Consider the following 56,653-nt stretch of genomic DNA (forward strand, 5'->3'; position numbering starts at 1 on the left):
TCATGGATGATCTGTTGCGGGAGTTTCTGACGGAGACCAGCGAGAGCCTGGACACCGTCGACAATCAGCTGGTGAAGTTCGAGCAGGAGCCGAACAACGCCAAGATCCTGGATAACATCTTCCGCCTGGTCCACACCATCAAGGGTACGTGCGGCTTCCTCGGACTGCCGCGGCTCGAAGCGCTGGCGCATGCCGGCGAGACGCTGATGAGCAAATTCCGCGACGGCATGCCGGTGACCGGCCAGGCCGTGACGCTGATCCTGTCCTCGATCGACCGCATCAAGGAGATCCTCGCAGGCCTCGAGACGACCGAAGCCGAGCCGGAAGGCAACGACCGCGATCTCATCGACAAGCTGGAAGCGATGGTCGAGCAGGGCATGGCGGCCATGTCAGCGTCGGCGCAGCCGATGCCGGCCGCCGCCCCCGTTGCCGAAGCCCCGCCGCTGGTGCCGGAAGCCCCTGTGGCCGCTGCGCCCGCGCTTGCCAAGGAGATGTCCACGGGCACGCTGATCGACCAGACGCTGGAGCGCCCCTTGCGTCCCGGCGAAGTCTCGCTGGACGATCTCGAGCGCGCCTTCCGCGAGACCGCGATCGAAGCGCCGGCCCCGGCGCCCGTTGCGCAGGCCGCGCCCGCGCCGGTTGCTGAAGCGCCCGCGCCCGCCGCCAAGGAGAAGGCGCCCAAGGAGAAGGCCGCGCCGAAGAAGTCGGCGGCAGAAGAGACCGGCGGTGATGGCGACCGCGTCGCCAACCAGTCGATCCGCGTCAACGTGGATACGCTCGAGCATCTGATGACCATGGTCTCCGAGCTGGTGCTGACCCGCAACCAGCTGCTGGAGATCTCCCGCCGCAACGAGGACACCGAGTTCAAGGTGCCGTTGCAGCGTCTCTCCAACGTCACCGCCGAGCTGCAGGAAGGCGTCATGAAGACGCGCATGCAGCCGATCGGCAATGCCTGGCAGAAGCTGCCCCGCATCGTCCGCGATCTGTCGAGCGAACTCGGCAAGCAGATCGATCTGGAGATGCACGGCGCCGACACCGAGCTCGACCGCCAGGTGCTCGATCTGATCAAGGACCCGCTCACCCACATGGTGCGCAACTCCGCCGACCATGGCCTGGAGACCCCCGCCGAGCGCCTCGCCTCCGGCAAGGGCGAGCAGGGCACCATCCGGCTCTCCGCCTATCATGAAGGCGGTCACATCATCATCTGCATCGCCGACAACGGCCGCGGTCTCAACACCGAGAGGATCAAGGCCAAGGCGATCTCCTCAGGTCTCGTCACCGAGGCCGAGCTCGAGAAGATGTCGGAAGCCCAGATCCACAAGTTCATCTTCGCGCCGGGCTTCTCCACCGCGGCCGCCATCACCTCGGTCTCCGGCCGTGGCGTCGGCATGGACGTGGTCCGCACCAATATCGACCAGATCGGTGGCACCATCGACATCAAGTCGGTGGCCGGTGAGGGCTCCTCCGTCACCATCAAGATCCCGCTGACGCTCGCCATCGTCTCCGCGCTGATCGTCGAAGCCGCCGGTGACCGCTTTGCCATCCCGCAGCTCTCGGTGGTCGAGCTGGTCCGTGCCCGGGCCAACAGCGAGCACCGCATCGAGCGCATCAAGGACACCGCGGTCCTCCGCCTGCGCAACAAGCTGCTGCCGCTGATCCATCTGAAGAAGCTGCTCAAGATCGACGACGGCGCGGCCTCCGATCCCGAGAACGGCTTCATCGTGGTGACGCAGGTCGGCAGCCAGACCTTCGGCATCGTCGTCGACGGCGTGTTCCACACCGAAGAAATCGTGGTCAAGCCGATGTCGACGAAGCTTCGTCACATCGACATGTTCTCGGGCAACACGATCCTGGGCGATGGCGCGGTCATCATGATTATCGACCCCAACGGCATTGCCAAGGCGCTCGGTGCCGCCGGCTCCTCGGCCCATGACATGGCCGACGACAATGGCGCGCTCCACATCGGAAGCGGCGAGCAGACCACGTCGCTGCTGGTGTTCCGCGCCGGCTCGTCCCAGCCCAAGGCGGTCCCGCTCGGGCTCGTCACCCGCCTCGAAGAGCTCCCGGCCGACAAGATCGAGTTCTCCAACGGCCGCTACATGGTGCAGTACCGCGAGCAGCTGATGCCGCTGGTGGCCATGGACGGCGTCACCATCGCCAGCCAGGGCGCGCAACCGATCCTGGTGTTCGCCGATGACGGCCGCTCCATGGGCCTCGTCGTCGACGAGATCATCGACATCGTCGAGGAACGGCTCAACATCGAGGTCGGCGGCTCCGCCTCCGGCATCCTGGGCTCGGCCGTGATCAAGGGCCAGGCCACCGAGGTGATCGACGTCGGCCACTTCCTGCCGATGGCGTTCGCCGACTGGTTCACCCGCAAGGAGATGAAGCCGTCGATGCACTCGCAGGCGGTGCTGCTGGTCGACGACAGCGCGTTCTTCCGCAACATGCTGGCGCCCGTGCTCAAGGCCGCCGGCTACCGCGTCCGCACCGCGCCGACGGCGCAGGAGGGCCTGGCGGCGCTGCGTGCACAGAGCTTCGACGTGGTCCTGACCGACATCGAGATGCCCGACATGAACGGGTTCGAGTTCGCGGAAGTTATCCGCTCCGACAGCAATCTCGGCGCGATGCCGATCATCGGCCTCTCCGCGCTGGTGTCGCCGGCCGCGATCGAGCGCGGCCGTCAGGCCGGCTTCCACGACTATGTCGCCAAGTTCGACCGTCCCGGTCTGATCGCGGCGCTGAAGGAACAGACCGCGGCTGCCGCCGGCGCCTCCGATCTGAGCCGGGCAGCGGCGTAAGAGCATGATCCGGAAAAGTGTGAAGCGGTTTTCCGGAGAGATCATGCTCAAACACAACAGCGTTCGGGATCAGGAGACACATCAATGACCAAGAAGACCCAGACCGGCGAAGGCGCCATGATCGAGTACGTCACCGCGATGATCGGCGGCCAGCTGTTCGGCCTGCCGATCTCCCGCGTCCAGGACGTGTTCATGCCCGAGCGCGTCACCCGCGTTCCCTTGTCCTCGCGCGAGATCGCGGGCGTGCTGAACCTGCGCGGCCGCATCGTCACCGTGGTCGACATGCGCGCCCGCCTCGGCCTGCCCAAGCCCGAGGACGGCAAGACCCCGATGGCGGTCGGCGTCGACATGCGCGGTGAATCCTATGGCCTGCTGATCGACCAGATCGGCGAAGTGCTGCGCCTGTCCGAGGANCGGCAAGGAAGAAAACCCCGTCAACCTCGACCCCCGCATGGCCAAGCTCGCCGGCGGTGTCCACCGTCTCGACGGCCAGCTCATGGTCGTCCTCGACGTCGATCGCGTCCTCGAGCTCGCGCCCGAGATGATGGCGGCCTGATACGGCGGCATTCTGCCGACGTACCTGCAATTGGAAGTGTCCCCATACAGGGGATCAGAAGCAGAGGTTCACATGCGAACGTGTCTCGTTGTTGATGATTCCAGCGTCATCCGCAAGGTTGCGCGCCGGATCCTGGAAGGCCTCGATTTCCAGATTCTCGAAGCCGAGGACGGTGAGAAGGCGCTCGAGGCCTGCAAGCGCGGGTTGCCCGACGCCGTGCTGCTCGACTGGAACATGCCGGTGATGGATGGCTACGAGTTCCTCGGCCATCTGCGCCGCATGCCCGGCGGCGACCAGCCCAAGGTGGTGTTCTGCACCACCGAGAACGACGTGGCGCACATCGCGCGCGCGCTGCACGCCGGCGCCAACGAGTACATCATGAAGCCCTTCGACAAGGACATCGTGACGGCGAAGTTCCAGGAAGTCGGCTTGATCTAGGCGAACATCGGAGGCTGAACGGCTTCTTCGGCGTTTGTTTTCAACTAAACCGTTTCAGTCTGAGTTGGTGAGTAATGAGTGTTGCGTTCGCAGGTAATTCGACCACGGGCTTGTCGCGTGAAGCCGGGCCGCTGCGGGTGATGGTCGTCGACGACTCCGTCGTCATCCGCGGTCTGATCTCGCGCTGGATCGGAGCCGAGCACGACATGGAGGTCGCAGCCTCGCTGCGCACCGGGCTCGAGGCGGTCAACCAGATCGAACGCATCAATCCCGATGTCGCCGTGCTCGACATCGAAATGCCCGAGCTCGACGGCATCTCGGCGTTGCCGCAACTGCTCGCGAAGAAGCGCGATCTCGTCATCATCATGGCCTCCACGCTGACCCGTCGCAACGCGGAGATCAGCTTCAAGGCGCTGTCGCTCGGCGCCGCCGATTACATTCCGAAGCCGGAATCGACGCGTGAGATATCCGCCGCGGACATCTTCCATCACGACCTGATCCAGAAGATCCGTCATCTCGGTGCACGGCTGCGCCGGAAGCCCGCCGTTGCGAGCCCGCCGCTTGCGCCCGCGAGCCCCGCCGCCCTGGCTGCACGCGCGCCGGTTGTCGCGCGGCCCGCCGCGCCCGCGCCGGCCTTGCATGCGCTGTCGTCAGGCGCGCTCACCACGCGTCCGTTCTCGACCCAGGCGCCGAAGGTGCTGCTGATCGGCTCATCGACCGGCGGTCCGCAGGCGCTGATGGCGCTCGTCACCGAGCTCGGCCCGGTGATCGACCGCGTCCCGGTGCTGATCACGCAGCACATGCCGCCGACCTTCACCACCATTCTCGCCGAGCATCTGGCGCGTTCGAGCCGCAAGCCGGCTGCCGAGGCGATCGATGGCGAGCCGGTGAAGGCTGGGCGCATCTACCTCGCGCCCGGTGCCAAGCACATGCGCGTCGCGCGCAGCGGCGCGGACGTCGTGATCGCGCTCGACGATGGCCCCGCCGTCAATTTCTGCAAGCCGGCTGTCGATCCGCTCTTCACCTCCGCCATCGATATCTGGCACGGCCACATCCTCTCCGTGATCCTGACGGGCATGGGCTCGGACGGCATGCGCGGCGGCAAGGACATCGCCGCTGCCGGCGGCAGCGTGATCGCGCAGGACGAAGCTTCCAGCGTGGTATGGGGCATGCCCGGTGCGGCTGCCCATGCCGGCATCTGCGCGGCGATCCTGCCGCTCAACCAGATCGGCGCGAAGGTCAACCGTCTGTTCGCGGGAGACCGCTCGTGACGCCGACGGACTATGAGTATCTGCGCAAGTTCCTGAAAGAGCGCTCCGGTCTCGATCTCTCGCCCGACAAGCAGTATCTGGTCGAGAGCCGGCTGCTGCCGCTGGCCCGCAGGGCGAGCCTGCCCGGCATTCCCGATCTCGTGCTCAAGATCAGGAACGGCGATGGCCGGCTTGCGACCGACGTGGTCGAAGCCATGACCACGAACGAGACCTTCTTCTTTCGCGACAAGATTCCATTCGATCATCTGCGCGACAGTATCATGCCAGGCTTGATCCAGGCGCGTGCCGCGCGCAAATCGCTGCGCATCTGGTCGGCGGCTTCGTCGACGGGGCAGGAGCCCTATTCGATCGCGATGTGCTTGAAGGAGATGGGCGCCGCGCTCGCGGGCTGGCGCATCGAGATCGTCGCCACCGATCTGTCGCAGGAGGTGCTGGAGAAATCCAAGGCCGGCGTCTACAGCCAGTTCGAGGTGCAGCGCGGTCTGCCGATCCAGTTCCTGATGAAATACTTCACCCAGTCCAATGAAGTCTGGCAGCTCAATGCCGACGTTCGCGCGATGGTGCAGTTCCGCCAGCTCAATCTGTTGCAGGACTTCTCGCATCTCGGCACGTTCGACGTGATCTTCTGCCGCAACGTGCTGATCTATTTCGACCAGGACACCAAGGCGGTGATCTTCGAGCGCATGGCGAAGGGCCTGGAAGCGGATGGCACGTTGTTGCTCGGCGCTGCTGAATCCGTCGTCGGCATCACCGATGCCTTCCGCCCGATCTCCGACCGGCGCGGTCTCTACCAGCTCAATCCGGCCCGCTCCGGCCGCCCGATGGGGGGATTGATGCCGCAGCCACTGAAGGTCGCCGCGGCGAGGTGAGATGCTGCTTCACCCTCTCCCACAAGGGGAGAAGGAAGAAAGCAACCCCTCACAAAATCGCGTGCGGCAGAAACCGCGAGCTGTTGCCCGTGATCGGGCTCTCGTCCTCGCGGATCGAAAGCCCGCAGGGCTCGTGGTTCACCAGCCAGCTTCCCACCACCGGAAAGACACCGGAAAAGTTCGGCAGCGGTGACAGCGCCTGGCGTACGAAGCCTTCGGCCCCGTAGGGGCCGGCGTGCTCATCGAGCGACATTCCACCCGAGACCAGCGTGACATTGGCGCCTTCGCGCGACAACAGCGGCTTGCGGACGTAGGAGCCGCCGAGCTCGGCTGCGCGCGGATCGTCCTCGAAGAAGGCGGGCAGCAGGTTGGGATGGTTCGGAAACATCTCCCAGAGCAGCGGCAGGATGCCCTTGTTGGAGAGTACCGCCTTCCATGGCGGCTCGATCCAGCGCGTCGGAGCGCCGGCGAGCTTGGCACCGAAGGCGTCGTGGAACATCCATTCCCAGGGGTAGAGCTTGAAGGCAAGCTCCATGTCGCGGTCGTCGAGATCGACGAAGCCGCCGGCCTCGTCGCGCCAGCCGATCTCCTCGATGTCGAGCATCGTGGTTGCAAGGCCCGCCTGGCGCGCGGTGTCTTCGAGATAAGCGAGCGTGCCCGCGTCCTCTTCGCTGCCAGTGGTGCCTGTGAGATGCAGATGGCCGCCCGCGCCGATCGCTTTCCACGCCTCGATCAGCCGCTCGTGAATGGAGTTGAACTGGTCGGCGCGCGCAGGGATGATGCGCCGCTCGATCGCCTGCTCGAGCCAGGTCCATTGAAACACCGCAGCCTCGAAGATCGAGGTCGGCGTGTCCGCATTGTATTCGAGCAGTTTCGCCGGACCGTCGCCGTCGAACTTCAGGTCGAGCCGGCCGTAGAGGCTGCTGTCGTCGCGCTGCCAGCTGTCCGCAATCAGATCCCAAAACGCTTCCGGAATCTTGAGCCGCCGCAAATGGCGTTCGTCGCCGATCACGCGACCGGCCAGTTCCAGGCACATCGCATCGATCTCGCCGGTCGGCGTTTCGATCGAGCGCTCGATCTCGTCGAGCGAGAACGCATAATAGGCGCGCTCGTCCCAATAACGCTCACCCTCGATGGTGTGGAAGGCAAAGCCGCATTGCTCAGCGGTCTGTTGCCAGTCGTCGCGCTCGGGACAAATGATGCGTTGCATGTGTCAGCCGCCGCCGTGACCGGCATGACCATGACCGGCATGACCTTGACCCGGATGGCCACCGTGCATGTGATGCAGCGTGCGGCCCAAGCCGCCATAGCTTGGCCGGCAATACGGCTTGCCGTCGATGCCGGGCACGGCTTCGAGGCCGGACCCGCAAGGGCGCTCGCGCTTCACAAATCCCATCGAGACCGCGCTGCCAGCGGCAGTCCCCATCAAGGAGAGCACGACTCTTCGCGAACGCTTCATATCGCTTCCTCCCGCCACGTCACCTAAGCAGACCGGTGCGCGGCGTTGAATTCACAAATCCGCGCCTCAGCTGCCGCCCGAGAAGCCATGCGCAAACGAGCCGAAGCCACCGCGCGTGACGCCACCGGAGCCGGAATCGGACGACGTCCCTGACGAGGAATGGCTTGAGGAGTCGCTGCTGTAGAAACCCGAACGCGAGGACCAGTGCGAGGTGCCGCCTGACGAGCTGCTGCTGCAGTTTGTCGTCTGCGTCGGCGCCGTCGCGCCGGGGACTGACGATCCGGGAGGAGAGAGGTCGCAGTTCCGCCGCGGCATCAGCATGAAGGCCGTGGTGCCGACCGCGATCGTGCCCATCACCAATAGCGCGACATGGCCCGAGCGTTTCACCGGCTCGCGCGGGGCCGGCGCTGCGGGTGCGGGCCTGCGCTTGCCGAAATCCTTAGGTGGAGGCTTCGCTGCCATGTCAGTAGATCATGCAGGCGGCGTTCAGGAGGCCGGCGGCGAGCGAGGACAGACCGAGCCAGATCGCGGGCGCCAGCTCGCCGGCGGCGATCCGCCCCGACAGGTTCGGCACCGGGATTTTCACGATGTAGAACACTGCGACTTGCACGATCAGCGCGATTGCAGCCCAGATCAGGCAGTCCAGCACGTTGGCCGCATGCGCGATCGCGCTGAAGAGCGGCGCCACGAAGCCGAGCAGGCTGAGGCCGAGCGCAATCGCCGCCGCCGGATCATTGTCGCGGATCAGCTGGAATTCGTTGTGCGGCGTGATCCGCGTGTAAGCGAAGAGATATGCCACTATCGCGATCAGCCCGGTGCAGAAGTAAACCAGGAAGGCGGGCAGACCGGCGAGCGATTGCAGGATCATGGGGAGGTCCAACGTTGGCGCCGGGAATTCTGGCACGATCGCTTAGTCGCTGCACCCGGCGGACAGGTTCGATCCCCAGAAACGAGCCTGCTCCGCGGTATGCCCCGGCACTGCACAAAATATCGTTCCACATGAGACATGCTTCACAAATGCGTCTCGAGGTTGCGTGTGATAGTCTGGCGCATTGTATTCACGGTCGTCCTGGTTGCGATCGACCACGCACATTCGAGGGCTTCTTCGTTCAGATCAAAATCTTGTTGAGTGAGGCTCAAAATGCCTGTTGCCGAATACGAAGATTTCGAGCTCGAGATCGGCTCCGATCTGCCCGTGGGTGGCGGCCCTCAGCAATATTACGGTCGCGTCGTCAGGTCGCCGGCGGGCGAAGCGCCGAAGAGCCAGGTGAAGTTCTGGTTCTCCGCGCCTGGTGAACTGGCCAAGCTGCGCGGCGAGCTGGAGAACGCCGTCCTCGAGATCGACGAGAAGAATCGCCAGGGACCAACCACGCGCGGCGAGCAGGTGCTGCGCGATTTCGGCCGCGGGGTGTTCCGCAGTGTCTTCACCGACGTACCGTCGATCCAGCGCATCTATGAGCGCAGCAAGGGCGCGGCGCAGGATCTGAGGATCAAGCTGCGCATCGAGGCGGCCGACCTTGCCGGGCTGCCCTGGGAGTATCTTTACGACGAAGACGACATGCCCGGCTTCGTCAGCCTGACGCGCCCCATCGTGCGCTATCTCGAGACGGCGGGCGGCGTCGGCCGGATGGGCGTCAAAGGACCCTTGCGCATCCTCGGCATGATCGCCGATCCCTCGACCAGCGAATGGCCGAAGCTCAACGTCGTCAAGGAGCGCGACCGCATCAACAAGGGCATCGATGCGCTCCAGCACGAGGGCAAGGTCGATTTTCAGTGGGTCCCCGGAGGGACCGGCAAAGACCTGATGAAGAAGCTGCTGGAAGGCGAGTGGCACATCTTCCACTTCATCGGGCATGGCGGCGTCGAGGAAGCCTTGCCCGGCGCCGGCGCTTCAGGCTACGTCATCATGGTCGACGAGGACGGCAAGCCGGTGAAGAAATTCGCCTCCGATCTCGCGATGATGCTGACGGGTGCACGGCGCAGCATGCGCCTGATCGTGCTCAATTGCTGCGAGAGCGCCAGGATCAATGTCGGCGACCGCTTCGGCAATCCTGCGATCGGGTTGATGAAGACGGGGTGGCTGCCCGCGGTGGTGGCGATGCAGTTTCCGATCACCGACAGCGCCGCGATCTCGATGTCGGAGGGATTTTACGCAGCCCTCGCCGGCAACCGTCCGATCGACGATGCCGTGACGCTCGCGCGCAAATTCATCCAGGAGAAGTCCCGGGTCGAGTGGGGAATTCCGGTCCTCTACATGCGCTCGCAGGACGGCCGAATCTTTGATGTCGAAGCGTCGCAGCCGCCCGTGCCTCCGCCCGAGGCGGCGCGCCCCTCGAAGGAACTGCTGCTGCAGCGGCGCGACGAATTTATGGAGGCGCTGCTTATTGCGCCGACCACGATCGAGGCGCTGGAGGATCTCACCAGGCGCGGACAGGAACTGCATGGGCTCCTGGCCAACGACGCCGAACTCTCGGTCCGGCTCGCAAAAGTCTATTTCGATCTCGGCACGCTTCAGCACAAGCAGAAGCAGATCCCGAAGGCCGCCGCGAGCTTCGCCTACATGCTGAAGCTCGATCCGGCCAAGCCCGAATATTTCGTGCGCCGCGCCAATTTCAACGTGACGGTCGGTCTTTACGAGAATGCGCTCAGCGACATCACCGAGGCGATCAAGCTCAAGCCGAAGAACCCTGAGTTCTACTGGATCAAGGGCATCGTCAGCATGACGGCCGCCGGCACCGACGACAAGCGCGGCTATGTCGAGGAGGCGATCAAGGCCTTCGGCACGGCAATCGCGACCAACGAGAACGAGCCGAAATATCTGGTCTCCCGGGCCAATGCCTACGCCCAGATCAAGGACGTGGCGAAGGCCCAGAACGATATGGACAGCGCGATCGCGCTGGCCCCTGACAATATCGATCTCCTGGTCCAGAAGGCCAAGATGATCGCCGAGGCTGCGTGACTCCCACGCGACCGCCGGATGCCGCGGTGTCCGGCGCGCCTTTCAACAGCGAACCCTAGCAATAGGAGTTCATCGTGCCGATTGCTCATGTCGTAGACTCCTTGAATTCGATCTTCGAGTCCTTCGGCGGACCGCTTCTGGTCGTGCTGTTCTACTGGTTCAGGTTTCATACGCTGAAGGGGACCCGCTCGTTCACGACGCGGCCGCTGTTCTTGTTCGGCCTCGCCGTCTTCATCACGCCGTTTCTGGTGATCTACGCCGTTCTTCCCGACAAGCTGTCGCCGCTTGCCACGGTCTGGCTCCTGATGTTCGCCTGGCTCATTCCCATCGCGCCGAAGGCGTGGCGGAAATTCTGCCAGGAGCTGGCCGGCATTCCCGTCAGCGCGTTCGCGCTGCGCGACGCGTTGGCCGCAGCACCGTTCCAGGTCGGTCCGGACGACATGCCGAGCCTTCAGCGCAAGCTCTCCAGGGTCGGCTATCAGGTCGACGATTTCCGCGCCACGCAATCGACCGCGATCCAGTCGCGCCTCCTCAAGATCTCGGCGGTCATGCTCCATTTCGAGCGCTGGGCCGCGGACCACGATGCCTTCATCGAACGCAATTCCGATCTCTATGCGGAGCTGCTCGCGGTCTATGACTCTCTGTGTTTCCGCACGGTCCGCGTGCTCAAGAGCAGCGCCGAGATCTACGGCGCGATCATGGAGGACAGCCTGGTCGAGCCGAACGACTGGCAGGCGCTCGACCAGCTCTCGACCCGTCACAGCGCGGTCAGCCAGCTTCAGCTGGCCGCCCAGACCGCGGCGGGATGCATGCTGGAAGATTTGCGCAAGGACATGGATTCCCTGCTCAACAATCTCCTGCTGTTCGCAGCGCGCGCCGCGCTCGCCGGCGAATGGACGCTTGGCCGCAGCAGGAAAAAGTTAGGGGCGATCGGCTTCACGCTCGAGCCGTCCCCGCCCGGCATCGTGAAGTTCGTGGTGGTCGTGGCGGGCTTCGCCTTCGTCTGGTGCCTGGCGTGGCTGATCGGGTCCGGCAAGGTCGTCCACACGCCTGGCGACCAATATGTCGGCATGATGCGAACGCTGCTGATGACGCCGCTATACCTGATCGTGAACTTTGGGCTGGTCTATTACTTCAAGCGACAATACGCGTTCGCGAACGAGACCATCTTCGGTCGGTTGCCGGTTCAATTCATCCTGACGATCGGTCTCTGGAGTGCGCTGTTCGTCTTCCTGCCGCTTCAGGCGCTGTTCGACTTCTACCAGTTTCCGCAAAGGTCCTATCTCGGCGTGGTCCTGCACGAGCTGCCGATTCTGATCTTCCCTTGGGGGATCGCGGCGATGGCCGCGCTGCTGGTGCAGGATTCGACGTGGAGCAGGCGGTCGCGGATCACCCGGCGGATGCGCGATGGCCTCGTCTTCGGCGGCGGCATGACCACAATGCTGTGGGTGCTCACGGCAATCCACCTGATCAGCCCCATGCCGGTGATGGAAGTCGTCGACAACGTTCCCGGCTGGGCGTTCTTGTGGTCCTTCGTGGTCCCGACGTTCGCGTTCGGCTTCATCATCGGCTACGCGTTGATAGCCTGGCTGCGCGAGGCGGCCGCACGCGTCCCGGTCAGGAGCCCGGTTACGGCAGGTCCGATGCTCGCGAGCGCCTGACGAGGCCCCCAAAAAACAAAACCCCGCCATTTGCGGCGGGGTCCAGGCTGGGAGGAGCGGGCCCGAGGGGGGCTCGCGACGTAAACCGATCAGGCGGGGATGCGCTCTTCCTGCTCATGCGGCTCGCGCAGCACGTAGCCGCGGCCCCACACGGTCTCAATGAAGTTGCGTCCCTCGGAAGCGTTGGCCAGCTTCTTGCGGAGCTTGCAGATGAAGACGTCGATGATCTTCAGCTCGGGCTCGTCCATGCCGCCATAGAGGTGGTTGAGGAACATTTCCTTGGTGAGGGTCGTACCCTTGCGGAGCGAGAGCAGCTCCAGCATCTGGTATTCCTTGCCGGTGAGGTGCACGCGCTGGCCACCGACCTCGACCGTCTTGGTGTCGAGGTTGACGACGAGGTCGCCGGTCTGGATGACCGACTGGGCGTGACCCTTGGAGCGGCGCACGATCGCGTGGATGCGGGCAACCAGCTCGTCCTTATGGAAGGGTTTGGTCATGTAGTCGTCGGCGCCGACGCCGAGACCCTTGACCTTGTCCTCGATGCCGGCGAGGCCGGAGAGGATCAGGATCGGTGTCTTGATCTTGGAGACTCGAAGCTGCTTGAGCACGTCGTAGCCGGACATGTCGGGCAGGTTGAGGTCGAGAAGGATAATGTCGTAATCGTATAATTTACCGAGATCGACGCCTTCTTCCCCCAAATCGGTCGTGTAGACGTTGAAGCTCTCAGACTTCAGCATCAGCTCGATCGACTGCGCGACGGCGCTGTCATCTTCAATCAGCAAAACGCGCATGCCAGTTCCCCATAGTCGCCGCTCCCGGGCGTCAGGTCGGCCGCATTCGCGGCACTCAACAAAACGCCTTTGAACAACTGATTCGGATCCTGACAACAGATGGTTAACAAATCCTGATTCTGGAACGCAAGTCCCCCCGGTGCAATTTTTCTCGAATCGCCCTAAGGTCTTGTGCGTGAAGCAGCTTTCGCTATCCGATTCCGTTCAAGTTCCACTTTAAGAGACGGGCCTAACCGACTCCCGCGACTCAGCCTTCTTCTGAAGGGGGGCCACGCTCAGTCACAAAGACAGTGACGCAATGATTAACGATGCGGGTAAACACGAAGTTAAGCGCCGTTCAGAAATATGGCGAAATTTAAGGGTTTCGCCACCAAGGCCCCAGCGTGAAGGCGCGTCCCTATGAAGGCCCTCTTATGAAGGCTCCTCTATGAAGGCTCTGGCCGAACAGATCGGCGATATCGACGGCGTCAATATCTACGGCCGTGTGGTCGGCGTGCGCGGCCTCATGGTCGAGGTCGCCGGCCCGATCCACGCGATGTCGGTAGGCGCGCGACTTGTGATCGAGACCGGCGGCGACCGTTCCATCCCCTGCGAGGTGATCGGCTTCTCCGGCAACAACGCTGTCGTGATGCCGTTCGCCGGTCTCGACGGTGTGCGTCGCGGCTGCAAGGCCGTGATCGCCAATGCGGCCAATCAGGTCCGTCCGTCATCGGCCTGGCTCGGCCGCGTCGTCAATGCGCTGGGCGAACCGATCGACGGCAAGGGGCCGTTGCCGCAGGGCGCTTCCCCGATGCCGTACCGCAATTCGCCGCCGCCGGCGCATTCGCGCAAGCGCGTCGGCAGCCCGCTCGATCTCGGCGTGCGCGCGATGAACACCTTCCTCACCTGCTGCCGCGGCCAGCGCATGGGCATCTTCGCGGGTTCCGGTGTCGGCAAGTCCGTGCTGCTCTCGATGTTCGCGCGCAACGTCGACGCCGCGGTCAGCGTCATCGGGCTGATCGGCGAACGCGGCCGCGAGGTGCAGGAATTCCTGCAGGATGACCTCGGCGAGGAGGGGCTGGCGCGCTCCGTCGTGGTGGTCGCGACCTCCGACGAACCGGCCCTGATGCGACGGCAGGCCGCGTATCTGACGCTCGCGGTCGCCGAATATTTTCGCGACGAGGGCCAGGACGTTCTCTGCCTGATGGATTCGGTGACGCGTTTCGCCATGGCCCAGCGCGAGATCGGGCTGTCCGCCGGCGAGCCGCCGACGGCCAAGGGCTATACGCCGACCGTCTTCACCGAGCTGCCGAAGCTCTTGGAGCGCGCGGGGCCGGGCCTCGGGGAGGGCGCGATCACCGCGATCTTCACGGTGCTGGTCGACGGCGACGATCACAACGAGCCGATCGCCGACGCCGTCCGCGGCATCCTCGACGGCCACATCGTGATGCAGCGCTCGATCGCGGAGCGCGGCCGCTACCCCGCCATCAACATCCTGAAGTCGGTGTCGCGCACCATGCCGAAATCGGCCGATCCGCAGTTCTGGCCGACCATCCAGAAGGCGCGGGCGGTCATGGCGACCTATGCCGACATGGAGGAGCTGATCCGGCTCGGCGCCTACCGGGCCGGCTCCAGCCCCGAGGTCGACGAGGCGATCCGGCTGCACGAGCCGCTGGAGGCCTTCCTGCGCCAGCGCAAGGACGAAAATGCCTCGCTGGCCGATGGTTACCGCCAGTTGGCGCAAATCCTCGGTGATTTGGAAACGGAACGCTAACTTTGTCCCGTCATCATCCGATCCCACAGAGTAGCAGAGCCGGTCTTGGCCCAATCGGGCCTGTGGGGAGACCGGTGCCGTCCCAATGTACGTGTGTCTTGCAGCCAAGGGACTTCTGGGGAGTACGAGTCGATGAAGTCACGTGATACGCTCATTCGCCTGAAGAAATTTCAGGTCGACGAGAAGCGCCGCCGGGTCGCCCAGATCGAGTCCATGATCGCCGACTTCCAGCGGATGTCGACCGATCTGGATCGCGAGATCCAGACCGAGCAGGACCGCGCCGGGATCAACGACCCCGCGCATTTCGCCTATCCGACCTATGCCAAGGCTGCCATCCAGCGCCGCGAGAACCTGACCCGCTCGGCCGACGAGCTGCGGGGCCAGCTCGAGGAGGCCAAGGCTGCGCTCGGGGAGGCTTTCGAGGAGCTGAAGAAGGTCGAGCTCCTGGATGAGCGTGACCAGGCCCGCGAGCGCGCCGAGGAAAACGCCCGCGAGCAGGCTGATCTCGACAGCATCGGCCTGATGCGTTCCCGCATCGGCGCCGTCGCGTAAGCGGCAGCCCGCGGTCAAAACCGACGAGAATTTGCGAGCCCGGAACCGCAAGGTCCGGGTTTTTGCGTGTGCTGTCCACAGCGTGGCGTCCCGCCCCTTGGTGACGGGCTTGGCCGCGCGCTATGGTAGCGGAGTGCCAGGGTCCGCGCGGATGCGACGGGGGCCTGCGCGTTGGGGGGCTGAATGCTGACGCCAGCAGAGCTGGTCGGGCTGATTGAGGCGGTGGCGAAGCGCGATCAGGCCGCGTTCGAGCGCCTCTATGGTGCCACGCGTGCGAAACTCTATGGCGTCGTCCTCCGTATCTTGCGCCGACAGGATCTCGCGGAGGAGGTCATTCAGGAGACCTACGTCAAGATCTGGAACAGTGCCGGCCAGTTCAATCCGGCGCTGTCATCGCCGATCACGTGGATGGCCTCGATCGCGCGCAACCGCGCCATCGATATCGTCCGCAAGAAGACGGAGGCCTCGATCGAGGAGGAGCCGCAGGCGATGGACGTCGCCGCCGACAGTCCCGATCCCCTGGCACGCCGGGAGATGTCCGAGGAGTTGAAGCGGCTGCTGGAATGCATTGGTCGCCTCGAGCCGGACCGTCAGCGGCTCGTGCTTCTCGCCTATTACAACGGCTGGAGCCGCGAGCAATTGGCGGAGAAATTCGCCGCGCCCGTCAACACGGTGAAGACGTGGCTGCGGCGCAGCATGTTGGATATCCGGGAGTGCCTCGGACTATAGAGGGGCTCGGACCAAGAGGATGGTTTTGGACTGCAATTGATGGCCTACAGCGAGGATCATATCGCGCTCGCCGCGGAATATGCGCTCGGCACACTCGATGCCGACGAGCGCGCGCAGGTCGCAACCATGATGGCGGTGGACCAGGAGTTCGCCGCGGTGGTGCAGGCGTGGGAATTCCGGCTCGGCGTCCTCAACCAGATGGTCGGCACGATCGAGCCGCGGCCGATCGTGTGGGAGAACATCCGGCGCGAGATCGCGCGGACGATGCCGTCGCAGGATTCGCCCCAAGAGCCGTCTGGAGAGCCGTCTGGAGAGCCGTCTCAAGAGCCGCAGGTGCTGTCGGAGGCGCCGTCGCCAGAGCCTCCGTCGCTGGACGTGCAGCAACCGGCGCTGCCGCAATCCGACTCTGACGCGATTCCGGATATCGCGTCGCAATTCGTGCCGCTGACCCATGCGCCCGACCCACGCGTTGCGCCCATGACGCAGGTGCCGGTCGTCGACAATGCCAACGTGATCCGGCTCGAAGGCCGTGTGAAGCGCTGGCGCACGATCGCCTCCGCCGTGGGGGCGCTCGCGGCTGCGCTTCTGGTGACGCTGTCGCTTCAGATCTTCTCGCCCGATGCGCTGCCCGGCGCGCTGCGGCCCGCACCGCGCATCAAGACGGTCGAGCTCAAGACACCGGCCGCGCCGCTGTCTTCGCCCGCGCAATATGTCGCGCTGCTGCAGGGCCAGGGCGGCGGACCCGCCTTCATCCTCACCATTGACGGGGCGACCAAGAACTTCACGGTGCGCAAGGTCGGCGCGACGCCGGAGCCGGGCAAGAGTTTTGAGCTCTGGCTGATCTCCGACAGGTTGCCTCGCCCGCGTTCGCTGGGCGTGATCGGCAGCGGCGACTTCACGGCACGCCCGGTGCTCGCCGGCTATGATGCCGATGTCGTCAACGGCGCAACCTATGCCGTCACGGTTGAGCAGTCGGGCGGCTCGCCCAGCGGCCAGCCGACCTCGGCGCCAGTGTTTTCCGGCAAGCTGATCGAGACCGTGCCGCCGTCCCAGCCGCAGGTTCCGGCGAAGAAGTAGTCGCCGCAACGACGCAAAATTGTCGCCAGGGTCCATTTTGTCGTCGCAATCCGACAAGTCTTGCTGAATCCACCTGTGATTTGAACCTCTATGCATTTCCAGGCGTCAAATGCCCGGAATTTGCAGTCGGCATTGCCGATCATGGTGCCGGAGAGGGGCTAGAAATCAGATGGATGCAGCCAAGCCGCCGGGCGTCTTTATTCATCAATATGCAGGCCTGCCGCAGGGCCCGGCGTTCGAGCATTGGCGCGACAGGGCCTTGGGGTCGTGTGGCCTCGAGATCGGACCGAGCCAGGGCGACAGCATCGATTGCCGGCTGCAGATCAGCGTGGTGGACAATATCGCGCTCGCCATTCCCGACGGCTCCTCCGCACAATATTCGCGCACGCAGGGCGGCCTCGCCGACGGCAGCGACGATCTCGTGCTGATTGCCGCGCATGCCGGCCTCGTCAGCGTCAGGCAGAACGGCCATACCGTCGAGCTTGCGCCCGCGCAGATGGTGCTTGCCGATATGGGCATCACCGGCAGCGTCGGCCACACCGACGAGAACCGCTTCACCACGATCCGCATGCCGCGCCGCGCGCTGCTCGACATCAATCCGCGCGCCGAGGAGAAGCTGTCCCAGGTTCTGTCGGACGGTGCGGTGGCCGAGACCATCTTCCGCTATCACGCGCTTGCTGCCCACCACGCGCCGCATCTCGACGCCGTCGGTCAGCGCCTGACCGCGCAGCACATGGTCGATCTCGTCGGCCTCCTGCTTGGCACTGACGCCGAGCACGCGGCGCTGGCGCGCGGTCGCGGCCATGCCGCTGCCCGTCTCGATCTCATGCGCGCCGACGTGATGGCCGCGCTCGGCCGCAACGATCTCTGCCTGTCCGAGGTCGCCACCCGTTCGGGGCTCAGTCCGCGCCAGGCGCAGCGGCTGTTCGAGCAGGCCGGCACGACCTTCACCGAATTCGTGCTGGAGCAGCGCCTGCTGCTCGCGCGAAAATTGCTCGGCGATCCCCGTGCGCGGGCCCGCAAGATCAGCGACATCGCGCATTCCTCGGGCTTCGCGGATCTGTCCTATTTCAATCGCGCCTTCCGCAAGCGTTTCAGTGCGACGCCGTCGGAACTGCGCGAGGCCTGAGGCACGATTTTGTGCAGCGGCGCATCGCTGCCGCGGTTGGTCGATCCGGATGAATGAGCTATATCTGTCTGCGCGGCACAGCTCGCCGGATTTCAGGGAATAGCGAAGTCAACGGACATGGCGCGTATCGTCGTGCTCGGCGCCGGGTTTGCAGGCCTGTGGGCGGCCATCGGCGCCGCGCGCATGCGCGACGAGATCGGTGCGGCGGGCCGCGAGATCGAGATCCGCGTCATCGACCGCAATCCCTACCACAACATCCGCGTGCGCAATTACGAGGTCGATCTCAGCGAGGTCGCGCTGCCGCTTCCGCAATTGCTCGATCCGATCGGCGTCGCGCACGGTATCGGCGAGGTCGAGGCGGTCGATCCGGCGCGGCGCCAGATCTCGCTGGTCACAAGCAATAGCGAGGAGACGCTGAAGTATGATCGCCTCGTGCTTGCGCTCGGCAGCGAAGTGATGCGTCCCGCTATTCCCGGCCTGGCCGAGCATGCGTTCGACGTCGATACCTATGCTGCAGCGCTTCGCCTCGAGGATCACCTCATCTCGCTCGGGCGCAGCGCGCCGTCGCCGGGACGATCGACAGTCGTGGTGGTCGGTGCCGGCTTCACCGGCATCGAGGTTGCCGCCGAAATGCCGGACCGGCTGGTGCGTGCGGGCATCAGTGGCAGCCGCCGCATCATCCTGGTCGATCCCAATCCCACGGTCGGCGCCACGATCGGTGCGCAAGCGCGCCCCGTCATCGACACGGCGCTGTCGTCGCTCGATGTCGAAACCCGGCTCGGCGTCCGCGTCGCGTCGGTCGAAGCTGCCGGTGTTCGCTTGAGCTCCGGCGAGTTCATCGCAACGCAGACGGTGATCTGGTGCGCCGGGCTACGTGCGAGCCGGCTCGCCGAAAACTTTCCTGGCGCGCGCGATCGCCTCGGGCGCCTTCTGGTCGATCCCTTCATGCGGGTCGCGGATCTTTCCGGCGTCTTCGCCGCCGGTGACGTCGCCTCCAGTGTGGTCGATGGCTTGCATCCGACCGTGATGTCCTGCCAGTTCGCCCGCCCCATGGGCCGCTTCGCCGGCCACAATGTGGTGGCCGATCTTGTCGGTCAGCCGATGCTGCCGCTGCGGATCGACTGGTACGTCACCGTGCTCGATCTCGGCGATTGGGGCGCGCTCTACACGGAGGGCTGGGACCGCGAGGTGCGGACCACTGGCCAGGCTGCCAAGGCAACCAAGCAGACCATCAACCGCAAGCGCATCTATCCTCCGCTCACCGGCAGCAGGGATGAGCTATTTGCTGCCGCCGCGCCGACCGTGCAGGCGCCGCCCCCGACCTACGGGGCGCCGCGTCGTTGAGCTGGGACGTGCATCCATCAATCGAAATAATGCGACAGAGTGCGAAGAATAAGCATCACGCGAATAGCGAGGTTCGTTCACCGTTGCTCATCGTGCGTGAAGATGGGCAGCGGCCAGGACGTTCGGGTCGCCCCAACCGACGTTCGGATAGTGAGTCGGGGGAGATGGGCCAAAGCTGTTTCCGCGGAAGCCGGCCGCAGCGAATTGATTCATCAGCGCTGCGAGACGGTCGATCGCGCCCGCGTCTTGGGACAAGGCGACATTGGGGCTACCTGGCGAAGGCGCCGGCGGATCGGTCACCGTCATGGTCTTTGACGCCGATGTCGCGGTTTCGCCCGCAGTTGTGTTGCTTGCGGTCACCGTGAATGTCGCGACCGGATGGTCGGTGCCCGTATAGCTCGACGACAGCGTCAACTCGGTAAGCGGTCGGCCTGTCGTGGAGGAGCCCTCGGTAACGGTCCAGGTGTAGGTTCCGTCGGATTGGAGGCTGCTCGCGACGGTGTTTCCGGCCGGAGCCGTGATCGACTCGTAGCTGGGCAGGCCGCTGATGCGCAGCGACAGTTGGTCGTCGGAATCGACGGGCGTCGCGGTGATGCCCAACGCGACGGATCCTCCGGCCTGCACCGTCAGCGAATTGCTGTTGATGGCCAGTGCCGGACTCTCGGCCACCCCGTCCTGATCCACCGTCAGTGCGGCCGCCCCAGCAGCCGTCCCGAACACTTGGATGGGCGCCGCCGTCGCGGCGTCGTTGGGAGCGGTCAAGCCCAACGAAGCAGTGATCGTGCTCAGGAGATTGTCGTGATTGTAGGCGGTGCCGTAGTTGCCCGGGACCACGTTGGCGCCATACAACAGAGTTGGAATCGTGTTGGAAGCAGCCTCGGAGGTCGAATCGTCATTCTCGTCCCAGGTCACGACCAGCAGCGAATTGTTGTTGACCGCCCATTGAGCATAGGCGCTCAGGTTTTGCTGAAGCCATGTATCGCCCTGGGCGATCGTCCCGCTGTGCATGTCGTCACTCACGCTGGGAATGACGAACGAGACGGTTGGCAGGCTGGAATAATTGCCGTTGGCAAAAAGCGCCGGGAAGCTGGTGAAATCCGTTTGAACCGTGCGTCCCTCCGGGAATGAAACCCAGGGGTCATGGTTGTAGTCGCTGCCAATCCCGCCCTCGTCCACATAGCCCGTGAACGAGTAACCCCCGTTTTTCAGCACCGTGTACAGCGTTGGATCCGGAAGGCTGTAGGAATTGTCGTCGGTGGTGCCGAATGTCGAGCCGGCATAGAGGACAAAATAATTCGGTTGGCTCGGATGAGCCTCCGCCGTCATGTTGGTGAGCGATGCGCCTCCGGCCATGAGGCTGTTGATGTAAGGTGCCTGGCTGTTGCCGGCGATCTGGTCATAGTTGTGGTTTTCTTCGACGACGACGACGATGTGGCTGTACTTCGGTACGCCGGTGGTGGTCGTGGTCGGGTTGACCTGCAGGGTGCCGGCGGGATTGTAGTTGGCCGCACCGGCCAGGTTGGCCGCATTGCCGGCTCCGTCGCTGACGACGGCGCCGTTGAGGTTGAACGAAGAGATGGCGAGATCGGACGTGATCTGGCCTGCTGCCACCGTGTAGCGGAAGGTGAGTGCGGTGCTGCCCGAACCGCTCACGTAGCTCGCCGTGCCGCCATCGTTGAGCGCGAGCGTCGGCGTGCCGCTGGTGGTGTTGACTGTGACGGCCTCGCTGAGATTGACGGTCAAGGTGACGACCTGGCCGGTGCTCACACTGCCGCTGCCGTCGGTGATGCCGGTGCCGGTGGCGGCAATCGAGGCAATCGTCGGCGCCGTGGTGTCGATCTGCAGGATGCCGACCGGATTGGAGTTGGTGGCCCCCGTCAGGTTGGCAGCATTGCCGTTGCCACCGGTGATGGTTGCGCCGTTGAGGTTGAACGACGAGATGACGAGATCGGCGGTGTTCTGTCCTGCTGCCACCGTGTAGCTGAAGGTGAGCGCGGTGCTGCCCGAGCCACCGGTGTAGCTTGCCGTGCCGCCGTCGTTGAGGGTCAGCGACGGCGTGCCGCCGCTGGTGGTGACCGTCACGGAAGCGCTGAAGTTCACGGTCAGCGTGACGACCTTGCCAGCATTGAGATCGCCGGCGCCGCCGGTGATGCCGGTGCCCGTGGCCGCGATCGAGGCAACCGTCGGTGCCGTCGGGTTGACCTGCAGGGTGCCGGCGGGATTGTAGTTGGTGGCGCCGGCCAGGTTGGCCGCATTGCCGGCTCCGTCGCTGACAACGGCGCCGTTGAGGTTGAACGAAGGGATGGCGAGATCGGCGGTGGTCTGGCCGGCGGCCACCGTGTAGCTGAAGGTGAGCGCAGCGCTGCCCGAGCCACCGGTGTAGGTCGCCGTGCCGCCGTCGTTGAGGCTGAGCGTCGGCGACCCGGCGCTGGTGTTGACCGTCACCGCCTCGCTGAGATTGACGGTCAAGGTGACGACCTGGCCGGTGCTCACGCTGCCGCTGCCGTTGGTGACGCCGGTGCCGGTGGCGGCAATCGAGGCGATCGTCGGCGCCGTCGTGTCGATCTGCAGGATGCCGGCGGGATTGGAGTTGGTCGCGCCCGTCAGGTTGGCAGCATTGCCGTTGCCACCGGTGATGGTTGCGCCGTTGAGGTTCAGCGCGGAGATGACGAGATCGGACGTGGTCTGGCCGGCAGCCACCGTGTAGCTGAAGGTGAGCGCGGTGCTACCCGAACCGCCCGTGTAGCTTGCCGTGCCGCCGTCGTTGAGGGTCAGCGACGGCGTGCCGCCGCTGGTGGTGACCGTCACGGCAGCGCTGAAGTTCACGGTCAGCGTGACGACCTTGCCAGCGTTGAGATCGCCGGCGCCGCCGGTGATGCCGGTGCCCGTGGCCGCGATCGAGGCAACCGTCGGTACCGTCGGGTTGACCTGCAGGGTCCCAGCCGGATTGTAGTTGGTGGCGCCGGCCAGGTTGGCCGTATTGCCGGCTCCGTCGCTGACAACGGCGCCGTTGAGGTTGAACGATGAGATGACGAGATCGGATGTAGTCTGGCCGGCGGCCACCGTATAGCCGAAGGTGAGCGCAGCGCTGCCCGAGCCACCGGTGTAAGTCGCCGTGCCGCCGTCGTTGAGGCCGAGCGTCGGCGAGCCGGCGCTGGTGTTGACCGTCACGGCCTCGCTGAGATTGACGGTCAAGGTGACGACCTGGCCGGCGCTCACGGTGCCGCTGCCGTTGGTGACGCCGGTGCCGGTCGCAACGATCGAGGCGATTGTGGGCGCCGTGGTGTCGATCTGCAGGATGCCGGCGGGATTGGAGTTGATCGCGCCCGTTAGATTGGCGGCGTTGCCGGTGCCATCGGTGACGGTCGCGCCGTTGAGGTTGAACGACGAGATGACGAGATCGGCGGTGTTCTGGCCTGCTGCCACCGTGTAGCTGAAGGTGAGCGCAGTGCTCCCCGAGCCACCGGTGTAGCTCGCCGTGCCGCCATCGTTGAGGACGAGCGTCGGCGTACCGCCGCCGGTGTTGACCGTCACGGCCGCGCTGAAGTTCACCGTCAGCGTGACGACCTTGCCAGCATTGAGATCGCCGGCGCCGTTGGTGATCCCGGTCCCGGAAGCCACGATCGAAGAAACCGCAGGTCCGGTCGCCGTTGAGTTCTGGATGGCAATCTTGGCGACCGATGTCTGCCACCAACCGCTGGCGACATACTCGTTCGAGATCCAGAACGAGTACGGATTGTTCGGGTCGACGGTGGCCGATGAATTGACGCCCCAGCTCTGCACGCTGGCTCCATCGCCGGCGTTGAAGAATCCGGTGCTCGCCTGATACAGGGTGGGGGCGCTGAACGAGCCCACGGGATCGCTGCCGCCCTGGAAGACATAGTAGTCCGCCGGATACATGTTCGGGCCGCTGGCGGTGAAGTTGATGAGGACATCGCCTGCAGCGTCCACCGCGATCGATGGATTGAATGTCGCCACACCGGTGCCGATGACGGCGCCGGAGATGTCGCCTTGCGCCACGAGCGCGGGAGCGCTGGGATTGCTGACGTCGATCTTCAACCAATGGACCAGCGGCACGCTCGATCCGGTCGGCTTCATCTCGGCCACGGCGTAGAGAAAGCCGTTGGCATAGGCCATGCTGGCAATGCGATTATCGCCGGCATCGAGCAGGAGGCTGGTCCCCCGCTGCTGGGCGGTGTCGCTGCCGCCCTGGTCGATATTGCCGAGGTTGACAGTACCGGTTGCGCTGAACGTATTCGTGGCCTTGTCGTAGGTTTGCAGGGCAACGACGATCTGTCCTCCGCTGGAGAAATCGCTCGCGTAGTAGGTCTTGCCGTTGTTGCCGGATGCGACGGCGAAGATGCCCTGAGCCGACGGCATGACTTCGCTTGTGGTCACGCTCAACGCGCCGCCTCCATAGATGCCGCCGCCCGCGCCTGCCTTATCGCCGATGATCCAGTTTTCCGTCCCGGCGTAACCGGACACGTTGGTATTATACTGTGCAGCCGAGATGTAGACGTTCGAACCGTCGACCGCCAACATCGGCCGATCAGAGACGGTCGACTGACCGTTGATCGTGACGGTCGTATTGAGCTGCGAGAAGGTCCAGCCATCGTTCGGATTGGAGTCCTTCGAGACCGCAACATCGATGTCGGCAGTGGCGCCATCAGGCGCCAGGTACTGCATGATCACGACGAAGCGTTGATTGACGCCGTCGTATACGACGCTCTGATCATAGAGGCCGCCGGTCGGCGATAGCGGCGAGAAGAAGCTGTAGACCGACTGCACGGTTGGCGATCCGCCGGTCAGGTTCGTCCACTCGATCTGCGCCCCCTCGATCATCACGGCGTAATTTGGCCCGATGGCGAGGCCGCTATCCGGGGGATAAGTGCTGGTGTCCAATGGCCCGGAGAACGATGTCTGGATCTGAGAGGAAAAGCTCACGTTCCTGCTCCCACTGTCCAACATTTCATTGAGGCTGAGGTGTCGACGTCTACATCAGGCTTTGCAACGAACGTTGTCCTCGCACAACGAATGCCCATGTCGGTCGCAAGACAAATGATCTTGCCAGCCGTGGCGCTAATGTCCGACGGACCCTAGATATTGGACAATGTCTCGCGGAGGATTTGTAGCAGCACGGCGAACCATTCGGTGGTCTCAATGGGGGTACCCCCGACCGGATCCGAGTGTCCGCTGAACGCCAACCTTGTCGCGCCTGGATCTCTCGTCGTCCAGAGCAGAAAAGCTGCACGACGGGGCTGAGCGTGCGGGGGCGACCTAAATTGGATTTCAGGGGGAGACGCGGCGCCCGCTCGGGAGTACGCTGCACGATGGTCGCAATGCAGCTCAAGCACCTTGCGGAACCGTGTTCTCAGCGAGCCAGGATCGTGACCGCCATCGCCCCGCTGCTTCAAAGCGCTGGTCTGCAACCGGAAGGGATAAGCTGTGCCACAGCGGCTTACGAACAAGCGCTGCATACGCTCTGCGTAAAAGATCGCGATGATCCTCTAGCCGAAGCGGTCGCGAGGAAAGTCATAGAAATCGTGCAAACAGGCATGATTGACCCTGCACAGATAGCAGCTCGCGCACTTGAAGAGATCGGGGTGCGGTAAGGCCCGGCTTCCGACCCAATTCCAGATATCTCAACGAACTCAGAGCTTTTCGAGATCAATTCGACGGGCCAGCGGCCCCGTCTACGAGCCCTTGCCCAGCCTCGACGGGCGAAACACCCGAATCCTGGGTCAAGACGCCTCGTCAAAAATATTCCACTTTACCGAAATTCGGAAATGGCGTATGTTTCGTTCACCCCGGCCCAAGGAAGAGGGGCGTATCGCGATCGTCACGAACGCGGGCCGGACGGCGGTGGGCGCGGGTCATATCGGCGCGAAGGGTTTTGCAGGGCGGGCAACCGTGAGTGAAACGTCGCGCGCACGACCGGTGTGATCTGCGTACGGCAAAATCGTGTGGTCCTGGCGCCCGGAGTCTGTGCGCCAAGTCTCGTGGTGATGCGTGTGGCCCGACCGGGTTCGCGCATCAGTCATCTGCGAGGCGACGGGGGCAATAGTGCATCGCTCCCCGGGGAGATCACGACGTAAGCCGTCAAATCACTGCGCAGGGAAGGCCGGATGTTCAGGCTTCACCTGTATGCCGCTGTGCAGATTTTCCATCTGCTACCTTGCACAGTGGACCGCGGGTGCCAGCCGGCACCCGGTCTTCCCTGCGCCCTCTTTCAATGGAGGGTGAAGCGACGACGCAAAGCTCGGGCGAAATGCGCCGCGAGAGGGCGAAGGTGTGTCTGCGATGGAGATGCGAATTGAGAAGCGGCGCGATCACTCCACACTCCGTCATTGCGAGGAGCTCTTGCGACGAAGCAATCCAGACTTGATCTTCGCGGAGAGATTCTGGATTGCTTCGCTTCGCTCGCAATGACGAACTTCGGGGGGACGTCTGCACTCTGACCGAGACATTACCCCAGACATGAGAAAGCGCCCGTGGGGGGCGGGCGCTTTCTGTAGTCGACTTGGGGTTGGGGTCGTCTACATATCCACGTGGCGACTTTGGGGGGCTGGTAAAGAGCCGCGTGAATTCCTGAAACTCAAATCTCCTTAGCGAACGAGCGATGCGTTCGAGCTGGTGATCACAACCGGCTTGCCGGCCTTGATGACGCGGGCGGTCTGGGTCAATCCGTCGTCCGAACCCGTGCGAGCGCTGATGCCGAAACCTGCCACCGCGATCCCTGCGACGAGGGCTACGGCCACGATCTTCAGATGTGTCGAGCGGTCTGCGCTGTAAATCGAGTGGTTCATGGAAGGCTCCTGCCGCCATCTACCCGAAGTAGTCGCCACCTTTGTTGGGCGGGTTCATGCTTCCGGTGCCCAACAACCTAGTATTGGGGGGATTCGTTCCCAAGGGGCCATCACAAGAGCGTGATACGACGTGAGAAACCGCGACCAAAAATGAGCCTTGATCGTTCAATTTCGTAATTATTTCAATATGGTAATGTGCTCGGAAGGCGTCTTATCCGCATTTGGTCGACCAGGCGCCAGAAACTCAAAAACCAGTTGCCTGTGGCGAAAAAACACACGGCTTCTTAAGGCAAATCAGATGCTTCCGACTGTTTTCAGCCTCGCCCTAGGGTGGATTTCCGCCTGCGACAGCACGGTCGTCTGGGCCCGGAACCGCTCGACCAGGGAGCGGACGAAGGGACGAATTGCCGCAGAGGTCACCAGCACTGGCGCCTCGCCTTCGCGGGCGGCGCGCTCGAAGGCCTCGCGCACGCCGGTCATGAACTCCGACAGTTTCGAGGGTTGCATCGCGAGGCTGCGCTCCTCGCCCTGGCCGACGATGGATTCGGCAAACGCCTGCTCCCACCGTGCCGACAGCGCGATCAGGGGCAGGTAGCCGTTGTAGGACGTATTCTGCGCGCAGATCTGCCGCGCCAGGCGAGCGCGGACATGCTCGACCATGGTCGCGGGATTGCGCGAGAAGGCGAGCGAGTCGGCGATGCCTTCGAGGATGGTCGAGAGGTCGCGGATCGAGATACGCTCGGCGAGCAGCAGCTGGAGCACGCGCTGGATACCGGAGACCGTGACCTGTCCGGGCACGATGTCCTTGACCAGCTCGCTCTGCTCCTTCGGCAGCTCCTTGAGCAGCTTCTGCACCTCGCCATAGGACAGCAGGTCCGACATGTTGGCCTTGAGCAGCTCGGTGAGATGGGTCGAGAGCACGGTCGCGGCGTCGACGACGGTGTAGCCCTTGAGCGAAGCCTCTTCCTTGAGGCTGGCGTCGACCCAGGTCGCGGGCAGGCCGAAGGTCGGCTCGGTGGTGTGGATGCCGGGCACCTGCACCTGGCTGCCGCCGGGGTCCATGACCATGAACTGGTTCGGCCAGATCTTGCCGGTGCCGGCGTCGACCTCCTTGATCTTGATGATGTAGGTGTTGGCTTCGAGCTGGACGTTGTCGAGGATGCGCACTGCCGGCATCACAAAACCCATCTCGATCGCGAGCGAGCGGCGCAGCGCCTTGATCTGCTCGGTGAGGCGGTCGGTGCCGTCAGGACCGTTGACGAGCGGCAAGAGCGCATAGCCGAGCTCGATCTTGAGGTCGTCGATCTTGAGCGCCGCCGAGATCGGCTCCTCGGCCGCAGCGGCGCCGGGGGCACCCGGCGTTCCCGGCGCGAGCGCGGCGTTGGCGGCGGCCTCCGCTTTGGTGGCCGCGCGATTGCGTTTGCGCGCGTGCCAGGCGAGCGCGCCGGCGCCGGCACCGAGTGCGAGAAAGGGGATCGTCGGAATGCCCGGCAGCGCCGCCAGCACCAGCATCACCGCCGAGGACATCGCCAGCGCCTGCGGATAGCCGGAGAATTGCTTCATCAGCGCCTTGTCGGCGGCGCCCGAGACGCCGGCCTTGGAGACGAGCAGGCCCGCCGCGGTCGAGACGATCAGCGCCGGCACCTGGGTAACGAGGCCGTCACCGACCGTCAGCAGCGTGTAGCTGCGCCCCGCGTCGGCAAAGGAGAGGCCCTGCTGCGCCACGCCGATGATCATGCCGCCGACGACGTTGATGAAGACGATCAGGAGGCCCGCGATGGCGTCGCCGCGGACGAATTTGGAGGCACCGTCCATGGCGCCGAAGAAGCCGCTCTCGTCCTCCAGCTCCTTGCGCCGATGCTTGGCGACCTTCTCGTCGATCAGGCCGGCGGACAGGTCGGCGTCGATCGCCATCTGCTTGCCGGGCATGGCGTCGAGGTGGAAGCGCGCGGCGACTTCGGCGATACGGCCCGAACCCTTGGTGATGACGACGAAATTGACGATGATCAGGATGGCGAAGACGATGATGCCGATGACGAAATTGCCGCCCATCACGAAGCTGCCGAAGGCTTCGATGACGTGACCGGCGGCATCCGTGCCCTCGTGCCCGTGCGACAGGATCAGGCGGGTCGAGGCCATGTTGAGCGACAGCCGCAGCATGGTCGAGATCAGCAGGACGGTCGGGAAGGCGGAGAATTCCAGCGGCGTCTGGATGAACAGCGACGTCATCAGGATCAGGATCGACAGCGTGATCGAGATCGCCAGGAACAGGTCCAGCACGATCGCCGGCAGCGGCAGGATCAGCACCACAAGGATCGTGAGGATGCCGAGCGCGAGCGCGATGTCGCCGCGCTTGAGGATGGTGACGACCTCGGAAAGGGAGGGGAGGCCGGGCTTTGCGCTGCCTACGCCTTGTCCCGCGGTGACGTCGACCATGGTAGCTGCTCCCCCGCGCGACTGCCGTCCGCGCGCCCCAAACGTCTGCGCGGCGGCCGATGGGCCGCCGTTTCGAAAGTGAGGCACCGCACTGGCGTCCACGGGAACTCCCGTTCTACGCGGCTGACGACACTCGACTCCACTGGGCAATTTTTGCCCGGTGTATGGTTAGCAAAGGGTTAACGGAGGGGTCATTTCGGCCTCTCAGGTCGTCATTCCGGGGCTGCACCAAGCGGGCGCCCCGGAATGACCATGGTCAGGCGTCGGGGGCCTACTTCGCCTTCTGAATCTTCGTCACCGTGTAGCCCGACGCGGCCTCTTCGGCCTCGAACGACACCTTGTCGCCGACCCGCACCTGCTTGAGCATGGCGGGATCCCTGACGCGGTAGACCATGGTCATGGGCTCGTCCATGCCGAGGCTTTTGGCGGGGCCGTGCTTGAGCGTGATCTTGCCCGCGCTTTCGTCGATCTTCTTGACCTCGCCGCTGATGGAAGCGGCTTGCGCCAGCGCGCTCACGGTCAGGCCCAGCGTCAGCGCGAGCGCCGCAGTGATGCGGATGATCAGTTTCATGGTTGTCTCCATTGTCTTCATTTCACGTTGACGTGGCCGACCATGCCGTAGTCGCGATGGTCCGGGATCAGGCAGGAGAATTCGAAGGTGCCGGCTTTGGTGAACTTCCAGACGATCTCGGCCGTCTTGTTCGGCGCAAGCCGCACTCCGTTCGGGTCGTCATGCTCCATGTGCGGGTGCTTCTTCATCACCTCGGCATGCGCGAGATTCTCCCTCGTGGTGGCGAGCAGGAACTCGTGATCCTCCTTGCCGACATTGCGCAGCACGAAGCGGATCTGCTCGCCGCGCTTCACATTGATGTTCGAGGGCTCGTAGGACATTTCGCTCAACGCGATCTCGACGGTGCGCGCCGGCTTGTTGGGGTCGCCGGGCTCGCCGGCCGAGAAGCCGTGATGGCCGTGCCCCTCGTGTGCGAGGGCGGGTGCGATCGACAGCGCAACAAGCGTCAGGGCGAGTTTGATCGTTCTCTTCATTGTGGTCTCCAGTTGGTGGTTCATCGAAACGCTCACATCTTCATTTTGTGCGCGGGCGAGGCCGGCTGCCGCGCAGGCTCCGCCGCGGGCGCAGCGATCTCGTAGGCGACGGTGCCTTGCGGGAATTGATAGGGGCCGGGATCGCGATAATCGTCGTGCGCAAGGTCCTCGCGGATCTTCATCACCGTAAACATGCCGCCCATCTCGATCGGACCGAACTGGCCGGCGCCGCTCATCATCGGCAGCGTGTTGTCGGGCGCCGGCATCTCCATGTTGCCCATCGCCATGCCGGACTGGCCCATCACCATGGCGTCGGGCGCGAGCTTGCCGACCGCCTTGGCGATATCCTTGCGCGACACGCCGATCATGTTGCGCATGTTGTGCCCCATTGCATTCATGGTGTGATGCGATTTGTGGCAGTGAAACGCCCAGTCGCCGGGATTGTCCGCCAGGACGTCGAACACGCGCACGGCGCCGACCGGCACGTCGGTCGTCGTCTCCGGATATTGCGCGCTCTCGGGAATCCAGCCGCCGTCGGTGCAGGTCACGGCAAAGCTGTGGCCGTGCAGATGGATCGGATGGTTGGTCATGCTGAGGTTGCCGATGCGCACGCGCACCTTGTCGCCGAGCCTGACTGGCAGTGGATCGATGCCCGGAAACACCCGCGCATTCCAGGTCCACATGTTGAAATCGGTCATCTCGTTGACTTTCGGCAAGTACGTGCCGGGGTCGACGCGATAGGTGCTCATCACAAAGACGAAGTCGCGGTCGACGGGGCGGAAGTTCGGGTCGCGCGGGTGCACGACGACCATGCCCATCATGCCCATCGCCATCTGCACCATCTCGTCGGAATGCGGGTGGTACATGAAGGTCCCGCTCTTCTTCATCTCGAATTCGTAGACGAAGGTCTTTCCCGGCTCGATAGGCGGCTGGGTCAGTCCGCCGACGCCGTCCATGCCGCTCGGGATGATCATGCCGTGCCAGTGCACGGTGGTGTATTCGGGCAGGCGGTTGGTGACAAAGATGCGGACCTTGTCGCCCTCGACCGCCTCGATGGTCGGGCCCGGCGACTGACCGTTGTAGCCCCAGAGATTGACCTTCATGCCCTCGGCGAACTCGCGCACCACGGGCTCGGCGACGAGATGAAATTCCTTCCAGTCGCCGTTCATGCGGAACGGCAGTGTCCAGCCGTTCAAGGTGACGACGGGGCGGTAGTCGGGACCGCCAATGGGATGAAGCGGCGGCTGCATCACCGCCTTGTCCATATGGACGGCTTCCGGAATCGATGCGGCCTGGACGCGGCCGCCGACGGCTGACGCGCTCACCAGCGCGGCGGTGCCCAAAAATCCTCGGCGGGAAAACATGCTGGCCTCCATGTCAGTGGCCGCCATCGTCAGGCGCTGCCGCGGCGATATTGGTTGGATTGTCGCTGCCCGAAGCAGGCGCGCCGCCACCATTGACGGCGGTCTGCAGCTCGGATTGGGCGAGGAAGAAGTTTTGCCTGGCGTCGATCGCGCCGCGCAGAGAAGCGAGCCGCTGCCGCGCTTCGGTCAGGAGTGCGAAGATGTCGACCTGCATGCTGGAGAAGCGGAGCTGCATCTCCTCGGTGATGATCTTGCGCAACGGGATGATCTCGCGCTGGTAGTGGCTGCCGATGTCGTAGGTGGAGCGATAGACACGATAGGCATCGCGCGCTTCCGAGCGGACGTTCACGGCACGCTCGGTCAGGCGGTTGAAGGCGAGGTTGTAGGTCTCCGCGGCCTGCCGCACGCGAACCTCGCCGCCGTCGAAGATCGGGATCTGGAACTGCACGTCAAAACCGCGCTCGCGGAACGGGGCGCCTTCCGGATCCTGGGTCCGCCGAGAGATGCCGGCGAGATCGAGCAGCGTCACGAAGCGTGTTGCTTCAGTGAGGTTCAACGACTTCGCCAGCGCCGTCAGCTCGAGCCGCGCGATCTGAAGATCGATGCGATGGACCACCGCATCGGCTTCGATCGAGGGCAAGGCCTGCGGCCGGCGTGGCAATGGCGGCAGCTGGTTGGGCAGACGGAAGTCGAGGCCGTCGTCCCACAGCCCCATCAGCCGTGCCAGCTTTTCGCGCGCGCTCGTCGCCGCCTGGCGTGCGGTGGCGAGATCGGCGGTGGTCTCGGCGTAAAACACCTGCTCGCGGGCCTGGTCGAGCTTGTTGACCGAGCCGGTCTCGCCGAGCTTGACCGCGAGCTGCGCAGTCGATTCCGCCGTCGCTTTCGCGTCGGTCAGCAGCATCACCATCTCGTTTCCGGCAACTGTGCGAACGTAAGCGCGCCGCACGTCGGCGGCGAGCCGAAGTGTCGCCAGCGCCGCGCGCAATTGCGCCTGACGAAAGCGCTCGCGCGCGATGTCGGATCGGAACGGCAGCGTGGCCAACGCCAGGATGTCGCCGACGACCTGGCGCTCGATCTCGCTGGCGCCATTGCCCGAGATGCGCGAGACCGAGAACACCGGATTGGGCGGCAGGCTCTGCTCGACCAGATCGGTCTCGGCCAGCGCCAGCTCGTTATAGGCGGCCTGCAGCCCCTTGTTGCTGAGCAGCGCGACCTGCACGGCGGTCTCCGCAGTCAGCGTCCGCGACAGCAGCTGGTGAACGCGCGCCGCGACCGCACCGGCTCCCTCGGCCGATCGCACGAAGGCGATGTCCTTCTTGATAGCCTGGCTCGTCAGCTCGGAGACCGCGCTCATGCCGCTGTCGGGCGAGAACGCGGCGCAGCCGGCAAGACCAGGTGCAAAGAGGCCGAGCGCGCCGAGAACGAGCAGGCTCCGTGCAAAGTTCTGTGCCATGACGCGCTCCTACCGGTCCTGCTTCGGCTGCGGAGTGACGGCGTCGTTGCGCTCGCGCCACGGCGCCGGCGCTGCAGGCCGCAGGCTCGTGTAGGGCGCGACCGTCGAGCGATAGCCGACGCGCGCGACCTTCGCCGCAGGATCGGCTGGGTCGGCGATGGCAACTGACGTCGTTGCCGGCATGCAGCCGGACAGCGCCAACATAGCTATGGCCAGCAGCGGCCAATGGAATCGAAAGTGTCCTCCACGCGCCGCAGATGCGGCGGCGGACTTCGCCCCGAGAAGCGTAAGCATGGTTTATCCCTGATCTGTCTGGAGACCACAGGTTCGCGCGCGCGGATTGCGCGCCCGGCCTGACGTCGTGGACGAGATCAGATGATGGGAGGGCGGTAGAGCAGGGGCGGTGCCGTGCTGTGCAGGCTGGCCACGATCTCGAGCGAGCATGCGGAAACCGGCTGAAGCGGCTTTGCAAAGCTCGGCAGATCGGCCGGCAACGCGCTGGCGCACATCATGGCGCAGCACGGGCCGGCTTTGCCCTTGCTGTCATGGTGATGCGAGGCGGGTGCGTCCTGCGCGGCGGTTTGGTGATGCACGTGGATGCCGGCGTGGTCGTGCGATGGGCCGTCATGCATGTGGTTTGCCGGCATCGCCTGATGGATCGGCGCAAGGTCGGCGAGCAGCGAATCATCAAGACACGGCGCCGGCCCGGTTCCCCAGGCAAGACTTGCTGCCGGCGCGAGCACGCAGAACAGATAGGCCAGTGCAATGAAGCGCCCCACCCTGATCCGCATCGATCGCGTCAATTGCAGCAACATTCCACCGACATGCTTTTCGCGCGGCTATCCCGCACACGGACATTACAAACTAATGGCAAAGCGCGATTTCGCCAAGCTCTTCTTACCGCAGTGCACCGCGCATGCCCAACATCGCGGCACGATGCTTGACCGCAAGGCGGTCAGCGAACATGGTCCGCGCCGTGCACGCACCAAATCACCCAGAGCAAAAACCGGCCTCATTCACCCCTGATTCCCGTCAGGCCTGGGTGCGGCTTTTGCTCGCGCTGCTGATCGGCTCGATCGGCGGCGTCGGCATGTGGGCGGTGGTCGTGGTGATTCCCGTCGTGCAGGCCGAATTCGCCGCCACGCGCGGTGCGGTGTCGCTGGCCTTCACACTGATGATGTTCGGCTTCGGGCTCGGCGGCGTGATCGCCGGCAAGATCACCGACAAGTTCGGCATCGTGCCGGCCATGGCGATCAGCATCGCCTTCCTTGGCGTCGCCAACACGCTCGCAGGACTCTCGACCCAGCTCTGGCAGTTCGTGGCAGCTTATTTCCTCATTGGGCTCGGCACGTCAGCGACCTTCGCACCGCTGATGGCAGAGGCCTCGCACTGGTTCGAGCGCTATCGCGGTCTGGCCGTGACCATCGTCGCGAGCGGCAACTATGTCGCCGGCACGATCTGGCCGCCGCTCATCAATGCGGGCATAGAGGGGATCGGCTGGCGCACCACTCACATCGGCATCGCCCTCGTCTGCGTGAGTCTGATGACGATCCTGGTTTTGGTCCTGCGCGCGCAGATGGGCGACGACAAGGTCCGCAATCACGCCAATGCGGCGCCGCCGCGGGTCGATCTCAAGCTCTCGACCAACACGCTGACGGTGCTGCTCTCGATTGCCAGCATTTCCTGCTGCGTCGCCATGGCGATGCCGCAGGTGCATATCGTCGCCTATTGCGGCGATCTCGGTTACGGCGTGGCGCGCGGTGCCGAGATGCTGTCGCTGATGATGGCCTGCGGCATCGTCAGCCGCATCGGCTCGGGCTATCTCGCGGACAAGATCGGTGGCATTCCGACGCTGCTGATCGGGGCATTGGCGCAGGGCTTTGCGCTGGTGTTCTACCTGTTCTTCGACAGCCTCACGTCGCTCTATCTGATCTCCGCGATGTTCGGGCTGTTCCAGGGCGGCATCGTGCCGAGCTATGCCATCATCGTGCGCGAGGCGATGCCGGCCAGCGAAGCCGCGACCCGCGTCGGCATCGTGATCTTCGCCTCCGTATTCGGCATGTCCTTTGGCGGCTGGGTGTCCGGCATCATCTTTGATGCCACCGGTTCTTACGCGGCGGCCTTCGCCAACGGCGTGGCGTGGAATGCTCTCAATGTCGGCATCGTCTTGACGCTGCTGATTCGCTCGCGCATGAATTCGGTCAAGGCCGGACCGAATTTCGCAACCTAGACCGCCTGTCCCGCCTTCAGCAGCGAGCAGCCGGTGATCTTGTAGCTTCCGTCCGCCTGCTGCTCGAGCGTGTAGAGCGCTTCCCAGGCCTCGCCATTGGCATCGATGATGTGAACGCGCTGGGCGACGGAGCTGCCTTCGGTCTTGCTGTCGCCGAACTCAAAACTCTTGTGACGATAGACCGGTGCGTAACCCTTCTGCACCATCGACATGAAGATGTCGGGCGCAGGGAAAATTTCCTTGATCGCCGGCGCGGCCTGGGAATAGGCCGCAGCCGCATCGTCGTGCGCAAAAGCTTGTTCCTGAGCCCGGATCACGCCTTGCGCCGCCGCGACATCGTCGGCGCGTGCGGAGATGGGGCTGCAAGCAATGTTGAGAACGACGAGCAAGGCGGCAATGCGCATGGCAGGCTCCGCGTTGAAATCCCGGCGATGCTGATCCTAGCACGGCCTTGGCAAATACGGAGGCGCTATCGCTTCGGTTTCACCGCCGGCTTCGCGCGCTTGGCGGCGCGCGTCTTGGCCTTCGCAGGGGGCTGCACGCGAAGACCGTCGACAAACACGTCGAGCATCCGCAGCACAGAGGATTGCCAGCCGGGCTGGTCGTGCATGTAGCACATGCCGATCAGGGCCCTGAACAGGTCTTCCGGGCTGATATCGGCGCGCATTTGGCCGGCCGTGACGGCGCGATCGAGCAGCGAGCCGACCGCTCTGGTCAGCCGGTCCATCGAGAACGCAGCCAGGTCCGACGAACTCTGGAACGTCAGTGCCAGCGCGGCCGACATGCCTTTCTTTGTGGCAACGAATTCGACAGTGGAGCCCAGCCAGCGCCTGAGCGCATCGACCGGGTCCTTGGCGTTCTTCAACTGCTCGGCAAGCTCGCTGAGCTGCTCGACCTCGCGCCGGTAGACCGCCTCGAACAGATCCTCGCGTGTCGGAAAGTGCCGGTAGAGTGTGCCGATGCCGACGCCCGCGCGCTTGGCCACGGCCTCCAGGCTCGCCTCCGGACCGCCGGCGTTGAACACGACCTTGGCGGCCTCGAGCACGCGCTCCCGATTGCGCACGGCATCGGCGCGGGGCTTGCGGGTCTGGTCGGTGTGGTCGTCCATGCCGGCAATGTAGATCACGAATTGGTTAGATTGAACCCTTGCAATGACCCTTGCAGGGCTGCACCGCGTTGGCTGCGCACGGGCTTTCGACGAATTCCAAATATTTCTCGGCGGCCCTTGTTAACCGGAGGGGTCCTCCGTATCTTCGTCCTGTGCCGGGCTGGATCCACGTCCGGGCGGTGCGATATCGACGGCGGCCACGGAGGTGGTGCGCCGGGCGATGAGCCATGTCCATATCTGATCGGAGCCTTATATGAACCACTCCATCAGCCTCACCGTGAACGGTGCGCGGCGCGATTTCGTCCTCGACGATCCGCGCGTTACGCTGCTCGATCTCCTGCGTGAGCGCCTTCATCTCACCGGAACCAAGAAGGGATGCGACCGCGGCCAATGCGGTGCCTGCACCATTCTCGTCGACGGCAAGCGCATCAATTCCTGCTTCGCACTCGCCATTAGCCATGACGGCGCCGATATCCTCACCATCGAGGGCGTTGCGCGCGGTGACCAGCTTCATCCGGTACAGGCGGCCTTCATTGCCCATGACGGATTCCAGTGCGGCTTCTGCACGCCCGGCCAGATCATGAGCGCCATCGGCATGATGCAGGAAGCTCAGGCCGGTAACGATCCCGAACGCATCCGCGAATGCATGAGCGGCAATCTCTGCCGTTGCGGCGCCTATGCCGGCATCGTCGATGCCGTGCTCGAGGCGCAGGCCGGTGCCGACGAATCCAGCCAGAGGCGCTCCGCATGAAACAGTTCGACTATGTCAGGCCCGCCACGGTTGCCGAGGCCGTTGCTGCGGCCGCCCAGCCGGGCGCCACTTATCTTGCAGCCGGCACCAATCTGCTTGACCTGATGAAGGGCAATATCAGTCGCCCGGATCGATTGGTCGACGTCACGCATCTCGATGGGCTCGATCAAATCGAGACTCTCGCCGACGGATCGATGCGGATCGGCGCGCTGGTCAGCAACGCCGATCTCGCGCATGACGCGAACTTCGCAAAGTCCTACCCGGCCGTGGCCGAAGCGCTGCTCTCCGGCGCGTCGGCACAACTGCGCAACGCCGCGAGCGTGGGCGGCAATCTGCTGCAGCGGACCCGTTGCGCATATTTCTACGACACCGCCAGCCGCTGCAACAAGCGCGAGGCCGGCAGCGGCTGCGACGCTCGCGACGGCGAGAACCGGACGCATGCCGTGCTCGGCTGGAGCGAGAACTGCATCGCCACGCATCCGTCCGATTTCTGCGTGCCGTTGGTGGCGCTCGACGCCATCGTCGAGATCGAAGGCAGGAACGGTCGTCGCGAGATCGCGCTCGACGAACTGCATCGCCTGCCCGGCAATGCGCCCGAGCGTGATTCCGTGCTCGAGCCCGGCGACCTCGTCGTCGCCGTGCGCCTGCCACCCGCGGCGCGCGGCTTTGCCGCGCATGCGCGCTATCTCAAGGTTCGCGAGCGTACCTCCTACGCGTTCGCCATCGTCTCGGCCGCGGCGGCGCTGCGGATCGAGAACGGCAAGATCGCGGAGGCGCGGCTTGCGCTTGGCGGCGTCGCCGCAAAGCCCTGGCGTCCACGCGCCGCGGAAGATGTGCTGAGAGGCGTCGCGCCAACGACGGATGCCTTCCAGGAGGCCGCCCGGCGCGCGCTCACCGAAGCAAAGCCGTCCGGCGACAACGCCTACAAGATTGAACTCGCACGCCGTATCGTCGTGCGCGCGCTGACCCTGGCCGCAGCCGGTACGCCCGCGCGTATCCCCGCACTGCCGGCATCCCCCCTTGCTTCGACGTCTGGAGCCATCATCCATGCCTGAGCTGAATCTCACCAGCGCTCCCGCCCATCTCCGCCACGGCTCGAGCATCGGCCAGCCGCTGACCCGCCGCGACGGTGTGCTCAAGGTCAAAGGACAGGCCACCTACGCCGCCGACAATCATCCGCCCGGCATGCTGTTTGCGGTGATGGCCGTGTCCAGCATCGCGCATGGCCGCGTGACCTCGCTCGATGTCGCGGCGGCCAAGCGTCATCCCGGCGTTGTCGACGTCATGACGCCGGATCACAAGCCGCAGCTCGCGATCGATCCGGAGATCAAGACCAATCCCTTCGTGTTCCGGATGGAGGTGCTGCAGAATAAAGAAGTCCGCTACGCCAACCAGCCCATCGCCGTCGTGATCGCCGAGACGCTCGAGGCGGCGACGGAAGGTGCCGTGCTGCTGGCGCCGCGCTACGAGACGCTGCCCGCGCTCGTCGGGCTCGATGCCGGCGAGAGTTTCGTGCCGCCGGTTGTCGGTGTCGGCAATCCCACGGAAAATCATCGCGGCGATGTCGAGGCGGGCCTTGCCTCGGCCGACAAGAAGATCGATGCGATTTACGAGACCCCGCCGCAATATCACAACGCCATGGAGCCGCATGCGATCGTCGCCCATTGGGACGGCGACAATCTGTCGGTCGACATGCCGACCCAGGGCCTGATGCTGTCGCTCGGACGCATCGCCGAATTGTTTGGGATCGCACCTGACAAGATCCACATCCGCAGCCCGTTCCTCGGCGGCGGCTTTGGCTCCAAGGGACTCATGGCCGGCCCTCCCGTGCTCGGCCTGATGGCCGCAAAGCTGGTCGGCAAGCCGGTCAAGCTCGTGCTGCGTCGTGAGCAGATGTATGGCCCGGTCGGCCATCGCGCGCCGACGCGTCAGCGCTTGCGCATCGGCGCCGACGGCGAGGGGCGCCTGACAGCGCTGGATCACCATGCGCGCACCGTGTCGAGCACGTTCGACGATTTTTACGAGCCGGCCGCCGATGCGTCGCACACGCTTTATGCGGCGCCCGCGATCCGCACCTCGCACGACGCGGTACGCGTTAACACCGGCACGCCGCTATTCATGCGGGCGCCGGGCGAAGCGACGGGATCGATTGCGTTGGAAAGCGCGATCGACGAGATGGCCTGGGCCTGCGGTATGGATCCGCTGGCCTTCCGGCTGAAGAACTATGCCGAGGTCGAGCCGATCACCGGGAAACCGTTTTCCTCGAAAGCGTTGCGCGCCTGTTACGATCAGGGCGCGGCGCGTTTTGGCTGGGCGAAGCGCTCGCTCCAGCCGCGACAGGTGCGCGATGATGCCGGACTGCTGGTCGGCTGGGGGATGGGCACTGCGACGTTCCCCGCGCTCATGTTCCAGGCTGAAGCCCGCGCCGCGATCCGCCGTGACGGCACCGGAGCGATGGAGATCGGCGCGCACGACATGGGGCAGGGCGCATGGACGGCGTTGGCCCAGATCGCAGCCGATGCAGTCGGGCTCGATATCGATCGCGTCACGTTCAAGGCCGGAACGTCCGACCTGCCTGATGCCGGCATCGCCGGCGGCTCGGCGCACACGGCAACGGCCGGTGCTGCGATCCACAGCGCGGGCGCAGCCGTAATCGCAAAACTCGCCGATCTCGCCACCAACGATGAGCGCTCGCCATTGTTCGGCGCCGGCAATGCCGGTGTCATCGCGCGCGATGGCCGGTTGATCCGGCGCGACGACGAGAGCCGCAGCGAGAGTTACACCGAGATCCTCGCGCGTGCCGGCGTCGCCGAGGTCGAGGCCCGCGGCACCGGTGCGCCGAATCCGGCGGCGATGGAAGAGTATGCGATGCATGCCCATGGCGCGGTGTTCGCGGAAGTGAAGGTCGATCCCGAACTCGGCCAGATCCGGGTCACCCGCATGGTCGGCGCCTTCGCTGCGGGGCGCATCGTCAACCCGCATCTGGTGAAGAGCCAGCTGTTCGGCGGCATGATCTGGGGCATGTCCTTCGCGCTACATGAGGAGGCCATCACCGACCGCCGCAGCGGCCGGATCATGAATGCCAATCTTGGCGAGTACCATATCCCCGTGAATGCCGATGTGCCGCCGCTCGACGTGATCACGGTCGAGGAGCACGATCCGCACGTCAATGCGCTCGGCATCAAGGGCGTCGGCGAGATCGGCATCACCGGCAGCGCCGGCGCGGTCGCCAATGCCGTCTGGCACGCGACCGGCGTACGGGTGCGCCACTTCCCGATCAGGATCGAGGAGTTGCTGAAGTAGCTTTGACTGCTGCGGTGGGTGGTGGGACGACCTCCGCCCGCCGCTTCAGAATGTCGGCGGCGTGCAGGCCGAGATCACTTCGCACGGCTTGCCGCCGACGCAGCGGAAGCGATGGGGGCGGCGGCTCTCGAAATAATAGGCATCGCCAGGATTGAGGATGCGACGCTCGTCCTCGACGGTGACTTCGAGCTTTCCTGAAATCACGATGCCACCTTCCTCGCCGTCATGAACGAGATGCACGCGCCCGGTGTCGCTCCCGGGCTCGTAGCGCTCCTTCAAGATCTGCAGGGTTCGGCCGAACAGATTGTCGCCGACTTGCCGATACGAGATCGGCTTCTTGCCGACCTCGGTCAGCTCCTCCGAGCGATAAAAGATCTTGCGCCGCGTCTCGGGCTCGAGCGCAAAGAATTCGGCGAGCCCCATCGGGATGCCGTCGAGGATGCGCTTGAGCGCGCCGACCGACGGGTTCATCTGGTTGGATTCGATCAGGGAAATCGTCGAATTGGTGACGCCGGCGCGCTTGGCAAGTTCCCGCTGCGACAGCTTGTGGCGCGCCCGGATGAATCGCAGCCGTCCACCGATGTCGACGCTCATGCCCCTGGTCCCTGTTGCAGGTGTTGCGGATCGCGCAAATATGGACCGGCTGCCCCAGTGAAATCAATGGCTTGCAGGTCACCAGAAAAGGACTTGTTGCGCTATCGAAGCCGTGGCTCTGCTATCCTGTCAGCAAAGGAGCGTGGCCCGTGACCCTTCATCAGATTCCGAACACTATCAAGACCGACTCGTTCTGGATGCCGTTCACGGCCAATCGTCAGTTCAAGAAGGCGCCGCGCCTGTTCTCCTCGGCCGAGGGCATGCACTACACCACCGTCGACGGCCGCAAGGTGATCGACGGCTCCGCCGGCCTCTGGTGCGTCAATGCCGGCCACGGCCGCAAGCAGATTGCCGCTGCGGTTGAGCGGCAGCTGATGACGCTGGACTTCGCGCCGTCCTTCCAGATGGGCCATCCGCTGGCGTTCGACTTCGCCGAGCGTCTCGCCGAGATCGCGCCGAAGGGCCTTGATCGCGTCTTCTTCACCAACTCCGGCTCCGAATCGGTCGATACCGCGCTAAAGATCGCGCTCGCCTATCATCGCGCCAACGGCCAGGCGAGCCGCACCCGCCTGATCGGCCGCGAGCGCGGTTATCACGGCGTCGGCTTCGGCGGCACCTCGGTCGGCGGCATGGTCGCCAACCGCCGCGCTTTCGCCACCCTGCTGCCGGGCGTCGATCACATCCGCCACACCCACGATCTCGGCCGTAACGCCTTCGCCAAGGACCAGCCGGAGCATGGCGCCGAGCTTGCCGACGATCTCGAGCGTCTGGTGGCCTTGCATGGCGCCGAGACCATCGCTGCCGTCATCGTCGAGCCGGTGCCGGGTTCGACCGCGGTGCTGCCGCCGCCGAAGGGCTATCTGCAGCGCCTGCGCGCGATCTGCGACAAGCACGGCATCCTCCTGATCTTCGACGAGGTCATCACCGGCTTCGGCCGCCTCGGCACGCCGTTCGCTGCCGACTTCTTCGGCGTCACGCCGGACCTGATGACGACGGCCAAGGGCATCACCAACGGCACCATTCCCTGCGGCGCGGTGTTCGCCAGCCGCAAGATTCACGACGGCATGATGGTCGGTCCGGAGAATCAGATGGAGCTGTTCCACGGCTACACCTATTCCGCGCATCCGACCGCCTGCGCCGCCGGTATCGCGACGCTCGACATCTACAAGGACGAGGGCCTGCTCACGCGCGGTGCCTCGATCGCCGAATACTGGCGCGATGCGCTGCACTCGCTGAAGGGCCTGCCCAACGTCGTCGATATCCGCAATTGCGGCCTGATGGGCGCGGTCGAGCTGTCGTCGCGTGACGGCACGGTTGGCGCGCGTGGTTACGACGTGATGGTCGATTGCTTCAATCGCGGGCTGTACTTCCGCATGAGCGGCGATAGCTTCGCGCTGTCGCCGCCCCTCATCGTCGAGAAGAGCCACATCGACGACATCGTGTCGATCCTGGGCGATGCCATCAAGCGGGTGGCCTGATAATTGCTCTCGCCGTTGCGAGTTGTTTCCTTGCAGCGGCGAGCGTGATGCCGCGGGAGTTTGACCAAGCGTGAAAGTTCTGATCCTCGGCAGCGGTGTCATCGGCGTCACCTCTGCCTACTACCTCGCCCGTGCCGGCCACGAGGTGACGGTCGTCGACCGTCAGCCCGAACCGGCGCTGGAGACCTCTTTTGCCAATGCCGGCGAAGTGTCGCCCGGCTACTCCTCGCCCTGGGCCGGCCCCGGCGTGCCGGTGAAGGCGGTCAAGTGGCTTCTGATGAAGCACGGCCCGCTGGTGATCCGGCCGAAGCTCGATCCCGTCATGTGGGTCTGGCTGCTCAAGATGCTGCGCAACTGCACCAGCGCGCGCTATGCGGTCAACAAGAGCCGGATGATTCCGATCGCGGAATACAGCCGTGACTGCCTGCGCAATCTCCGCCGCGACATCGGCATTCAATATGACGAACGCTCGCAGGGCACGCTGCAGCTGTTCCGCTATCAACAGCAGCTCGACAGCACCGGCGAGGACATCGCGGTGCTCAAGCAATATGGCGTGCCTTACGAAGTGCTGAGCCGCGAGGGCTGCATCGCGGTCGAGCCGGCGTTGGCGAGCGTCAAGGAAAAATTCGCCGGCGGGCTTCGGTTGCCGCAGGACGAAACCGGCGACTGCCACATGTTCACGCAGGCGCTGGCCAAGCATGCCGAAGCGCTCGGCGTGCGCTTCCTATTCAACACCGGCATCGACCGCATCGTCACCGATGGCGCGCGCGTGAGCGGTGTCGCGACCAGTGCCGGGATGTTGCAGGCCGACGCTTACGTGCTCGCGCTCGGAAGTTATTCATCGCGAATGGCCGCGCCGCTCGGCATCTCCTTGCCGGTCTACCCGGTGAAGGGCTATTCGATCACGGTGCCGATCAAGGACGCCTCCGGCGCGCCGGAATCGACGGTGATGGACGAGAGCTACAAGGTCGCGATCACGCGTCTCGGCAATCGCATCCGCGTCGGCGGCACCGCCGAAATCTCGGGCTTCTCGACCAAGCTCTACGAGGCCCGCCGCGCCACGCTCGATCACTCTCTGACCGATCTGTTCCCGCGCGGCGGCGATCTTTCCAAGGCGACATTCTGGAGCGGCCTGCGCCCGATGACGCCGGACGGCCCGCCGGTGATCGGCCCCACGCAGTATGCAAATCTCCATCTCAACACCGGCCACGGCACGCTTGGCTGGACCATGTCCTGCGGTTCGGGGCGTGTGCTTGCGGACATGCTGTCGGGCAAGAAGCCGGAGGTGGATGTGAGCGCGCTGACGGTGGACCGGTATCAACAGCGGTTTGGCTGAGCGATCTTTTCGCACCGCTCATTCCATCACCGTCACCCTGAGGTGGCCGCTTCTTCAGCGGCCCTCGAAGGGCGACGGCCCGGATGCATCGGAGGCCGTGCATCCTTCGAGGCTCGCTGCGCGAGCACCTCAGGATGACGGGACAGGCGTTGTGCTCGCGGAGCGAAGAGACTTCAGCCCGCCCCCGTCACGCAATTCACCCACAGCACCACGGCCTTCGCATTCCGCGCCGGATTGGAAAACCGGTGCGGCCTTCGGCTCGCGAACCGAAAGCTGTCGCCCGTCTTCAGCGACCACGTTTCGCTGTCCACCGTCAGCATCATCTCGCCTTCGAGCACGAGGCCGGCCTCTTCGCCGTCATGGGTATAGAGCTCGTCGCCGGTTGAGCCGCCGGCCTCCAGATGCACCAGGAACAAGTTGAGATTGTTGTCGACGCTCGCAGGGCTGAGCAACTGCTTTGACACGCCGGTGCGCCAGAGTTTGAGCTCAGGCCGTTGCGATCCGCGCGTCACCACCTGATCGGATGTGCCGTCGGCACTCGGGCTCGCGCCGAACAGCGCGGCGATGCCGACGCCCAGCACGTCGGCGAGCGTGGCCAGCACGCGCAGTGACGGCGACGACAGGCCGCGCTCGATCTGGCTGAGAAAGCCGATCGACAAATCCGTGCGCGCCGCGACCGTCTCGAGTGAGAATTGCCTGACGCGCCGGAGATCCCTGATGCGGCGGCCGACTGCAACGTCCATTGCAGGCTCCGCGGGCGTCGCGATGGCCTTGGCCTTCTTCACCGGCCTTGCGGCGGCCGGTTTGCGTATTCTTTTGCCACCGCTCACGTCAAACCGCTTCCTTCATGTGCATGAAAACCGCTTGCGTCATCCGCGAAAGTGTGACCAAATTTTCATATTGGTGAAAATAGGCTGAAACGGCTCGGCCCGCAACGTCTGCGATAAGGACTTGCGAGCGCCGGCATCGGCCGGACCCAAAGGGGAATGCGATGAAGCGTTTTGGTCTGGCCGCGGTCGCGGCGCTCGCACTTTGCGCTATGGCGCCGGCTTCTGCGCAGCAGGTGCTAAAGGTCGGCTCGACGCCGACAGGCATCCCCTTCACCTTCCTCGACACCAAGACCAACACCATCCAGGGCATCATGGTCGATCTCGTCACTGAAGTCGGCAAGGATGCCGGCTTCAACGTGCAGATAGAGCCGATGCAGTTCTCGGCGCTGATCCCGTCGCTGACCTCGAGCAAGATCGACATCATCGCGGCCGCGATGTTCATCACGGCGCCGCGCAAGGAGGTCGTCGATTTCTCCGACCCGATTTACACCTATGGCGAAGGCCTGGTGGTGCCGAAGAGCGACACCAAGGCCTATGCCACGCAGGACGATCTGAAAGGCGAGACGGTCGGCGCCCAGGTCGGCACCGCCTTTGTCGACGCGCTGAAGAAGTCCGGCCTGTTCGCCGACGTCAAGGCCTACGACACCATCCCCGACATCCTGCGCGACGTGAACACCGGCCGCCTCAAGGCCGGCTACGCCGACTATCCGATCCTGGCCTATAATCTGAAGCAGGGTGGCTTCCCCGAGGTGCGCCTCGTCGACGGCTACAAGCCCGTCACCGTCGGCTCGGTCGGCATCGGCGTCCGCAAGGGCGAGGCCGCGCTGCTCGGCAAGATCAACGCGTCGCTGGCAAAGCTCAAGGCCAACGGCACCATCGACAAGATCCTCGACAAATGGGGCTTGAAGGCACAGGGCTGATGAGAGGTTCTTCGAAGGCTAGCCGATGAAAGGCTTCTGGCACGACGCCGCCGAGTTCTTCCCGATCCTGATGAGCGGCGTCGCGCTGACGATCATCGTCACCATCGGCTCGCTGCTGCTCTCGACGGTGCTCGGCCTGATCTGGGCGATGATGCGGGTCTCCGGCATCAAGGTGCTGTCGATGCTCAGCGCCAGCCTGATCAACGTGATCCGCGGCATCCCGATCATCGTGCTACTGTTCTATCTCTACTTCGTGATGCCCGATCTCGGCGTCACGTTGTCGGCGTTGCAGGCCGCGATCCTCGGGCTCGGTATCGCCTATTCGGCCTATCAGGCCGAAAATTTCCGCGCCGGCATCGAGGCCATCGACAAGGGCCAGATCGAGGCGGCGCAGTCGATCGGTATGGGCTGGTGGCTGACCATGCGCCGCGTGGTGCTGCCGCAGGCGGTCCGCATCGTGCTGCCTCCTTACGGCAACGTCATGATCATGATGCTGAAGGATTCCTCGCAGGCCTCGACCATCACGGTCGCCGAACTTGCCCTTCAGGGCAAGCTGATCGCGTCCTCGACCTTCAAGAACACCAACGTGTTCACGATGGTGGCGCTGATGTATCTCACCATGAGCATTCCGCTGATCCTCCTGGTCCGTCACTTCGAGAAGCGGGCCGGCAAGAAATGATCGAGCTCAAAGACGTCCACAAGAGCTTTGGCCAGAACGAGGTGCTCAAGGGCATCACGGCTTCCGTGCAGAAGGGCGAGGTGGTCTGCATCATTGGCCCTTCCGGTTCGGGCAAGTCGACGATCCTGCGCTGTATCAACGGGCTCGAAAGCTACGACCGCGGCGAGATCAGCGTCGAGGGATTGAAGGTCGACCGCGATGCGTCCTCCATCGTGAAGGTCCGTACCCAGGTCTCGATGGTGTTCCAGCGCTTCAACCTGTTCCCGCATCGGACGGTGCTGGAGAACGTCGTCGAAGGTCCACTCTTCGTGAAGAGGGAGCCGCGCACGCAGGCGCTCGAGCGCGGCCGCGCGCTGCTTGCCCAGGTGGGCCTTGCCGAAAAGGCCGATGCGCATCCGCCGCAGCTCTCCGGGGGGCAGCAGCAGCGCGTCGCGATCGCGCGGGCGCTGGCGATGCAGCCCAAGGCGATCCTGTTCGACGAGCCGACTTCGGCGCTCGATCCCGAACTGGTCGGCGATGTGCTCGGCGTGATGCGCAAGCTCGCTGACGACGGCATGACCATGGTCGTCGTCACCCACGAGATGGGCTTTGCCCGCGACGTTGCCGATCGCGTGCTGTTCATCGATGGCGGCGTGATCGTCGAGCAGGGGCCGGCCAAAACGCTGCTTAACCAACCCCAGCATCCGCGCACGCAGGACTTTTTGCGCCGCGTGCTGCATCCGCTCTGACCGGACTCCTATAATGACGCGCCAGCCACTGCCGCCCTCGCTTTATGCTGAGACCGCCGTCGCGCCGGTGGCCACGCCGCCACTCGATGCGGACAAGACCGTCTCCGTCGCGATCGTCGGCGGTGGTTACACGGGGCTTTCCACGGCGCTGCATCTGGCGGAGCAGGGTGTCGAGGCGCTGGTGCTGGAAGCGCAGGAGCCGGGCTGGGGCGCGTCAGGCAATAATGGCGGCCACACCAATCCCGGCCTGAAGCACGATGCCGATCAGATCGAGGCCGATTTCGGCGCTGAGCTCGGCCGCCGCATGATCGCGTTCTCCTATGGCACGACAAACTTCACGCATGGTTTGATCCGCCGCTACCAGATCCCCTGCGAAGCGCGGCAGAACGGCACGCTGCGCGCGGCCTACAACGAGGCCAGCGCCGCCGCGATCGAAAAGACCGCGCAGCAGTGTATCCGCCGCGGCATGCCGGTGTCGTATCTGAACCGCGAGCAGTTGCGCGAGATGACCGGCACGGATCGCTACATCGGCGCCATGCTGGACGCGCGTGGTGGCGATCTGCATCCGCTCAGCTACGCCCGTGGCCTCGCGCGTGCCGCGATCTCCACAGGCGCGAAGGTGCACGGTGAGACGCCGGCGCTATCGCTCCGGCGCGAGGGCGACCGCTGGCGCATCGAGACGCCGCGTGCGGTGGTGCATGCCGACAAGGTGTTGCTCGCCACCAACGGATTTACGGACGATCTCTGGCCGGCGCTCCGCCGCACCATCGTGCCGGTGTTTTCGTCGATCGCCGCTACTGCGCCGCTGTCGGACGAGGTCGCGCGCGCGATCATGCCGACGCGCCCGGTGCTGTACGAGAGCGGCCACATCACCGTCTATTACCGCATCGACCAGAGCAACCGCCTCCTGATGGGCGGCCGTGGCCCGATGCGCTGGATCAATTCGCCGAACGACGTCGCCTACCTCATGCGCTACGCCGAGCGGTTATGGCCACAGCTCAAGGGCGTGACCTGGACCCATGGCTGGAACAGCCGGCTTGCGATCACCAAGGATCATTATCCGCACGTGCACGAGCCCGCGGAAAACATCCTGATCTCGCTCGGCTGCAACGGCCGCGGCGTCGCGCTCTCGACCGCGATGGGCGCGCAGCTCGCGCGCCGGCTGATCGGCGGTGCCAAGGCCGAGATCGACATGCCTGTCACCGGCATCAAGCCGATCCCGATGCATGCGTTCTGGCCGGTCGGCGTGACGACTGCCGTGATTGCCGGCCGTGTCCGTGACCGGCTGGGGATCTAGCTCTCAGCCACCGCGTCGGCCCAGGGCTGGAAGATCTCGACCGCGCCGGAATTGATGTCGCCGTCACGCATCACCACGCTCGGGCAGGCGAATTTCATCGGCAGGGTCTGCACCGGTGTTTCCCGATAGTCGAACCGTGTGGCAAGCGCCTTCCGGGTATCCGCCGGCAGCCGCGTGTCGCCGAGCACGATCGCGCCTTCGCTGCAATCGATGCGGGGCTGATGGATGGCGGCATCGAGGTCCATGTCGAAATCCATCGCAAAGGACACGAGCTGCAGCACCGAGGGCAGGATGCGGCGGCCGCCGGAGGCACCTACCGCGAGACGTTTGCCGTCCTTGGTCTCGGCGATGACGGGCGTGTAGTTGGTGAGGCAGCGCTTGCCGGGGGCGAGCGAGTTGGTGGTGCCCGGAGTCGGATCGAACCACATGATGCCGTTGTTCATGGGAATGCCGGTGTGCGGCGTCACATATTTCGAGCCAAAGGATGAGAGCAGTGTCTGCGTCACCGCGGCGATGTTGCCGTCTCGGTCGACCACGGAGAAATGCGTGGTGCAGGCGGGTGCCAGATATTCGGCGCCGAGCGAGCGCTTGCCGTCGGCATCGCCCATGTCCTTGAGCCGTTCGCTGAAGGCCGCCTGCAGGGCGGCGGCATATTCGGCATAGGCGGCGGCATCCGGCGTGCCCGCCGGCTTCAGACCCTGTTGCAACAGGCGCAGCGCGTGCGCCATCGTCGGCCCGGCGGTAAGCTCCGGCGTCGCAAGCACCTTGCCGCCGCGATAGGGGATCGCCAGCGGCTCGCGCAGATGGGCGCGGAACGCGGCGAGATCCTCGACCGACAGCGAGCCGCCATCGGCCTTGACGTCAGACGCGATGCTCTTGGCGAGATCGCCCTGATAGAAGTCGCGCGGCCCGGTCTCGGCGAGGTGCAACAGCGTCGCCTTCAGATTGTCCTGCGGCAGCCGGATCTCGGCCTCGATGCTCCAGGGCGGGCTCGGGGGCAGGCCGTCCTTCAAAAACATTTCTGCGCTCGCGGGATAGCGCCGAAGATCCGCCGCCGAGCCCGCGATCGTCAGCTCGGTCCACCAGTCGACCAGCAGGCCTTCGCCGGCGAGCGCCACTGCCGGAGCGACCAATTCTTTCCACGACATCCTGGCGTATCGACGGTGAACTTCCTCCATGCCGGCGACAACGCCTGGGACGGCGATCGCGCCGGGACCGTGAACGTTGCGGTCGTCCTTGACACGCGGCCACGGAAACAGGTCGGTAGCGACGCGGTCTCCGGTGATGGGATAATCGGCGGCGCGTACGCTCTGCGGCGCGCTCATGCCATAGTCGATCACCTCGTAGCGATTTTCCTTGGCGCGGTAGAGCACCATCGCGCCGCCGCCGCCGATGCCGCTGTTCCAGGGCTCGAGCACGTTCAGTGCAAAGGTGGTCGCCACGATCGCGTCGACGCAATCGCCGCCCGCTGCCAGCACCTGCGCTCCCACCTCGGCCGCCCGCCGCGATTGCGAGGCCACGATGCCGCCCCTGGATGTGACGGCGGGTTTGCGGACGGTTTGGTTGAGGCTGAATTGATGAGGCATGTCGCTGAACTCTGTCTTCAGTTGTCTTCTTGATTCAGTCGTTGCGCTGACGTCGGAGCTCCGCAATTGGCGGAGCGCGCGAACAATGGCACATTGCCGGCAACGAGAACATCGAAAGGGAGACGCGACATGGCAGGTGTGAAACAGGCGCGGGATGGCGCCGTCGGGATTTTGACGCTCGACGAGCCGGCAAGCCTGAACGCGATGACGCCGGACCTGCTCGGTGCGCTTGCCGTCGTCGTCGCCGAGATGAGTGCGGATGAGGATGTCCGTGCGCTGGTTCTCACCGGCGCGGGGCGTGGTTTTTGCTCGGGACAGAATTTGAAGGCGGCGGGAGCGCTGGGCGAGGACCTCACGGCCGGCGTCATGCGCTTCTACTGGCCGGCCTTCAAGGCGTTGCGCGAATGCCGCGTGCCTGTCGTCGTTGCCGTCAACGGCGTCGCGGCCGGCGGCGGCTTCAGCCTGGCGATGGCCGGTGACATGATTGTTGCGGCGCGGTCGGCGAGCTTCATCCAGGTGTTCAGTCGTATCGCTCTGGTGCCCGATCTCGGCTCGACCTGGCTGCTGCCGCGGCTGATCGGCCGGCAGCGCGCGCTCGAACTGATGCTCCTGAACGAGCCGCTCACGGCCGAGCGCGCGCAGGAGATCGGCCTGGTGCGGCAGGTCGTCGACGATGCGAAGCTGATGGAGGAGGCGTTGACCTTGGCGCGCCGTCTCGCCGATGGCCCGACCCGCGCCCTGGTCGCGACGCGCGCGCTGGTCGAGGAGAGCGAGCATATGAGCTACGAGGCGCAGTTCCGCCGCGAGATCGAGCTTCAAGCCACGATCCGCACCAGCGCCGATGCCGTCGAAGGCCGCAAGGCCTTCGTCGAGAAGCGCAAGGCGAAGTTTACGGGGCGGTGACCCTCTCTGCCGTCATGGCCGGGCCTTGTCCCGGCCATCAACGTTCTTCCGCGCTGGGCAAAGACGTGGATGCCCGGGACGAGCCCGGGCACGACGAGTTGAGAGACCGGTCAGTTGGAAAGCGGCAAAGCCGCGGAGGTCACAGCCCCCGGTTCAGCCGGCTGGCCTGATATTTGGCGTGCCATTTCGGACCCGGGCCGCGCATGTAGTGCAGCTCGGGGCGGTAGGGGTTGCCTGCGATCCGCACCAGCTTCTGCCATTTGGCGGCAACGTAGGTGAAGGGCTGGCGGAACAGGGTCAAGGAAGCGAACAGCACGGCATCACCTCAATGCGGCTTGCCGAGCATGGCGGTGAAGGGGAGATCGAAAAGATCCTCGCCGTCAGAGCCGCTGACATGGATCACCCAGTCGCGCCAGTCTTCAGCACCGGGCGTCAGGATCATCGACTGCATGATCTGGGCGGCGCGGTCACGCGCCTCGGTCAGGCTGGCTACTGCGGCGCCGTTGCGATCGATCAGCGTGCCGTCGGTATTGGAGCAGTGAAAATAGACCTGGACCATATGCGCCTCCTGTAGGGAGCGGTCGGGACGGCAAACGGATACCACCCGAAGCATTCGCAAAAAATTCGGGATGAGCCCGGTAAGGGAATCTACGGGGATTGGTCGGCACGAAGAGCCCCGCGGGTTTGATCACAGGCGGGTGATGTTCAACTGGACGGCGCCTAGCGGGCATGGAACAAGCTTCGACCGAAAGTCCGGGAGACGGCTGTGAATCAGCTCACATTTCAGGCTGGACGCCGAAGCTTGTGCGTGGGTGTCGTCGCCTTCGCGGCGGTCTTGCTCGGCTTCGGTTCACTGGCCGCATCCGATTCTGTGAGGAAAAGCGGCTACGCGGTGGGAACGGAGACCTGCGGCAGCGGCGATCTCGCCTTTCCCAAGGTCCAGATCGACATGAAGGCCGGCTTTTGCGCCGGCCTCGTCGCCAGCGAAGAGGATCAGCTGAAATTTCCGCGGTCGATCATCCAGCTGCCCGGCCACGACCTGTTCGTGGTTGCCGACATGGGCGGCTGGGGCCACGCCGATGGCCGGCTGCTGCTGCTCGATCCCCACGCGGCCGGCGGCCAGCGGTTCAAGGAGCTCCTGACCGGGGTCGAATATCCGTTCGGCCTCGTGATCGGCCCGGACAAGAAGCTCTACGCCTCGACCGCCGAGACAATCTTCCGCTTCGATCCGCTCGCGGACAATCCGCGCGGCACGGTCGAGACCATCATTCGTCATATGCCGGGCCGCCGCATCACGCTGCCCGACGGCACCAGGCTCGAGGAGAGCGCGCACCCGCTCAAGCAGTTCGTGTTCGATCGCAACGGTCGGTTGTTCGTCAATGTCGGCGCCCACAGCGACGACTGCATCACGCCGGCACCGATCAGGAGGCCTTGCGCGCCGGCTGAAAGTGCGTCCGCCATGGCCGCGATCTGGCTGTTCACGCCACCGTCAGGTGGCGTTTTTCCGGCGTTGAAGCCTGGCGATACCGACCCGCCACATACGATCTACGCGCGGGGCCTGCGCAATTCGATGGCGCTGGTGTTGCACCCGAACTTTCCCGATGCCGGCTACGCGTTCCTGCAAGGCGAGAACGGTCGCGATCTACCCGACATCTTCAAGCCGAACGAGGAGATCAACGCGATCGAGCAAGGCAGGCATTATGGCTGGCCCTATTGTTACGACCTGTCGACGCCGAGCCCGGAATTCAAGCTCGTGCTGCAAGCCGGAATCTACAAGACGCTCTGCACGAGCAACGCGCTTTACAAGCAGCCGTTCTCGCTGATGCCGCCACACGGCGCGCCGCTTGCAATGCTGTATTATCACGGCTCTAAATTTCCGGAGCTCGAAGGCAAGCTGCTGGTCGGCCTGCACGGTTATCGCCCGACCGGCAGTCGCGTTCTGATCTACGACGTCGACGACCACGGTTTTCCGAAACCCGCCCCCGCGCCGGTGCGCTACCACGTGAGTTGTGCGGCCGATCCGACCCACAATTTTCAGACCGACGTCGGAGACGTCGCCGCCGCGCCGTTCGAGGAGTTGATCGCCGGCTGGCACCGCGTCAATGGTGCGCGGCCGCAAGGCTCGCCGGTCGGCATGACGGTCGCCGAGGACGGTGCGATCTGGCTGGTCGAGGACAAGAACCAGACCGTCATCCGCATCGATCGCGCTGCGGGCGATGCACCGCCGCCGCTGCCATGCGACACGCGCAGCCAGGCGCTGATCGACCAACTTGCTGCCTTCGTCGCCAGGGACGCGCAAAACAAGACCCGGCTCACCACGCTGCGCAAAAACCTTGTCGAAAAGCACTGCATCGGCTGTCACTCCGATTTCGGTCTGAAGGCGGGGCAGTCGGATGCCGACAAGGACGCGACCGTGCTGCGTTTCATGCTGTCGCAGGACGGCTGGATCTATCCGGGCGATCCGCAGTCCGGCAAGCTGCGCACGCGGCTGCGTGGCATCGGCGGGGAGAAGCTGATGCCGCCGGGCGGCGAGAGCCTGCCGAAGACCGAGCCCGGTTATGCGGCTCTGCTCACGACTGCGGATCTGCTCGTTGCCAGGATGGTTCCGGGGACGCCGATGCGCGTCAAGCCAGGCCTGCCGCAGCGCAAGTTTTTCAGCAAGGCGAACAAGGAATGCGGCGAAATACCGGCCGCCAAGGTCGTTGTCGTGACACAAAGGAACGCTGTAGACAAACCGGGCTTCAGCCGATTCTTCCGGCCGGCCGATCCTCATTTGAATGGCGAGTGCAGCGACGACGATGGCTATTACATCCGGCAAGAATTTCTGGTGCCTGTGCAGTAGCATCCTGCTCGTTGTCGCGACGCCGCTCGTCGCAGCCGAGACGAAGTTGTTCGAAAGCGTGCAGGTGACGCCCGCCAGCGAATATACGTTCGGCATCGAAGGACCTGCCGCCGATCTCGACGGCAACCTCTTCGTCGTCAATTTCGGCAAGCCCGGCACCATCGGCCGATTGCCCGCGGGTGGTGCAGCGTCGGAAGCCTTTACAGCGCTCCCCGAGGGCAGTGTCGGCAACGCCATCCGCTTCGATCGCAACAGCACGATGTTCATCGCCGACTACAAGAAGCACAACATTTTTGCGATCCCGAAAGGCGGCAGCGAGCCAGCGGTCTGGTTTCACTCTGACGAGATGAACCAGCCCAACGACATCACCGTTGCCCGCGACGGCACGATCTACGCGAGCGATCCGAACTGGAAGGGCCGGGAAGGCCACATCTGGCGCATTGCGAAAGCCGCCGATGGCACGGTGCAGGGGCAGGTCATGTCGGCGCCGCGCGCGATGGGTACCACGAACGGCATCGATCTCAGCCCCGACGGCAAGACGCTCTATGTCGGTGAATCCAGCAACGGCCAGGTCTGGTCCTATGCCATCCGCGGCAATGAGCTTGCCGACGCAAAGCTCATCAAAGCCTTCCAGCCCGACACCATCGACGGCCTGCGCACCGACGTCACCGGCCGCCTCTATGTCGCGCGCATTCTCAAGGGAACGATCGCGCTGATGAAGCCGAGTGGCGCGGTCGAGCGCGAGATCGCGCTGAAGGGCAGAGAGCCAACCAATCTCGCTTTCGGCGGCAGCGACGGCAAGACTGTCTTCGTCACCCAGCGTCAGGGCGGCTTCATCGAATCCTTCCGTACCGACCAGCAGGGCCGCGAGCACTGTCTGCAGCGCGGGCGCTGCTGAACTCACCTCAAAAGACGATCTGCTTCCTGCGCAGAGCAGCGCGACAACGGCGGCATTCTTCTTGCTTGCTTCTGGCGGCCGCAGGGATCAAAAAAAGCTCCGTGGCACTGATGATGAGCACGGAGTGTTTGAGTGAAAGCCGTCCATACCGAACTGCACCGCAGCCACGATCCGCAATTCTTCCTGGTCCGCGGCGTCGTCAAGCGCACCACCGAGCAGCCCGAGCGCGCAGACCGCCTGCTCAAGGGCTTGAAAGACGGCAAGCATCAACTGGTCGAGCCGACGACATTCGGCCAGGGCCCGCGCGCGCGCATTCACAGCCCGGAATATCTGTCGTTCCTGAGCGAAGCCTGGGATGCCTGGACGGCGCTCGGTGATTCCGGCCCGGAGATGATCGGCAACATCCATCCCGTGCGCCATGCCGCGACTTATCCCACCCACATCGTCGGCAAGCTCGGCTGGCACACCGCCGACACCGCAGCGCCGATCGGTCCCGGCACTTGGGCTGCGGCCTGCGCAGCGACGGATGTCGCGGTCACCGCGGCGCAGATGGTGATGGATGGCGAGGATGCGACCTACGCGCTGTGCCGCCCGCCCGGTCATCACGCCTATCGCGACATGGCCGGCGGCTTCTGCTTCCTCAACAACAGCGCGATTGCCGCGGCCCACCTGCGCCTTAAACATGAGCGCGTCGTCATTCTCGACGTCGATGTCCACCACGGCAACGGCACGCAAGGCATCTTCTACGCGCGGCCGGATGTCTACACGGTCTCGATCCACGCCGATCCGATTGCGTACTATCCCTACGTGTGGGGCTATGCGCATGAGCGCGGCGAAGGGCCCGGCCTCGGCGCTAACCTCAACATTCCGCTGGCGATCGGCACCGGCGATGACGGCTACATCCAGGCCATGGACGTCGCGCGCAGGGCGATCGAATCCTTTGCACCCGGCGCGCTCGTGATCGCGCTCGGCCTCGACGCCTCCGAGCACGATCCGTTGAAGGGCCTCGCCGTCACCACACCCGGCTTCCGCCGCATCGGCCAGGCCATTGCGAAGCTGGGCCTGCCGACCGTATTCGTGCAGGAGGGCGGCTATCTCTCGGATATTTTGGGTGCGAACCTGACGTCAGTGCTGGCGGGGTTCGAAGAGGCGCGGTGAGGTAGCCGTCATTCTCCGTCATTGCTGTGGCGACGGCATGACCAGGTCGGCGTCATCGTACTAAAACAGTCCGCTCGCCTTCAGCGCGCTGCAAACGTGCTGCATCTCGGTCTCGTCCGCGACCATGTCGAGCATGATCGTGGTCAGGCCCTGCGCGGCAAATTCCTTCAGCTTCGCGCCGATCTCGGCATAGCTGCCGACGAGATACGGGCAGTCAGCCTGGAAGGTGAGGTACGGCAGCAGCCAATAGCCGTTGTCCGCGAGCTCGCCGCTCTGGCCCTCATACAGTCGCCGCTTCCAGACGGAATCGGAGTTCGCCACCGTGAGCGCGAGCAGTTCGCGATCGTCGGGGTTGTCGTGAAATCGGGCCTTCGCCGCCTGCCGCGCGTCCTCGCTGCTCGCGCGTGCAAAGATGCCAAAATTCATTCCGGGGGCGTTGAGACCGCGATCGAGATCGGGTGGCAGCATCTGCATCTTGATGCAGCCCGTCTCCGCCGCGACACGTTGCGCCGCATCCGATTGCCCCGCGATCAAAAATTCCGGCATCAACTCGGCCGGCAGGCGTGGCCGGAGTTGCAAATTGCCGGCGCGATAGAATCGGCCGTCGGCGTTCACCGGCCTCGGGCTCGCGAGCAACTGGCGCATCAGCGCGACGAACTCGCCGAGCCGGACATAGCGGTCGGCATGCGACTGCTCGTCGCCCAGCCCCTGCAGATCGCTGACCGCGGTCCCCGTGATCATGTTGAGATAGACTTTGCGGCCGTAGAGCTGCGCAAGGGACGACACGAACTTCGCCGCCGTGAACGGGTGCATGTAGACGGGATTGACGGCGATCAGCGGCGAGGACCGCGTCGTTGCCGCGATGATGTGCTGGGCCATCGCCCATGGCTCGACGAAGACGTCATTGCCTTCGAACAGCAGAATGCCTTCGAAGCCGTTGCGGTCGGCGAACCCCGCCACCCGCATCAGCTCGCCGGCATATTTTTGGGGATCGCGGTTGCGCGAAATCGCGGGAAAGACGCGCAGCCGCGCCGGGATCATTCCGCCGCTTCCTGGAGCGGCCAGGCGTTGCGGGTGATGCGAAGGCCGCCGGCCGCACGGGAGCCGTCGGCGATCGCCAGGCGATGCGAGGGTGACGGCGAGCACAGCGAGAAGCGCCAGCCTGCGGGATCGTCGGAAATATCGGGCTTGAAGCTGATCTCGATCGCCTCCCGCGACACCTGCATTGCGAATGCATCGAGCGGCAGGTTGAGCCCAAAACCCCTGGCTTTCAGATAGGCTTCCTTCAGCGTCCAATAGTCGAAGAAGCGCTCGATCGCGACCGGCTCCGGCAGTCCGCGCAGGGTCTCGACCTCTTCCGGCGCAAAGAAGCGCAGCGCGGTGGAAAACGGCGCGACGCGCCGCGACACCGTCTCGACGTCGACACCGACGGTCTCGTGCTTCGACACGACGCAAGCCACGCAGCCGTCGGCATGGGACAGGCTGAAATGCAGCGCCGTCGAAGTCGCAGGCGCCGCGAC

The 56,653-nt window shown here is 64.6% G+C and carries 51 protein-coding genes and 1 pseudogene (1 of these 52 cut by a window edge); 29 read left to right on the forward strand and 23 right to left on the reverse strand.

Annotated features, from left to right (window positions below; all coding sequences use genetic code 11):
* The first annotated feature begins 2 nt into the window (after window positions 1-2).
* The 5 genes and pseudogenes from K3F49_RS36555 (at window position 3) to K3F49_RS36575 (ending at window position 5,935) form a co-directional block, all read left to right on the forward strand.
* Window positions 3-2,801 carry a hybrid sensor histidine kinase/response regulator gene (locus K3F49_RS36555; RefSeq protein WP_234685714.1) on the forward strand — a complete coding sequence of 933 codons (2,799 nt, stop codon included), beginning with the start codon at window positions 3-5 and terminating at the stop codon, window positions 2,799-2,801.
* A gap of 84 nt (window positions 2,802-2,885) precedes the next feature.
* Window positions 2,886-3,357 (forward strand): annotated as a pseudogene (locus tag K3F49_RS36560) (chemotaxis protein CheW).
* Window positions 3,358-3,429: 72 nt separating this feature from the next.
* The gene (locus K3F49_RS36565; protein WP_007600538.1) at window positions 3,430-3,795 is read left to right on the forward strand and encodes a response regulator; all 366 of its coding nucleotides are present in this window, start codon (window positions 3,430-3,432) and stop codon (window positions 3,793-3,795) included.
* 74 nt (window positions 3,796-3,869) lie between these two features.
* Window positions 3,870-5,066 (forward strand): protein-glutamate methylesterase/protein-glutamine glutaminase, encoded by a 1,197-nt coding sequence (locus K3F49_RS36570; RefSeq protein ID WP_234685715.1) that lies wholly within the window; start codon window positions 3,870-3,872, stop codon window positions 5,064-5,066.
* Complete coding sequence (locus K3F49_RS36575; protein ID WP_234685716.1) at window positions 5,063-5,935, forward strand: CheR family methyltransferase; 873 nt, start codon at window positions 5,063-5,065, stop codon at window positions 5,933-5,935. Before K3F49_RS36570 ends, K3F49_RS36575 begins: the two co-directional genes overlap by 4 nt.
* Before the next feature lie 49 nt (window positions 5,936-5,984).
* Here the strand turns inward: K3F49_RS36575 and K3F49_RS36580 are convergent, their stop codons facing one another.
* The 4 genes from K3F49_RS36580 to K3F49_RS36595 form a co-directional block, all read right to left on the reverse strand.
* Window positions 5,985-7,145 carry a glutathionylspermidine synthase family protein gene (locus K3F49_RS36580; RefSeq protein WP_234685717.1) on the reverse strand — a complete coding sequence of 387 codons (1,161 nt, stop codon included), beginning with the start codon at window positions 7,143-7,145 and terminating at the stop codon, window positions 5,985-5,987.
* Window positions 7,146-7,148: 3 nt separating this feature from the next.
* A complete protein-coding gene (locus tag K3F49_RS36585) occupies window positions 7,149-7,394 on the reverse strand; it encodes a hypothetical protein (RefSeq protein WP_234685718.1) in 246 nt (81 codons plus the stop codon).
* A gap of 66 nt (window positions 7,395-7,460) precedes the next feature.
* Window positions 7,461-7,856, reverse strand: a complete 396-nt coding sequence (locus K3F49_RS36590) for a hypothetical protein (protein WP_234685719.1) — start codon at window positions 7,854-7,856, stop codon at window positions 7,461-7,463.
* 1 nt (window position 7,857) lies between these two features.
* Complete coding sequence (locus K3F49_RS36595; RefSeq protein WP_234685720.1) at window positions 7,858-8,262, reverse strand: DUF350 domain-containing protein; 405 nt, start codon at window positions 8,260-8,262, stop codon at window positions 7,858-7,860.
* A 273-nt stretch (window positions 8,263-8,535) separates the two neighbouring features.
* On the opposite strand from K3F49_RS36595, the gene K3F49_RS36600 reads away from it, so the two are divergent.
* Together K3F49_RS36600 and K3F49_RS36605 are read left to right on the forward strand one after the other, a co-directional pair.
* A complete protein-coding gene (locus K3F49_RS36600) occupies window positions 8,536-10,353 on the forward strand; it encodes a CHAT domain-containing tetratricopeptide repeat protein (RefSeq protein ID WP_234685721.1) in 1,818 nt (605 codons plus the stop codon).
* Window positions 10,354-10,427: 74 nt separating this feature from the next.
* Window positions 10,428-12,014, forward strand: a complete 1,587-nt coding sequence (locus K3F49_RS36605; protein WP_234685722.1) for a hypothetical protein — start codon at window positions 10,428-10,430, stop codon at window positions 12,012-12,014.
* Window positions 12,015-12,103: 89 nt separating this feature from the next.
* Here K3F49_RS36605 and ctrA read toward each other — a convergent pair whose 3' ends face one another.
* Window positions 12,104-12,805 carry a response regulator transcription factor CtrA gene (ctrA, locus tag K3F49_RS36610; RefSeq protein ID WP_015688285.1) on the reverse strand — a complete coding sequence of 234 codons (702 nt, stop codon included), beginning with the start codon at window positions 12,803-12,805 and terminating at the stop codon, window positions 12,104-12,106.
* 427 nt (window positions 12,806-13,232) lie between these two features.
* On the opposite strand from ctrA, the gene fliI reads away from it, so the two are divergent.
* The 6 genes from fliI to K3F49_RS36640 all read left to right on the forward strand — a co-directional run bounded on the left by fliI (window position 13,233) and on the right by K3F49_RS36640 (window position 19,389).
* Window positions 13,233-14,558 carry a flagellar protein export ATPase FliI gene (fliI, locus tag K3F49_RS36615; protein ID WP_234685723.1) on the forward strand — a complete coding sequence of 442 codons (1,326 nt, stop codon included), beginning with the start codon at window positions 13,233-13,235 and terminating at the stop codon, window positions 14,556-14,558.
* 132 nt (window positions 14,559-14,690) lie between these two features.
* Window positions 14,691-15,110 carry a flagellar export protein FliJ gene (fliJ, locus tag K3F49_RS36620; RefSeq protein WP_027532755.1) on the forward strand — a complete coding sequence of 140 codons (420 nt, stop codon included), beginning with the start codon at window positions 14,691-14,693 and terminating at the stop codon, window positions 15,108-15,110.
* Between the two features lie 183 nt (window positions 15,111-15,293).
* Complete coding sequence (locus K3F49_RS36625) at window positions 15,294-15,839, forward strand: sigma-70 family RNA polymerase sigma factor (RefSeq protein WP_234685724.1); 546 nt, start codon at window positions 15,294-15,296, stop codon at window positions 15,837-15,839.
* A gap of 39 nt (window positions 15,840-15,878) precedes the next feature.
* Window positions 15,879-16,916: an anti-sigma factor gene (locus tag K3F49_RS36630; protein WP_234685725.1), complete on the forward strand. Its 1,038-nt coding sequence runs from the start codon at window positions 15,879-15,881 to the stop codon at window positions 16,914-16,916.
* Window positions 16,917-17,085: 169 nt separating this feature from the next.
* Window positions 17,086-18,045, forward strand: a complete 960-nt coding sequence (locus K3F49_RS36635) for a helix-turn-helix transcriptional regulator (RefSeq protein ID WP_234685726.1) — start codon at window positions 17,086-17,088, stop codon at window positions 18,043-18,045.
* A gap of 117 nt (window positions 18,046-18,162) precedes the next feature.
* The gene (locus tag K3F49_RS36640; RefSeq protein ID WP_234685727.1) at window positions 18,163-19,389 is read left to right on the forward strand and encodes an NAD(P)/FAD-dependent oxidoreductase; all 1,227 of its coding nucleotides are present in this window, start codon (window positions 18,163-18,165) and stop codon (window positions 19,387-19,389) included.
* A gap of 87 nt (window positions 19,390-19,476) precedes the next feature.
* Here K3F49_RS36640 and K3F49_RS36645 read toward each other — a convergent pair whose 3' ends face one another.
* The gene (locus K3F49_RS36645) at window positions 19,477-24,333 is read right to left on the reverse strand and encodes a beta strand repeat-containing protein (protein ID WP_234685728.1); all 4,857 of its coding nucleotides are present in this window, start codon (window positions 24,331-24,333) and stop codon (window positions 19,477-19,479) included.
* A 443-nt stretch (window positions 24,334-24,776) separates the two neighbouring features.
* Between K3F49_RS36645 and K3F49_RS36650 the strand changes: the two genes are divergently transcribed.
* Entirely contained in the window at window positions 24,777-25,001 is a 225-nt protein-coding gene (locus tag K3F49_RS36650; protein ID WP_234685729.1) for a hypothetical protein, read from the forward strand.
* Between the two features lie 993 nt (window positions 25,002-25,994).
* On the opposite strand, the gene K3F49_RS36655 is transcribed toward K3F49_RS36650, so the two are convergent.
* From K3F49_RS36655 to K3F49_RS36690, 8 genes are all read right to left on the reverse strand, one after another.
* A complete protein-coding gene (locus tag K3F49_RS36655; RefSeq protein WP_148774099.1) occupies window positions 25,995-26,195 on the reverse strand; it encodes a hypothetical protein in 201 nt (66 codons plus the stop codon).
* A 294-nt stretch (window positions 26,196-26,489) separates the two neighbouring features.
* Window positions 26,490-28,631, reverse strand: a complete 2,142-nt coding sequence (gene flhA / locus K3F49_RS36660) for a flagellar biosynthesis protein FlhA (protein ID WP_234685730.1) — start codon at window positions 28,629-28,631, stop codon at window positions 26,490-26,492.
* 271 nt (window positions 28,632-28,902) lie between these two features.
* Window positions 28,903-29,202 carry a copper-binding protein gene (locus K3F49_RS36665; RefSeq protein WP_234685731.1) on the reverse strand — a complete coding sequence of 100 codons (300 nt, stop codon included), beginning with the start codon at window positions 29,200-29,202 and terminating at the stop codon, window positions 28,903-28,905.
* Between the two features lie 17 nt (window positions 29,203-29,219).
* On the reverse strand, window positions 29,220-29,675 hold the full coding sequence (locus tag K3F49_RS36670) for a cupredoxin domain-containing protein (RefSeq protein WP_234685732.1): 456 nt from the start codon (window positions 29,673-29,675) through the stop codon (window positions 29,220-29,222).
* 32 nt (window positions 29,676-29,707) lie between these two features.
* Window positions 29,708-31,039 carry a copper oxidase gene (locus K3F49_RS36675; protein WP_234685733.1) on the reverse strand — a complete coding sequence of 444 codons (1,332 nt, stop codon included), beginning with the start codon at window positions 31,037-31,039 and terminating at the stop codon, window positions 29,708-29,710.
* A gap of 13 nt (window positions 31,040-31,052) precedes the next feature.
* Window positions 31,053-32,492 carry a TolC family protein gene (locus K3F49_RS36680; protein ID WP_234685734.1) on the reverse strand — a complete coding sequence of 480 codons (1,440 nt, stop codon included), beginning with the start codon at window positions 32,490-32,492 and terminating at the stop codon, window positions 31,053-31,055.
* 9 nt (window positions 32,493-32,501) lie between these two features.
* Complete coding sequence (locus tag K3F49_RS36685) at window positions 32,502-32,786, reverse strand: hypothetical protein (RefSeq protein ID WP_234685735.1); 285 nt, start codon at window positions 32,784-32,786, stop codon at window positions 32,502-32,504.
* A 77-nt stretch (window positions 32,787-32,863) separates the two neighbouring features.
* Window positions 32,864-33,271, reverse strand: a complete 408-nt coding sequence (locus K3F49_RS36690) for a hypothetical protein (protein WP_234685809.1) — start codon at window positions 33,269-33,271, stop codon at window positions 32,864-32,866.
* Here K3F49_RS36690 and K3F49_RS36695 point away from each other — a divergent pair.
* A complete protein-coding gene (locus tag K3F49_RS36695) occupies window positions 33,258-33,518 on the forward strand; it encodes a hypothetical protein (protein WP_234685815.1) in 261 nt (86 codons plus the stop codon). The two genes, K3F49_RS36690 and K3F49_RS36695, sit on opposite strands and share 14 nt — an antisense overlap.
* The gene (locus K3F49_RS36700; protein ID WP_234685736.1) at window positions 33,457-34,722 is read left to right on the forward strand and encodes an MFS transporter; all 1,266 of its coding nucleotides are present in this window, start codon (window positions 33,457-33,459) and stop codon (window positions 34,720-34,722) included. The genes K3F49_RS36695 and K3F49_RS36700 overlap by 62 nt, the downstream gene beginning before the upstream one ends.
* Here K3F49_RS36700 and K3F49_RS36705 read toward each other — a convergent pair.
* Window positions 34,719-35,126 (reverse strand): DUF4864 domain-containing protein, encoded by a 408-nt coding sequence (locus K3F49_RS36705; protein ID WP_234685737.1) that lies wholly within the window; start codon window positions 35,124-35,126, stop codon window positions 34,719-34,721. The genes K3F49_RS36700 and K3F49_RS36705 overlap by 4 nt on opposite strands.
* A gap of 65 nt (window positions 35,127-35,191) precedes the next feature.
* Complete coding sequence (locus tag K3F49_RS36710) at window positions 35,192-35,830, reverse strand: TetR/AcrR family transcriptional regulator (RefSeq protein WP_234685810.1); 639 nt, start codon at window positions 35,828-35,830, stop codon at window positions 35,192-35,194.
* A gap of 253 nt (window positions 35,831-36,083) precedes the next feature.
* On the opposite strand from K3F49_RS36710, the gene K3F49_RS36715 reads away from it, so the two are divergent.
* From K3F49_RS36715 to K3F49_RS36725, 3 genes are read left to right on the forward strand one after another with little or no spacing between them, the layout of a single operon-like run.
* Entirely contained in the window at window positions 36,084-36,581 is a 498-nt protein-coding gene (locus K3F49_RS36715) for a (2Fe-2S)-binding protein (RefSeq protein ID WP_234685738.1), read from the forward strand.
* Window positions 36,578-37,636: an FAD binding domain-containing protein gene (locus K3F49_RS36720; RefSeq protein ID WP_234685739.1), complete on the forward strand. Its 1,059-nt coding sequence runs from the start codon at window positions 36,578-36,580 to the stop codon at window positions 37,634-37,636. The genes K3F49_RS36715 and K3F49_RS36720 overlap by 4 nt, the downstream gene beginning before the upstream one ends.
* Window positions 37,629-39,884 (forward strand): xanthine dehydrogenase family protein molybdopterin-binding subunit, encoded by a 2,256-nt coding sequence (locus K3F49_RS36725; protein ID WP_234685740.1) that lies wholly within the window; start codon window positions 37,629-37,631, stop codon window positions 39,882-39,884. Before K3F49_RS36720 ends, K3F49_RS36725 begins: the two co-directional genes overlap by 8 nt.
* Before the next feature lie 45 nt (window positions 39,885-39,929).
* Here K3F49_RS36725 and K3F49_RS36730 read toward each other — a convergent pair whose 3' ends face one another.
* A complete protein-coding gene (locus tag K3F49_RS36730) occupies window positions 39,930-40,478 on the reverse strand; it encodes a cupin domain-containing protein (protein WP_234685741.1) in 549 nt (182 codons plus the stop codon).
* A 149-nt stretch (window positions 40,479-40,627) separates the two neighbouring features.
* Between K3F49_RS36730 and K3F49_RS36735 the strand changes: the two genes are divergently transcribed.
* Complete coding sequence (locus K3F49_RS36735; RefSeq protein ID WP_234685742.1) at window positions 40,628-41,956, forward strand: aspartate aminotransferase family protein; 1,329 nt, start codon at window positions 40,628-40,630, stop codon at window positions 41,954-41,956.
* Window positions 41,957-42,026: 70 nt separating this feature from the next.
* Window positions 42,027-43,292 (forward strand): D-amino acid dehydrogenase, encoded by a 1,266-nt coding sequence (locus K3F49_RS36740; RefSeq protein WP_234685743.1) that lies wholly within the window; start codon window positions 42,027-42,029, stop codon window positions 43,290-43,292.
* A gap of 173 nt (window positions 43,293-43,465) precedes the next feature.
* On the opposite strand, the gene K3F49_RS36745 is transcribed toward K3F49_RS36740, so the two are convergent.
* Entirely contained in the window at window positions 43,466-44,122 is a 657-nt protein-coding gene (locus K3F49_RS36745) for a helix-turn-helix domain-containing protein (protein ID WP_234685744.1), read from the reverse strand.
* 161 nt (window positions 44,123-44,283) lie between these two features.
* On the opposite strand from K3F49_RS36745, the gene K3F49_RS36750 reads away from it, so the two are divergent.
* Genes K3F49_RS36750 through K3F49_RS36765 form a run of 4 tightly spaced genes read left to right on the forward strand, consistent with a single transcriptional unit; the run spans window position 44,284 to window position 47,746 of the window.
* Window positions 44,284-45,042 carry an ABC transporter substrate-binding protein gene (locus tag K3F49_RS36750; protein WP_234685745.1) on the forward strand — a complete coding sequence of 253 codons (759 nt, stop codon included), beginning with the start codon at window positions 44,284-44,286 and terminating at the stop codon, window positions 45,040-45,042.
* A gap of 25 nt (window positions 45,043-45,067) precedes the next feature.
* Window positions 45,068-45,721, forward strand: a complete 654-nt coding sequence (locus K3F49_RS36755; protein WP_234685746.1) for an amino acid ABC transporter permease — start codon at window positions 45,068-45,070, stop codon at window positions 45,719-45,721.
* Window positions 45,718-46,449: an amino acid ABC transporter ATP-binding protein gene (locus tag K3F49_RS36760; RefSeq protein ID WP_234685747.1), complete on the forward strand. Its 732-nt coding sequence runs from the start codon at window positions 45,718-45,720 to the stop codon at window positions 46,447-46,449. The genes K3F49_RS36755 and K3F49_RS36760 overlap by 4 nt, the downstream gene beginning before the upstream one ends.
* Window positions 46,450-46,462: 13 nt before the next feature.
* On the forward strand, window positions 46,463-47,746 hold the full coding sequence (locus K3F49_RS36765; protein WP_249795096.1) for an NAD(P)/FAD-dependent oxidoreductase: 1,284 nt from the start codon (window positions 46,463-46,465) through the stop codon (window positions 47,744-47,746).
* On the opposite strand, the gene K3F49_RS36770 is transcribed toward K3F49_RS36765, so the two are convergent.
* Entirely contained in the window at window positions 47,743-49,332 is a 1,590-nt protein-coding gene (locus tag K3F49_RS36770; protein ID WP_234685748.1) for a gamma-glutamyltransferase family protein, read from the reverse strand. The two genes, K3F49_RS36765 and K3F49_RS36770, sit on opposite strands and share 4 nt — an antisense overlap.
* 129 nt (window positions 49,333-49,461) lie before the next feature.
* On the opposite strand from K3F49_RS36770, the gene K3F49_RS36775 reads away from it, so the two are divergent.
* Window positions 49,462-50,235: an enoyl-CoA hydratase-related protein gene (locus K3F49_RS36775; protein ID WP_234685749.1), complete on the forward strand. Its 774-nt coding sequence runs from the start codon at window positions 49,462-49,464 to the stop codon at window positions 50,233-50,235.
* A 139-nt stretch (window positions 50,236-50,374) separates the two neighbouring features.
* Here the strand turns inward: K3F49_RS36775 and K3F49_RS36780 are convergent, their stop codons facing one another.
* Both K3F49_RS36780 and K3F49_RS36785 read right to left on the reverse strand, forming a co-directional pair.
* A complete protein-coding gene (locus tag K3F49_RS36780; protein ID WP_234685750.1) occupies window positions 50,375-50,551 on the reverse strand; it encodes a hypothetical protein in 177 nt (58 codons plus the stop codon).
* 9 nt (window positions 50,552-50,560) lie between these two features.
* Complete coding sequence (locus K3F49_RS36785; protein WP_234685751.1) at window positions 50,561-50,794, reverse strand: DUF6894 family protein; 234 nt, start codon at window positions 50,792-50,794, stop codon at window positions 50,561-50,563.
* A 207-nt stretch (window positions 50,795-51,001) separates the two neighbouring features.
* Here K3F49_RS36785 and K3F49_RS36790 point away from each other — a divergent pair, with 207 nt between their 5' ends.
* The 3 genes from K3F49_RS36790 (at window position 51,002) to K3F49_RS36800 (ending at window position 55,133) form a co-directional block, all read left to right on the forward strand.
* On the forward strand, window positions 51,002-53,077 hold the full coding sequence (locus K3F49_RS36790) for a PQQ-dependent sugar dehydrogenase (RefSeq protein ID WP_452101156.1): 2,076 nt from the start codon (window positions 51,002-51,004) through the stop codon (window positions 53,075-53,077).
* Window positions 53,034-53,975, forward strand: coding sequence for an SMP-30/gluconolactonase/LRE family protein (locus tag K3F49_RS36795; protein WP_234685753.1), 942 nt, complete (start codon window positions 53,034-53,036; stop codon window positions 53,973-53,975). Before K3F49_RS36790 ends, K3F49_RS36795 begins: the two co-directional genes overlap by 44 nt.
* Before the next feature lie 132 nt (window positions 53,976-54,107).
* Entirely contained in the window at window positions 54,108-55,133 is a 1,026-nt protein-coding gene (locus K3F49_RS36800; RefSeq protein ID WP_166349762.1) for a histone deacetylase family protein, read from the forward strand.
* Window positions 55,134-55,193: 60 nt separating this feature from the next.
* On the opposite strand, the gene K3F49_RS36805 is transcribed toward K3F49_RS36800, so the two are convergent.
* Together K3F49_RS36805 and K3F49_RS36810 are read right to left on the reverse strand one after the other, a co-directional pair.
* Window positions 55,194-56,174 (reverse strand): LLM class flavin-dependent oxidoreductase, encoded by a 981-nt coding sequence (locus tag K3F49_RS36805; protein WP_234685754.1) that lies wholly within the window; start codon window positions 56,172-56,174, stop codon window positions 55,194-55,196.
* Window positions 56,171-56,653 carry the 3' portion of a 4'-phosphopantetheinyl transferase family protein gene (locus K3F49_RS36810; protein ID WP_234685755.1) on the reverse strand. The gene runs 249 nt beyond the window's last position, so the window shows 483 of its 732 coding nt (coding positions 250-732); its start codon lies off the right edge, out of view; the stop codon is at window positions 56,171-56,173. The genes K3F49_RS36805 and K3F49_RS36810 overlap by 4 nt, the downstream gene beginning before the upstream one ends.

Source organism: Bradyrhizobium monzae (genome assembly GCF_021458635.1).
GTDB lineage: Bacteria > Pseudomonadota > Alphaproteobacteria > Rhizobiales > Xanthobacteraceae > Bradyrhizobium.

Bases quoted from the DNA above. Each gene is read 5' to 3' on its own strand.
- flhA (WP_234685730.1), bottom strand. From the start codon at position 28,631: ATGGTCGACGTCACCGCGGGACAAGGCGTAGGCAGCGCAAAGCCCGGC.
- K3F49_RS36720 (WP_234685739.1), top strand. From the start codon at position 36,578: ATGAAACAGTTCGACTATGTCAGGCCCGCCACGGTTGCCGAGGCCGTT.
- K3F49_RS36600 (WP_234685721.1), top strand. From the start codon at position 8,536: ATGCCTGTTGCCGAATACGAAGATTTCGAGCTCGAGATCGGCTCCGAT.
- K3F49_RS36700 (WP_234685736.1), top strand. From the start codon at position 33,457: ATGGTCCGCGCCGTGCACGCACCAAATCACCCAGAGCAAAAACCGGCC.
- K3F49_RS36750 (WP_234685745.1), top strand. From the start codon at position 44,284: ATGAAGCGTTTTGGTCTGGCCGCGGTCGCGGCGCTCGCACTTTGCGCT.
- K3F49_RS36595 (WP_234685720.1), bottom strand. From the start codon at position 8,262: ATGATCCTGCAATCGCTCGCCGGTCTGCCCGCCTTCCTGGTTTACTTC.
- K3F49_RS36710 (WP_234685810.1), bottom strand. From the start codon at position 35,830: ATGGACGACCACACCGACCAGACCCGCAAGCCCCGCGCCGATGCCGTG.
- K3F49_RS36680 (WP_234685734.1), bottom strand. From the start codon at position 32,492: ATGGCACAGAACTTTGCACGGAGCCTGCTCGTTCTCGGCGCGCTCGGC.
- K3F49_RS36715 (WP_234685738.1), top strand. From the start codon at position 36,084: ATGAACCACTCCATCAGCCTCACCGTGAACGGTGCGCGGCGCGATTTC.
- K3F49_RS36635 (WP_234685726.1), top strand. From the start codon at position 17,086: ATGGATGCAGCCAAGCCGCCGGGCGTCTTTATTCATCAATATGCAGGC.
- K3F49_RS36785 (WP_234685751.1), bottom strand. From the start codon at position 50,794: ATGGTCCAGGTCTATTTTCACTGCTCCAATACCGACGGCACGCTGATC.
- K3F49_RS36555 (WP_234685714.1), top strand. From the start codon at position 3: ATGGATGATCTGTTGCGGGAGTTTCTGACGGAGACCAGCGAGAGCCTG.
- K3F49_RS36685 (WP_234685735.1), bottom strand. From the start codon at position 32,786: ATGCTTACGCTTCTCGGGGCGAAGTCCGCCGCCGCATCTGCGGCGCGT.
- K3F49_RS36570 (WP_234685715.1), top strand. From the start codon at position 3,870: ATGAGTGTTGCGTTCGCAGGTAATTCGACCACGGGCTTGTCGCGTGAA.
- K3F49_RS36625 (WP_234685724.1), top strand. From the start codon at position 15,294: ATGCTGACGCCAGCAGAGCTGGTCGGGCTGATTGAGGCGGTGGCGAAG.
- fliI (WP_234685723.1), top strand. From the start codon at position 13,233: ATGAAGGCTCTGGCCGAACAGATCGGCGATATCGACGGCGTCAATATC.
- K3F49_RS36765 (WP_249795096.1), top strand. From the start codon at position 46,463: ATGACGCGCCAGCCACTGCCGCCCTCGCTTTATGCTGAGACCGCCGTC.
- K3F49_RS36655 (WP_148774099.1), bottom strand. From the start codon at position 26,195: ATGAACCACTCGATTTACAGCGCAGACCGCTCGACACATCTGAAGATC.
- K3F49_RS36565 (WP_007600538.1), top strand. From the start codon at position 3,430: ATGCGAACGTGTCTCGTTGTTGATGATTCCAGCGTCATCCGCAAGGTT.
- fliJ (WP_027532755.1), top strand. From the start codon at position 14,691: ATGAAGTCACGTGATACGCTCATTCGCCTGAAGAAATTTCAGGTCGAC.
- K3F49_RS36585 (WP_234685718.1), bottom strand. From the start codon at position 7,394: ATGAAGCGTTCGCGAAGAGTCGTGCTCTCCTTGATGGGGACTGCCGCT.
- K3F49_RS36795 (WP_234685753.1), top strand. From the start codon at position 53,034: ATGGCTATTACATCCGGCAAGAATTTCTGGTGCCTGTGCAGTAGCATC.
- K3F49_RS36770 (WP_234685748.1), bottom strand. From the start codon at position 49,332: ATGCCTCATCAATTCAGCCTCAACCAAACCGTCCGCAAACCCGCCGTC.
- K3F49_RS36730 (WP_234685741.1), bottom strand. From the start codon at position 40,478: ATGAGCGTCGACATCGGTGGACGGCTGCGATTCATCCGGGCGCGCCAC.
- K3F49_RS36630 (WP_234685725.1), top strand. From the start codon at position 15,879: ATGGCCTACAGCGAGGATCATATCGCGCTCGCCGCGGAATATGCGCTC.
- K3F49_RS36725 (WP_234685740.1), top strand. From the start codon at position 37,629: ATGCCTGAGCTGAATCTCACCAGCGCTCCCGCCCATCTCCGCCACGGC.
- K3F49_RS36640 (WP_234685727.1), top strand. From the start codon at position 18,163: ATGGCGCGTATCGTCGTGCTCGGCGCCGGGTTTGCAGGCCTGTGGGCG.
- K3F49_RS36580 (WP_234685717.1), bottom strand. From the start codon at position 7,145: ATGCAACGCATCATTTGTCCCGAGCGCGACGACTGGCAACAGACCGCT.
- K3F49_RS36695 (WP_234685815.1), top strand. From the start codon at position 33,258: ATGAAGCGCCCCACCCTGATCCGCATCGATCGCGTCAATTGCAGCAAC.
- K3F49_RS36775 (WP_234685749.1), top strand. From the start codon at position 49,462: ATGGCAGGTGTGAAACAGGCGCGGGATGGCGCCGTCGGGATTTTGACG.
- K3F49_RS36805 (WP_234685754.1), bottom strand. From the start codon at position 56,174: ATGATCCCGGCGCGGCTGCGCGTCTTTCCCGCGATTTCGCGCAACCGC.
- K3F49_RS36760 (WP_234685747.1), top strand. From the start codon at position 45,718: ATGATCGAGCTCAAAGACGTCCACAAGAGCTTTGGCCAGAACGAGGTG.
- K3F49_RS36755 (WP_234685746.1), top strand. From the start codon at position 45,068: ATGAAAGGCTTCTGGCACGACGCCGCCGAGTTCTTCCCGATCCTGATG.
- ctrA (WP_015688285.1), bottom strand. From the start codon at position 12,805: ATGCGCGTTTTGCTGATTGAAGATGACAGCGCCGTCGCGCAGTCGATC.
- K3F49_RS36670 (WP_234685732.1), bottom strand. From the start codon at position 29,675: ATGAAGAGAACGATCAAACTCGCCCTGACGCTTGTTGCGCTGTCGATC.
- K3F49_RS36590 (WP_234685719.1), bottom strand. From the start codon at position 7,856: ATGGCAGCGAAGCCTCCACCTAAGGATTTCGGCAAGCGCAGGCCCGCA.
- K3F49_RS36665 (WP_234685731.1), bottom strand. From the start codon at position 29,202: ATGAAACTGATCATCCGCATCACTGCGGCGCTCGCGCTGACGCTGGGC.
- K3F49_RS36675 (WP_234685733.1), bottom strand. From the start codon at position 31,039: ATGTTTTCCCGCCGAGGATTTTTGGGCACCGCCGCGCTGGTGAGCGCG.
- K3F49_RS36705 (WP_234685737.1), bottom strand. From the start codon at position 35,126: ATGCGCATTGCCGCCTTGCTCGTCGTTCTCAACATTGCTTGCAGCCCC.